The organism is Faecalicatena contorta, from assembly GCF_022835095.1.
Lineage (GTDB): Bacteria > Bacillota > Clostridia > Lachnospirales > Lachnospiraceae > Faecalicatena > Faecalicatena contorta.
The window spans coordinates 3,056,591-3,114,261 of the sequence record NZ_BQNQ01000001.1; the positions used below are offsets into that span (position 1 = coordinate 3,056,591).

Annotated in this window: 56 protein-coding genes and 1 pseudogene (2 of these 57 running past the window's edge); 11 read left to right on the forward strand and 46 right to left on the reverse strand. The window is 44.8% G+C overall.

Translation table 11 applies throughout. The annotated features are described in order from the left end of the window. The 6 genes from MWG26_RS13590 to MWG26_RS13615 all read right to left on the reverse strand — a co-directional run. Positions 1-505, reverse strand: partial view of a cupin domain-containing protein gene (locus MWG26_RS13590; protein WP_025657035.1) — the 5' portion only. 704 nt of this gene lie to the left of the window's left edge; the window shows 505 of its 1,209 coding nt (coding positions 1-505); the start codon lies at positions 503-505; its stop codon lies off the left edge, out of view. Positions 506-538: 33 nt separating this feature from the next. After that, complete coding sequence (locus tag MWG26_RS13595; RefSeq protein ID WP_025657034.1) at positions 539-1,390, reverse strand: carbohydrate ABC transporter permease; 852 nt, start codon at positions 1,388-1,390, stop codon at positions 539-541. After that, complete coding sequence (locus tag MWG26_RS13600; RefSeq protein ID WP_025657033.1) at positions 1,380-2,303, reverse strand: carbohydrate ABC transporter permease; 924 nt, start codon at positions 2,301-2,303, stop codon at positions 1,380-1,382. The genes MWG26_RS13595 and MWG26_RS13600 overlap by 11 nt, the downstream gene beginning before the upstream one ends. A 134-nt stretch (positions 2,304-2,437) precedes the next feature. Then, the gene (locus MWG26_RS13605; RefSeq protein WP_025657032.1) at positions 2,438-3,718 is read right to left on the reverse strand and encodes an ABC transporter substrate-binding protein; all 1,281 of its coding nucleotides are present in this window, start codon (positions 3,716-3,718) and stop codon (positions 2,438-2,440) included. 19 nt (positions 3,719-3,737) lie between these two features. Further along, on the reverse strand, positions 3,738-4,307 hold the full coding sequence (locus MWG26_RS13610) for a P-loop nucleotide/nucleoside kinase family protein (protein ID WP_025657031.1): 570 nt from the start codon (positions 4,305-4,307) through the stop codon (positions 3,738-3,740). Continuing rightward, entirely contained in the window at positions 4,294-5,712 is a 1,419-nt protein-coding gene (locus MWG26_RS13615) for an FGGY family carbohydrate kinase (protein WP_025657030.1), read from the reverse strand. The genes MWG26_RS13610 and MWG26_RS13615 overlap by 14 nt, the downstream gene beginning before the upstream one ends. A 538-nt stretch (positions 5,713-6,250) precedes the next feature. Here MWG26_RS13615 and MWG26_RS13620 point away from each other — a divergent pair. After that, entirely contained in the window at positions 6,251-7,018 is a 768-nt protein-coding gene (locus tag MWG26_RS13620) for an ABC transporter ATP-binding protein (RefSeq protein ID WP_025657029.1), read from the forward strand. Beyond that, positions 7,011-7,808, forward strand: a complete 798-nt coding sequence (locus tag MWG26_RS13625) for an ABC transporter permease (RefSeq protein ID WP_025657028.1) — start codon at positions 7,011-7,013, stop codon at positions 7,806-7,808. The genes MWG26_RS13620 and MWG26_RS13625 overlap by 8 nt, the downstream gene beginning before the upstream one ends. A gap of 163 nt (positions 7,809-7,971) precedes the next feature. Here MWG26_RS13625 and MWG26_RS13630 read toward each other — a convergent pair whose 3' ends face one another. From MWG26_RS13630 to MWG26_RS13730, 21 genes are all read right to left on the reverse strand, one after another. Next, positions 7,972-8,598, reverse strand: coding sequence for a hypothetical protein (locus MWG26_RS13630; RefSeq protein WP_117440788.1), 627 nt, complete (start codon positions 8,596-8,598; stop codon positions 7,972-7,974). A 262-nt stretch (positions 8,599-8,860) separates the two neighbouring features. Further along, the gene (locus MWG26_RS13635; protein WP_025657026.1) at positions 8,861-9,244 is read right to left on the reverse strand and encodes a hypothetical protein; all 384 of its coding nucleotides are present in this window, start codon (positions 9,242-9,244) and stop codon (positions 8,861-8,863) included. 168 nt (positions 9,245-9,412) lie between these two features. Further along, positions 9,413-11,002, reverse strand: coding sequence for an L-serine ammonia-lyase, iron-sulfur-dependent, subunit alpha (locus tag MWG26_RS13640; RefSeq protein ID WP_025657025.1), 1,590 nt, complete (start codon positions 11,000-11,002; stop codon positions 9,413-9,415). A gap of 53 nt (positions 11,003-11,055) precedes the next feature. Further along, entirely contained in the window at positions 11,056-12,582 is a 1,527-nt protein-coding gene (locus tag MWG26_RS13645) for a BCCT family transporter (RefSeq protein WP_025657024.1), read from the reverse strand. Positions 12,583-12,593: 11 nt separating this feature from the next. Further along, the gene (locus tag MWG26_RS13650) at positions 12,594-14,708 is read right to left on the reverse strand and encodes an acetate--CoA ligase family protein (RefSeq protein ID WP_117440789.1); all 2,115 of its coding nucleotides are present in this window, start codon (positions 14,706-14,708) and stop codon (positions 12,594-12,596) included. A gap of 31 nt (positions 14,709-14,739) precedes the next feature. Continuing rightward, the gene (locus tag MWG26_RS13655) at positions 14,740-15,288 is read right to left on the reverse strand and encodes a 2-oxoacid:acceptor oxidoreductase family protein (RefSeq protein WP_025657023.1); all 549 of its coding nucleotides are present in this window, start codon (positions 15,286-15,288) and stop codon (positions 14,740-14,742) included. Next, complete coding sequence (locus MWG26_RS13660; RefSeq protein WP_025657022.1) at positions 15,285-16,025, reverse strand: thiamine pyrophosphate-dependent enzyme; 741 nt, start codon at positions 16,023-16,025, stop codon at positions 15,285-15,287. Before MWG26_RS13660 ends, MWG26_RS13655 begins: the two co-directional genes overlap by 4 nt. Position 16,026: 1 nt before the next feature. After that, positions 16,027-17,079, reverse strand: coding sequence for a 3-methyl-2-oxobutanoate dehydrogenase subunit VorB (gene vorB / locus MWG26_RS13665; RefSeq protein ID WP_025657021.1), 1,053 nt, complete (start codon positions 17,077-17,079; stop codon positions 16,027-16,029). A gap of 12 nt (positions 17,080-17,091) precedes the next feature. Continuing rightward, positions 17,092-17,298, reverse strand: a complete 207-nt coding sequence (locus MWG26_RS13670) for a 4Fe-4S binding protein (protein ID WP_044927239.1) — start codon at positions 17,296-17,298, stop codon at positions 17,092-17,094. Between the two features lie 19 nt (positions 17,299-17,317). Next, a complete protein-coding gene (locus MWG26_RS13675) occupies positions 17,318-18,574 on the reverse strand; it encodes an MFS transporter (RefSeq protein ID WP_025657019.1) in 1,257 nt (418 codons plus the stop codon). A 365-nt stretch (positions 18,575-18,939) separates the two neighbouring features. Further along, the gene (locus MWG26_RS13680; protein WP_025657018.1) at positions 18,940-19,701 is read right to left on the reverse strand and encodes an IclR family transcriptional regulator; all 762 of its coding nucleotides are present in this window, start codon (positions 19,699-19,701) and stop codon (positions 18,940-18,942) included. Between the two features lie 172 nt (positions 19,702-19,873). Further along, positions 19,874-20,644 carry a GDSL-type esterase/lipase family protein gene (locus MWG26_RS13685; protein ID WP_117440790.1) on the reverse strand — a complete coding sequence of 257 codons (771 nt, stop codon included), beginning with the start codon at positions 20,642-20,644 and terminating at the stop codon, positions 19,874-19,876. 7 nt (positions 20,645-20,651) lie between these two features. Further along, complete coding sequence (locus MWG26_RS13690; protein ID WP_025657016.1) at positions 20,652-21,146, reverse strand: hypothetical protein; 495 nt, start codon at positions 21,144-21,146, stop codon at positions 20,652-20,654. A gap of 16 nt (positions 21,147-21,162) precedes the next feature. Then, a complete protein-coding gene (locus MWG26_RS13695; RefSeq protein WP_025657015.1) occupies positions 21,163-21,432 on the reverse strand; it encodes a hypothetical protein in 270 nt (89 codons plus the stop codon). Then, complete coding sequence (locus MWG26_RS13700) at positions 21,419-21,973, reverse strand: TetR/AcrR family transcriptional regulator (protein WP_025657014.1); 555 nt, start codon at positions 21,971-21,973, stop codon at positions 21,419-21,421. Before MWG26_RS13700 ends, MWG26_RS13695 begins: the two co-directional genes overlap by 14 nt. A 170-nt stretch (positions 21,974-22,143) precedes the next feature. Next, positions 22,144-22,734 carry an ATP-dependent Clp protease proteolytic subunit gene (locus MWG26_RS13705; RefSeq protein ID WP_025657013.1) on the reverse strand — a complete coding sequence of 197 codons (591 nt, stop codon included), beginning with the start codon at positions 22,732-22,734 and terminating at the stop codon, positions 22,144-22,146. After that, positions 22,731-23,153: a helix-turn-helix domain-containing protein gene (locus MWG26_RS13710; protein WP_025657012.1), complete on the reverse strand. Its 423-nt coding sequence runs from the start codon at positions 23,151-23,153 to the stop codon at positions 22,731-22,733. Before MWG26_RS13710 ends, MWG26_RS13705 begins: the two co-directional genes overlap by 4 nt. Before the next feature lie 194 nt (positions 23,154-23,347). Continuing rightward, a complete protein-coding gene (locus MWG26_RS13715) occupies positions 23,348-23,908 on the reverse strand; it encodes a glutathione peroxidase (RefSeq protein ID WP_025657011.1) in 561 nt (186 codons plus the stop codon). Positions 23,909-23,986: 78 nt separating this feature from the next. Further along, positions 23,987-24,142: a hypothetical protein gene (locus tag MWG26_RS13720; RefSeq protein ID WP_244062733.1), complete on the reverse strand. Its 156-nt coding sequence runs from the start codon at positions 24,140-24,142 to the stop codon at positions 23,987-23,989. Positions 24,143-24,282: 140 nt separating this feature from the next. After that, positions 24,283-26,997 (reverse strand): family 78 glycoside hydrolase catalytic domain, encoded by a 2,715-nt coding sequence (locus tag MWG26_RS13725; protein ID WP_025657010.1) that lies wholly within the window; start codon positions 26,995-26,997, stop codon positions 24,283-24,285. A gap of 64 nt (positions 26,998-27,061) precedes the next feature. Beyond that, positions 27,062-28,420, reverse strand: a complete 1,359-nt coding sequence (locus tag MWG26_RS13730; RefSeq protein ID WP_025657009.1) for an MFS transporter — start codon at positions 28,418-28,420, stop codon at positions 27,062-27,064. A gap of 196 nt (positions 28,421-28,616) precedes the next feature. Between MWG26_RS13730 and MWG26_RS13735 the strand changes: the two genes are divergently transcribed. Next, on the forward strand, positions 28,617-29,705 hold the full coding sequence (locus tag MWG26_RS13735; protein WP_025657008.1) for an AraC family transcriptional regulator: 1,089 nt from the start codon (positions 28,617-28,619) through the stop codon (positions 29,703-29,705). A gap of 36 nt (positions 29,706-29,741) precedes the next feature. Here MWG26_RS13735 and MWG26_RS13740 read toward each other — a convergent pair whose 3' ends face one another. From MWG26_RS13740 to asrA, 7 genes are all read right to left on the reverse strand, one after another. Then, a complete protein-coding gene (locus MWG26_RS13740; protein ID WP_025657007.1) occupies positions 29,742-30,734 on the reverse strand; it encodes a serine hydrolase domain-containing protein in 993 nt (330 codons plus the stop codon). Beyond that, the gene (locus MWG26_RS13745) at positions 30,735-31,574 is read right to left on the reverse strand and encodes a MerR family transcriptional regulator (protein WP_025657006.1); all 840 of its coding nucleotides are present in this window, start codon (positions 31,572-31,574) and stop codon (positions 30,735-30,737) included. It lies immediately after the preceding gene. 296 nt (positions 31,575-31,870) lie between these two features. Then, positions 31,871-33,499 carry an alpha,alpha-phosphotrehalase gene (treC, locus tag MWG26_RS13750; RefSeq protein WP_025657004.1) on the reverse strand — a complete coding sequence of 543 codons (1,629 nt, stop codon included), beginning with the start codon at positions 33,497-33,499 and terminating at the stop codon, positions 31,871-31,873. A 69-nt stretch (positions 33,500-33,568) separates the two neighbouring features. Beyond that, positions 33,569-35,584 (reverse strand): PTS system trehalose-specific EIIBC component, encoded by a 2,016-nt coding sequence (treP, locus tag MWG26_RS13755; protein ID WP_117440791.1) that lies wholly within the window; start codon positions 35,582-35,584, stop codon positions 33,569-33,571. Positions 35,585-36,172: 588 nt separating this feature from the next. Next, the gene (gene asrC / locus MWG26_RS13760) at positions 36,173-37,240 is read right to left on the reverse strand and encodes a sulfite reductase subunit C (RefSeq protein WP_025657003.1); all 1,068 of its coding nucleotides are present in this window, start codon (positions 37,238-37,240) and stop codon (positions 36,173-36,175) included. Between the two features lie 18 nt (positions 37,241-37,258). Further along, entirely contained in the window at positions 37,259-38,050 is a 792-nt protein-coding gene (gene asrB / locus MWG26_RS13765; RefSeq protein ID WP_025657002.1) for an anaerobic sulfite reductase subunit AsrB, read from the reverse strand. 13 nt (positions 38,051-38,063) lie between these two features. Next, on the reverse strand, positions 38,064-39,098 hold the full coding sequence (gene asrA, locus MWG26_RS13770; RefSeq protein ID WP_025657001.1) for an anaerobic sulfite reductase subunit AsrA: 1,035 nt from the start codon (positions 39,096-39,098) through the stop codon (positions 38,064-38,066). A gap of 463 nt (positions 39,099-39,561) precedes the next feature. On the opposite strand from asrA, the gene treR reads away from it, so the two are divergent. From treR to MWG26_RS13805, 7 genes and pseudogenes are all read left to right on the forward strand, one after another. Continuing rightward, positions 39,562-40,284 carry a trehalose operon repressor gene (treR, locus tag MWG26_RS13775; RefSeq protein WP_117440792.1) on the forward strand — a complete coding sequence of 241 codons (723 nt, stop codon included), beginning with the start codon at positions 39,562-39,564 and terminating at the stop codon, positions 40,282-40,284. A 37-nt stretch (positions 40,285-40,321) separates the two neighbouring features. Continuing rightward, positions 40,322-40,915, forward strand: coding sequence for an SOS response-associated peptidase (locus tag MWG26_RS13780; protein WP_025657000.1), 594 nt, complete (start codon positions 40,322-40,324; stop codon positions 40,913-40,915). A gap of 54 nt (positions 40,916-40,969) precedes the next feature. Continuing rightward, positions 40,970-42,304, forward strand: coding sequence for a replication-associated recombination protein A (locus tag MWG26_RS13785; RefSeq protein WP_025656999.1), 1,335 nt, complete (start codon positions 40,970-40,972; stop codon positions 42,302-42,304). Then, positions 42,301-42,768, forward strand: a complete 468-nt coding sequence (locus tag MWG26_RS13790; RefSeq protein WP_025656998.1) for a GyrI-like domain-containing protein — start codon at positions 42,301-42,303, stop codon at positions 42,766-42,768. The genes MWG26_RS13785 and MWG26_RS13790 overlap by 4 nt, the downstream gene beginning before the upstream one ends. Positions 42,769-42,791: 23 nt before the next feature. Further along, positions 42,792-42,875 (forward strand): annotated as a pseudogene (locus MWG26_RS23035) (DUF3795 domain-containing protein); the annotation flags it as partial. Between the two features lie 48 nt (positions 42,876-42,923). Then, positions 42,924-43,385, forward strand: coding sequence for a GNAT family N-acetyltransferase (locus MWG26_RS13800; RefSeq protein ID WP_025656997.1), 462 nt, complete (start codon positions 42,924-42,926; stop codon positions 43,383-43,385). A 282-nt stretch (positions 43,386-43,667) separates the two neighbouring features. Then, positions 43,668-44,207: a DUF1697 domain-containing protein gene (locus MWG26_RS13805; protein ID WP_025656996.1), complete on the forward strand. Its 540-nt coding sequence runs from the start codon at positions 43,668-43,670 to the stop codon at positions 44,205-44,207. Between the two features lie 174 nt (positions 44,208-44,381). Here MWG26_RS13805 and MWG26_RS13810 read toward each other — a convergent pair whose 3' ends face one another. Then, positions 44,382-44,939, reverse strand: a complete 558-nt coding sequence (locus MWG26_RS13810; protein WP_025656995.1) for a LysE family transporter — start codon at positions 44,937-44,939, stop codon at positions 44,382-44,384. Positions 44,940-44,961: 22 nt separating this feature from the next. Between MWG26_RS13810 and MWG26_RS13815 the strand changes: the two genes are divergently transcribed. Continuing rightward, complete coding sequence (locus tag MWG26_RS13815; protein ID WP_025656994.1) at positions 44,962-45,447, forward strand: helix-turn-helix domain-containing protein; 486 nt, start codon at positions 44,962-44,964, stop codon at positions 45,445-45,447. A gap of 64 nt (positions 45,448-45,511) precedes the next feature. On the opposite strand, the gene MWG26_RS13820 is transcribed toward MWG26_RS13815, so the two are convergent. The 11 genes from MWG26_RS13820 to iolD all read right to left on the reverse strand — a co-directional run. Next, positions 45,512-46,912 carry a sensor histidine kinase gene (locus tag MWG26_RS13820; RefSeq protein WP_025656993.1) on the reverse strand — a complete coding sequence of 467 codons (1,401 nt, stop codon included), beginning with the start codon at positions 46,910-46,912 and terminating at the stop codon, positions 45,512-45,514. Continuing rightward, a complete protein-coding gene (locus MWG26_RS13825; RefSeq protein WP_025656992.1) occupies positions 46,912-47,607 on the reverse strand; it encodes a response regulator transcription factor in 696 nt (231 codons plus the stop codon). The genes MWG26_RS13820 and MWG26_RS13825 overlap by 1 nt, the downstream gene beginning before the upstream one ends. Positions 47,608-47,649: 42 nt before the next feature. Continuing rightward, complete coding sequence (locus MWG26_RS13830; RefSeq protein WP_117440793.1) at positions 47,650-48,183, reverse strand: methylated-DNA--[protein]-cysteine S-methyltransferase; 534 nt, start codon at positions 48,181-48,183, stop codon at positions 47,650-47,652. Beyond that, positions 48,180-49,550 carry an MATE family efflux transporter gene (locus tag MWG26_RS13835; RefSeq protein ID WP_025656990.1) on the reverse strand — a complete coding sequence of 457 codons (1,371 nt, stop codon included), beginning with the start codon at positions 49,548-49,550 and terminating at the stop codon, positions 48,180-48,182. Before MWG26_RS13835 ends, MWG26_RS13830 begins: the two co-directional genes overlap by 4 nt. Before the next feature lie 4 nt (positions 49,551-49,554). Continuing rightward, positions 49,555-49,995 carry a MarR family winged helix-turn-helix transcriptional regulator gene (locus MWG26_RS13840; protein WP_025656989.1) on the reverse strand — a complete coding sequence of 147 codons (441 nt, stop codon included), beginning with the start codon at positions 49,993-49,995 and terminating at the stop codon, positions 49,555-49,557. 215 nt (positions 49,996-50,210) lie between these two features. After that, a complete protein-coding gene (locus MWG26_RS13845) occupies positions 50,211-51,293 on the reverse strand; it encodes a hypothetical protein (protein WP_025656988.1) in 1,083 nt (360 codons plus the stop codon). Between the two features lie 2 nt (positions 51,294-51,295). Beyond that, positions 51,296-52,051: a hypothetical protein gene (locus MWG26_RS13850; protein WP_025656987.1), complete on the reverse strand. Its 756-nt coding sequence runs from the start codon at positions 52,049-52,051 to the stop codon at positions 51,296-51,298. Continuing rightward, positions 52,039-52,731, reverse strand: coding sequence for an ABC transporter ATP-binding protein (locus MWG26_RS13855; RefSeq protein WP_025656986.1), 693 nt, complete (start codon positions 52,729-52,731; stop codon positions 52,039-52,041). Before MWG26_RS13855 ends, MWG26_RS13850 begins: the two co-directional genes overlap by 13 nt. 172 nt (positions 52,732-52,903) lie before the next feature. Then, positions 52,904-54,091, reverse strand: coding sequence for an MFS transporter (locus MWG26_RS13860; RefSeq protein WP_025656985.1), 1,188 nt, complete (start codon positions 54,089-54,091; stop codon positions 52,904-52,906). A gap of 975 nt (positions 54,092-55,066) precedes the next feature. Then, the gene (locus MWG26_RS13865) at positions 55,067-55,846 is read right to left on the reverse strand and encodes a 5-deoxy-glucuronate isomerase (protein ID WP_025656984.1); all 780 of its coding nucleotides are present in this window, start codon (positions 55,844-55,846) and stop codon (positions 55,067-55,069) included. A gap of 15 nt (positions 55,847-55,861) precedes the next feature. Then, positions 55,862-57,671: the 3' portion of a 3D-(3,5/4)-trihydroxycyclohexane-1,2-dione acylhydrolase (decyclizing) gene (gene iolD / locus MWG26_RS13870; RefSeq protein WP_025656983.1), read on the reverse strand. The gene runs 122 nt beyond the window's last position; only the last 1,810 of its 1,932 coding nucleotides appear in the window; the start codon falls outside the window, past its right edge; the stop codon is at positions 55,862-55,864.

Here is a 57,671-nt window from a genome sequence, read left to right on the forward strand (position 1 = left end):
GCTCCACAATATACTGATGTACTCCGAAAAAACTCTCCGGATGGTTTCCAAGCGGCGCATCCAGAAAATGATATGCTTCATCCTTGGAATTTTTCCCTATCTTTTTCATGTCCTCTGCCCTAGGATGGATATGGAAAAACAGCCTGGTGCCAAAATCATATATTTTGATCAGCCGTCCCAGGCAGCCGTGCTTTTCTGCATATTCCGCCCCCAGAATCTCTGTCCTGCATAATTGCAGTGCATCACGCACCGTAATATTTTCACCCGGGATCTCCAGATAAGAATAGCCCTCATCCGGTATATCAATTCTGTTATCCGCATGCGTTTCCGAGCAGAACCATCTTTCCATTATGCTGCCGCGTTCACCTGCATCATAGTCTTCCTCCTTCAGCCCCAGCCTTTTTCCCGGCTTCAGAAAATCATGTGCCACCCAGGCCGGACGCAGCCTTAATATCCCCTGCATATTTTGAATATAATCTGATATAACCGCCTTTGTATCTTTCATCTTTCTCGTCTCCTATGCTGTTATTTTGTATTCTTATCCCTTAATTCCTGTAGATGTGATCGCCTCTACGAACTTCTTCTGCATTCCGATAAAAATGGCAAGCGCAGGGATGGAGGTTAGAATGGAGATTGCCATCAGAAGACCATACTGCCTCGAGGCCGATGACTCGCTGTAACTTGTCATAATCGTTGCCAGGCCGACCGGAAGTGTCATGGATTTATCCGTAAATGTCACCAGCAGCGGCCAGAAAAAGTTATTCCACGATGATACAAAAGTCAAAATGACCATAACCGATATGGCCGGCCCAGACAACGGAAGACATATCTTCGTCAGTATGGTAAAATGGCCTCCTCCGTCTAACTGGCATACCTCGCTGTATTCTTTGGGGATGCCGCGGAAAAACTGATAAAGTAAAAACACACCGATGGCATCGCATATCTGTGGAATCACTACTGCCGAGTAGGTATCCAGAAGCCCCAATTTAGCTACGATTTTATAAGACATAATGGAAGATAATTCTTTGGGAATCATAATCGTCGCAACCATCAGCATGACAAGAACACCCGAATACTTAAACTCTATTCTTGCCAATGCATATGCCGGCAGTATATAGAAAACGCAGGATAATACAATAACCAATGCAACGACAATCACACTGTTTTTCATCCACACGCCCAATGGATAGGCCTGCACGGCCTCTGCGTAATTTTCAAGAGTCGGCTGAATCGGAAGCCAATTGTATAGACCATTGAAGATCTCTGCCGTCGATTTGAATGATGTTGATACAATCCAAATCAGAGGAAAAATAAATAATAAAACAACCAGAATCAGTATGATATACAATATGCCTTTTGTAATCAGGCTGTTTTTCTTTTTACTTTTCATGTTTCCCCCTCCTTCTCTGGCTCCGCTTGATTCTCCATTCATCGCGGTCAAGAAATACCCCGTAAATCACAACTGACATCAGCAGAATGATGATAAATAAAACCACTCCTATTGTTGCTGCATAGCCCAGTTTAAACTCCCTGAATGCTTTGATATACAGATACTGCACAAAGGTAAGGGTGCTATAGTTAGGGCCTCCCGATGTCATAACATAGACCTGTCCGAATACCTGCATGGAATATATTACTGTTGTCAGCACTACGAAAAATGTTGTGTTTTTTACATATGGGATTATAATACGCACCAATCTTTGAAACCGGTTGGCTCCGTCTATGGAAGCCGCTTCGATCAGATCCCGCGGAACATCCTGCAGAGCCGCAAGATAAATCACCGTATTATAGCCGATTGTCCACCATATAGAAGCCACTGCGATACCGAGCATCGCTGTGGAGGTCTTTGTCAGCCAGAAGACCGGCTCAATACCCAAAAACGACAGATAGTGGTTTAGAATTCCATTGTTTCCGTCCAATATGTATCTGAATGTAATACCGACCAGGGTTGTCATTAAGATATAGGGGACAAATATGACGGCCCTTGAGAAGGTTGTTCCTTTCAGCTTCTGGTTTAAAAGCAGTGCCAGGAGAAAACCAAATATGATATTCACTGGGCCTACATATAATAAGTATGTAAATGTATTTTTCAGAACCTTATAAAACAAAGGGTCCTGAAAAAGCATCTTATAATTTTTTAGACCTATGAAAGTTCCTGCCGTCTGCACCTCTATTTCTCTAAAACTGTAGTAAAAATTGGCAAATATGGGGAGAATTTTAAATATAAACAGCAGCACAAAATATGGTGCGAGAAATAGGAGCAGTATCCCGGCTTTTTTCATTTTTTTCTTTTTATTTACCACGCTCATCCCTCCGTTATTATCCGGCGGCAGTGTATGGTGAGGTTTGCAGCACTGCCGCCTAATACGGCATTTCTCAGACAGCAGGCGCCCTATTCATTGAGACCTGCCCGTTACCGTACGATGTTCTCCCGCCTTTAATTCCCCAGTATTTTATCAACACTCTCTGCAGCTTCATCCAGAGCCGAAACGGAATCCTTTTCCTTGCTGATCACACTGTATACTGCATTTGCAACCGGTGACAGCTCGTTATCCGCACCAAATTCACTGGTTCCCGGACATAACGGCTCATATTTCACATATTCTGCCTGATCAATAAATGCCTGTGCATATTGGTACATCTCGAGCGCCTTATATTCCTCCGATTCACGTACCTTCTGGTTTGCAGGAATCTGTCCGCTCTGTGCAGCCCAGTTAAATGAATTTTCTACGATCCAACCGATAAACGCCTGTGTTGCCTCGGTCTCTTCCTCACTTCTTTTATCATATCTGGGAACCGTAATCGTATGAGAACTTCCCCATACAGAATTTTCTCCCAAAACCTGTGGGAATGGTACGGTGGTAAAATTAAGATCAGATGCCATAGCGGAAGGTGTAAACCACGGTCCTTCAATCACCATTGCCGTAGTTCCGCCCAGCCAGTCCGCATCGATATCTGCTTCAGCTTCGGGAGCATAACCTTTTGCCACCCAGTCTGCCAGAAAATCCAGCGCTTTGGCACCAGCATCACTGTTAAATTCTGCTTTTGTCATATCTCCATTCAGGAAACTACCCCCAGCCTGTCCCAGAAGTCCGTACCAATATCTGTAGGTATGCGCGTAATTACTGCCAAGTCCGACCGCATACTGGTCATCCGTTTTTAATTTCTCACAGAGTGCGTTGAATTCATCCACGGATGTTACTTTCGCATCTTCTGCAGTAAGGCCAGCCGCCTCAAAAGAATCCAGATTAATAAACATTGACATGCAATGGAAGTCCAGCGGAATCCCATACTGCTTCCCATCCACCTGGTTTCCCTTCCATATGACATCCGAATAATCCTCTTGATTCACATCCATCGTTCCAATCAAATCATCCAGGGGTACGATCATCTCCTTGCCCGCATATGTAGACAGATCTGTGGGATGCATCAGCATGACATCCGGTCCGCTTTCGGTATTGCTGGCGGCAGATAATTTTGTAAAAATCTCTCCCCAGGTAACTGAATAAAAGTCTACTTCGATCTTATCTTGTTCACTGTTAAACTGCTTTACCATATCAGCCATTGCCTGCTGGTCATCCCCTGTTAAGCCTGCCCAAAAGGTCAATTTTACTTTTTCTCCATCAGAAGACTTTGTATCCTCCGAAGATTTTCCACATCCGGCTGCCAGTGCTCCAATCATCATGATGGTTAATAAAATGGAAACTAATTTTTTCATACTTTTCCTCCTTTTTCACTTAAACTTCCTCATCATACAGAAATGTCCGGACAATTTTGTCCGTTCTGTATTCCTCTCCGGTATGGCATATAATCTGATACTCCGGCTGCCACAAAATTGTGTGCTCCTGCTGTTTGCAGTAATCGTCCCACTGCCTGACCTTCTGCTCATCGCGCTTTGCCTGGCGGTTGACAATCCTTGCGTAGAGCACTTTTTCCGGCACCTGCAGAACAAGGGACAATACCTTGAACTCTATGTCATACTTACTTTTCATTCCGTCAAAAAAGCTCGGCTGCCTCATTTCCTTCGATAACGGTGCGGACGCCGCTATGCTTATGCCCGCCCTTAAATTTTCCGCTATCACATTCCAAAAGGTTTCATAACAGCATTCGCGCCAGATAGAACAAAATTCATCGTATGCCCTTCCCTGATAAAATCTGTCATAAACCTCTGTCATAAACGGCTGGATCACTCCATCGTAATCAACGTATGGAATCTTATATTTGTCAGACAGCCATCTGCCGCATGTTGTCTTTCCGCTCCCTGGCAGACCAGATATCAAAATTAATCGTCCGCTATCCTGCTTCATATCTTTTTCTCATCTCCGCTAAGTACTCTGCGTACTGCAATTGGGGCGCAACCTTCGATTCCGCAAGAAGCGTTTTTTTCATGTTCCTTAACAAGTTTTCCCTTCCGCTGGCGCATAATCCGGAGATCGCTGCACCCAGCCCACTGATTTCTGATGTTTTTAAAATTGTAATTTCTCTGTCCAGTGCTGCAGCTTTGAACTGCATAAATAACTGGTTATCCGTAATGCCGCCGCCTGTGAAGTATGGCATCTCCTTTTGGGAACCGTTACAGTACCGGCTTAAATCCGCATACATTCTCTCCGTCCCGATTGCCATATAGACATAACCGCTTAAGAGCAGTTCCGAAAGGGAAGTATTTTCCTTTACATCCAGTAAGTTGATGTAGCGCGCATGCTCTGCATATCTGCCATAATCTTTCGGACATGCTATCCTGCAGAGCCTGTCCACATCCGGCAGGTTAAAAAGCCTTTGATTGGCATCATCATAGAATGCCTGGTCAGCACTTTTTCCGGCTAACCCTGCCAGACATTTCAACACTCTCCCATAATAGTCCAGGGATCTGTTCACCACATATTCCTCCGGTTCAAATCCTGTGACCAGACAGCCGCCCTTTGGATTGAATGTAGCTGTGCCCCGCAGTTTTTTTTCGCCGTCTGCTTTTACCATTGCCAGTACAGAAGAAGAGCCCATTGAATCGTAAAACAAATCTGAACTTCCATATAGCTTTCTCACTGCGTACAGTCCGACATAATGGTCATGACCGCCCAGTCCATATACGATCCCGTCTTTACTCCCACAGTACCCGCCTAAGCTTCCCACAGGTTTTGGAAGCTTAATATGCAGCCTCTCTGCAGTCTCTAAATCCCATGTCTTTTTATGGATATCATAAAGATAGCTGCGCCCTGCCTGGGATGTATCCCATCTTGCAGTACCCGTTCTGCTATAAGTCAAATAACTGCTGATCGGAAGCCACATATCCGGTATCCCGGACAGCACGTTCTCCATCATCCATATCATCTTATACACGGCAAATGTCGATGATTTATGTACCCCTGTATTAGCAAACCCCGATTTCTTACAAAGGATCTCATCTTTCCATTTTGGAATGTCATCTGTCTGTTCATGCCAGACCAACGGCATACTTAAGACTTTTCCTGATTTCATAGGGATCACCGATTCTCCCACACTCGAAAATCCAACACTCTTTAATTCCGAGATTTTACCGGCTTCTTCAATCCAATGTTCAACACAGGCATCTATTTTCTCAATATCAAAATAAGAACGGCCATCCTTTAAAACCTGAGGGGTCTCCTGTTTCCATATTGAGAGGATGTCTCCATTTTCCCCTAAAAGAATGGCTTTACTATTCGTTGTTCCGACATCAATTCCCAAAAATCCATCCATATTTTTATCACCTCCTTTCGTTTTTAAAGCGCTTTAAATTTAATTTGAATATACTATACTTAAATATATTTGTCAATTATTTTCAGGATTCGCATCAAGTTTCGTCAATTTTTAACAATTTTAGCTTATAATTTTCTGATATTATTACCAATATTCAATTTTTAAATCGGTTTAAATAGATAATTTATTTGTATTTCCAAGAATCCCCTACTTGTTAACATCCACTTGCAAAGGGCAGAAAAGAATGTTCGGGTTCTGACTCATGATTTTGTATTTTTTACACCCGTATATTCTTTTTTCTTATTTTATTGTTTCTTTTTATTTTCCAATGAAAAACATTTCCTGCCGCATTTCTTTCTACATAGCAAATAAAGTTTATAGAATTACGGAATAGCTTTTCCTGTTTTCTGTCAGCTACCATAGATATACCCATAAGAACGGAAATTAGAGGGCAGCTTCTGATTCTATCTGCGAGTTCTTTCACCCATCTTAAGTTTTCTCATAAACTAACTATATACTTGTCGAATGGAGTGTCTGCATGGAACCAATACTTGAATTAAAAAACATAAATTATGCTTATCACACATTAGAAGGAGAAACCAAAGCACTGACAGATATTTCCTTTTCCATCGCCTCCGGAGAGTTTGTCGCTATTGTCGGTCCGTCCGGATGCGGCAAATCTACGCTGCTCTCGATTATATCCGGCCTGCTGGAGCCGGAAAAGGGGCTGCTGAAAACTAACGGAAAATATTTAAGAGAAAGTACCATGAATATCGGATACATGCTCCAGCATGACCATCTTTTCGAGTGGCGGACCGTCTACAGCAATGTGCTGCTTGGTCTGGAAATCCAGCATATGCTTTCTGCAAAATCGAAAGCGAAGGCAAAAGAGCTTCTCGAATTGTACGGCCTCAAACAGTTCATCAATTCCAAACCCTCTGAATTGTCGGGAGGGATGCGTCAGCGCGCTGCTCTGATCCGCACCCTTGTCCTGGAGCCGGATATTCTTTTATTGGATGAACCATTTTCTGCCCTGGATTACCAGACCCGTCTTTCCGTAGGCGATGATATCGGACAGATTATAAGAAATGCACACAAGACCGCATTGCTGGTAACTCACGACCTCTCGGAAGCCGTAAGCCTTGCAGACCGCGTCATAATCCTGACGGAACGGCCTGCCACGATTGCCAAGATAGTCCCGATCACATTTACCCTTGAAAAGGATACTCCCCTTCTGCGAAGGAACGCTCCCGAGTTCAAAAATTATTTCAATATTATATGGGAGGAGTTGAATAAAAATGAATGAGATTTCTGTTGGACAGCAAAGTTATCTGGACAGCCGGAAACGCCACAAAAGGATTGTACGGGTCTCCCGGATTGCAATCCTTTTGAGTTTTCTGTTCCTGTGGGAATTCACTGCAAATGTGGGAATCATTGACTCCTTCATCTTCAGCAGCCCGTCTAAAATAGCCCTCTGCTTCTGGGGAATGGTTCTGGATAAGACGATCTTTCTCCATATCTGGACCACTTTGTATGAAACGATCGTCAGTTTCCTGCTTGTCACCCTGATCAGCGTTATGCTGGCGGTTGCCCTTTGGTGCAGTAAAAAGCTGTCGGAAATACTGGACCCCTATCTGGTTGTCCTGAACAGCCTTCCGAAGTCCGCGCTGGCGCCGCTTCTAATCGTCTGGCTGGGCGCCACTAAGACTACAATCATTGTAGCCGGCATGTCCGTCGCAATCTTTGGCAGCATCCTGAATCTTTACACCAGCTTCACGACGGTGGACGAGGAAAAGATAAAATTAATCTATACACTGAGGGGAAATAAATGGCACGCCTTGACAAAAGTCGTTCTGCCCAGCTCCATACCGGCTATTATCAGCAACATGAAGGTCAATATCGGACTCTGCCTGGTCGGTGTCATCATCGGGGAATTCCTGGCGGCGCGCAATGGACTTGGATATCTGATTATATACTCTTCACAGGTATTCAAAATGGATTGGCTGCTTATGTCAATCGTCCTGCTCTGTATCATGGCAATGGGGCTTTACGCACTGATCAACCTGCTTGAAAAAGTTTATCAGAAAAGAATTTGACAGAGGGGTCTGACCCCTTTGCTCACATCTTCTCTCTATATGTTCGTTCTGAACATTAAAAAGCAGCTGCGGTTCATTCCCACAGCTGCCCTACATATCCTTCTTTGTCTGTCAAATGCAAGGTGCACGAAGCTGTCCACCTTACCAAAGGGTCTGTCCCCTTTTATTTTCTAAAAACTCCAAATACAAATAACAGCATCCCAATTAGAATTACCGCCGCGATCACCTTCTGAAACGGATGCGTACTATTAAAGTCCTTCAGATATATGTTAGGATTTTCAAGTGTGATCCCCGGTTCACTGCGGTTCTCTTTCAACTGGAAGTCTTCGATAACATGGTGCCACCCTGTGGAATCGGTATACACCTTCACATAGGGCGCTCCCAAATATTTGTGCAGCGGAATACGGTAAGGGGCACTCTTGATCCGCTGTGAGACCCCCGTATTCGAATCGAATACTTCAATAATCAGAAAATAATATGTAATATACTGCCTGTTCCTGCTGTTGGAATCTACATAATACTCCCGCACGATATTCACGATCTTACCCTTCTGCGGATGCCCCGCCTCCACGCACTGCGCATGCAGTCTCCGGTAGTAAACTGCCTTCTGCACCATACGCACTGCCTGAAACGGGAGCAGAAGTCCTGCTGCCAGAAAGATCAAAATAAAAGGCTGAAATCCTTCCCGCAGTATGTTTCCCAAAAGCCCTGCATACCATACGATTGTAAACAAAATCAAAAATACTACATTGCCTATTTCTTCATTCGCTGTCCGGATTTTTTTATGCATATGTCCTCCTCGATCTAATATCGCTTTCCTATAAGATATCATACCACAGACAAATAAAAAAATCTCTTTAATTAATAGAAGAAAACGTAAAATAAACAGTAATAAAACAAGAATCCATAAACAACGAGCTTCAGCCTTGACAGCAGATGGGGGCGCCAACCGGCTGTCATTTTCCGGTGCGCCCTCATCTGCCGCCAAAACTAAAGCTCATCTCATACAATCTGTTGCATATTCGTTAATATTCCTAAAATTTCTGCACCACTTATTTAATACGTGTCAGATGCTGGCAGTAGACATAGATATTCTGGATCTTCTTCGCCTCTACGCCGTCATCCGCCTGTATCACAGGCTGCGTCTCCGAGGGGGTAACGTAGAGCTTAAACACAATCGCATCCTGCCCTGCCCTCATATTTCTGATCTTTTTAAATTCAAAGTCCCGTTTTGTAATACCGAGGTAATCAAAAATAACTGTCTCAATGTCAACATTGGTAAAGCAGCGGAGAATCATATCCTCATCGTACATGTCTATGATTGCCTTCGTTTCTTCAAACGTAAGGTTGCTGCATTTAAATTCGCCTTCGTTCAATACCGACATCATATTGCTGTTGTCAAGTAACAGTAAAGGTTTTGCAAGTTTTCCGCCCATATCAGTCCCTCCCTTTCTTACGTGGAATCTGAATAGTTACACACAGCATCTCTTCTATAATTTAATGATAAGCGTATGGGAAGAAAATTACAACCAAAGTTATTAACTTAACGGGATTGTTAATTTATTCGCCGTTACTATTCATGGCCCAGGGGCCGCGCATCGTAACTATTCGCCTTCGCATATTTCTGCTATTTTCTGCCCTGTCGGCGTACAGGCAAGTCCTCCGTATGTACCCTTTAGACATGGAGGCAGCTGCTCCCCTACTTCTTTCATTGCGATGATCGTTTCATCCAGCGGAATCTGCACAGAAAATCCACAAAGAACCATATTGGCCGATGACAAAGCATTTGATACCGCCATAGCATTGCGGGCATTGCACGGCTCGTAGCCTACAGATACCGGGTCACAGATCAGGCCCAGTACATTCTGCAGGGTGACTGCGGATGCTGTAAATGCCTCCTGCGCGGATCCTCCCAGCATCTCTGCCACACCCGCTGCCGCCATGGCTCCTGCGGAACCGCATTCAGCCTGGCAGCCTGCCACTTCACCTCCGAATGTAGCCTGATGTGCGACAAAGATTCCGACACAGCCTGCCGCAAACATTGCCTTCGCGATCTCCTCATCACTCTTTCCCATACGGTCTCCAAGATGGACAACCGCCGCGGGAAGGATGCCGACAGACCCCACTGTGGGAGATGCCACCACGACATCCGGCCTCTTCTGCTCCACCTTCTCCAGGATACCGATGGCAACGCAGACCAGCTCGTTTAAAATACCGAGTTCCGCAACCGGAACCGTTTTATTCTGCATACTCTCGTACATGTCCGTGGCTTTAACCGGGTACAGCTCCCCTATCTTTTCGTTCGTTTTATTGTGGATCGCGACATGGGCCGACCTGCGCATTACCCCTACAATGTTCTGCATCATCTCCATAACCTTTTCCCGTGTGTAGCCGCTGCGCGCCATCTCATAACGTATGCCCAGCTCACCGGCGCTCATATTTTCTTCTTTGCCAAATTCCAATGCCTGCGCCGCCGTTCTGAAAGGAATATCCTCATAAGCAAAACTGGACAGGACCGGAAGTACATGATCCGTATAACGTACATCGGCTACACCAGGCATATCCAGCATCTTCTGAAGCTGTGTCTCCTTTAGAGCCTCCCGTGTCTCAAAGTAAAGCATACGTTTCCTATCCGAAGCGCTCTCCTTTACCCGGAATTCCTGCTCTGTAATCGCTTTCAGGCCCTCTTCGACCGTCCCCCGATGCGCCGTATCATCCAGATAGAGAAATGCGGCGTTGAAATCTCCTTTGATCTGGATCGGAAACCCGTCGATTTCTATGATCTCAATGGCCCCGCCGCCTACCGAGGTCGTGCCTAGTGTCAGACATCTGCCGTTCTTTCCTTCCATTTCCATCAATGCATAATTCGCATGTTTATTTTCCTTCGGTTCTTTCACAAATTGGATGTCTACACCTTTTTCTTTTGCAATTTCCAGCGCATCCGTCATATCATCGCTGTCGATGCGGCCGCCGATCAGTCCTGCTGTAAATCCCCTGTCTGACCACTGAAGCTTATAATACGAAGCGTAAGAGCTGCCCGGATCAAAAGAAATTCGCGCCCTCTTCACCTCATCGCCCAGCAGCATACGGGCAACAGCCCCGATTCTATAGGGACCTGCCGTATGGGAGCTGGATGTGCCGATCATGACCGGGCCAAACACCTCATTAAATATACTGCCGTAATATTCCTCCATTTTATCCTCCTTCTCAGTTATGAATCAATAAAATATTTGTAAAACCCAAAAACTTACTTTGTTCTCTGCGGGTAATCTTTTTCCAGTGTCTTTTTCACCGATACCATCAGAAGAAACATTACAAAGATCAGCGGAAGCCCCGTCACAACAGACATGATCTTCACTGATTCAATTCCTCCGATCAGCATCAGTGCTATAGAAAGCATACAGAATAACAGTGCCCAGAAGAGCCGGTTCCATCTCGCAGGCTCCCCTGTCGGCGGCAGTTCCTTTGTAGTTGCGCCTGCCAGCACATACGCACAGGAATCAATGGTCGTGGCCAGGTACACAAAACAGACGATACATAAAAACAGCATCATGATCTTTGCCATTGGAAGCGTTTTCAAAATTGCTATAATCGCCTGGCTCTGTCCCTCATTGTTTAAAATACTGACCAGATCCACCCTGCCGCTCTTCTGCAGGTACAGAGAATAGCCTCCGAAGATCATAAAACTGAAGCAGCATCCCAGAGAGCCCCATATCAACTGCCCCCACATGACATTTTTAATCGTTCTTCCGCGCGATATCTTTCCTACAAACATTCCCATCATGGGCATGAAAGCGATCCACCAGCCCCAGTAAAATACGGTCCAGTTTTTCGTAAATTCCCCGCTTCCAAAGGGCTGGGTGTAAGTACTCATCCTGAAAAATTCCTGAAGATACAATCCGGTACTATTCAATTCCATTTTCAAAATCACCACCGTAGGCCCCACAAATAAGATAATCAGAAGAAAGATAAATGCCATCACGATATTGATATTGCTCAGTTTCTGAATTCCTTTATCCAGCCCAAGAAAAACGCTCGTGCCGAAAATGAAGATCCAAATCGTCAATACCGTCAGCTTCACAGTCAGATCATAGGCCTGCGGGATTCCGAATACCTCCCGGATTACATCCGCCAGAACTGGTGTACCGATGCCCAGTGAGGTGGCAATGGACCCTACCACCCCGAATACCACAAGGATATCAATCACATGTCCCAGCCATCCATTTGTCTGCTTTTTCAGAACAACGCTGCATGCAGAGCTTAAACGGATGCTTGGTTCTTTTCTTACATATATCATGTAGGCAACTGCTATAATCGCAGGGTTATAAAATGCCCACGCACTCAGCCCCCAGTGGAACTGTCCGTACATGTGTGCATACTCATAGGCCTGTTCGCTTAAAGGCTCGATCAGAAACGGCGGACTGCTCACATAATAGATTGGCTCCAGGAACCCCAGTATCACGATGCTTGTTCCCACACCGGCCGTAAACAGCATGGCAATCCAGGAGATCTGCGAATACTGAGGCTTTTCCTCCTTATCTCCCAGTTTAATACTGCCAAACCGGCTGGACGTCATCCAGATCAGAAAGGCGAAACTGCATATGCAAGCCGTAAGATAGAGCCAGCCAAAATTTTCGGTACAGCGGTCATACAAAAAATTGATAGCCTGTCCTGCTTTAACCGGCTGTAAAAGTAAAACCAGTATCAGCAAAACCAGTATCAGGCATGTAGGTGCAAAAATTTTCAGATTAATCTTTCGAAATAGCTTTCTCATAAAGGACTCCTTTAGCAGCGCCGTTTCTCTCCATATTTCACAATCAGGCTGTCCGCGACACCAACGCCTTCGTCTTCGGGATAAACGAATAATGGGTTAATATCCAGCTCTTTCAAAGAGTCTTTGTTTGCAGCCGCAAAATTCCCGACGCTTACGATTGTATCACATAAAGCGTCAATATCATACTTCTCTCCTCCTCTGTATCCATTTAATAATTTGAAAGCCTTTAAGGACTGCAGCATACGCATTGCCTCTGCCTTATTGACCGGCGCCGGGTACACCACGACATCCTTGAAAAGTTCGACAAAGATTCCACCCATTCCAGCCATAATCATTGGTCCGAACTGCGGATCATTGTTCACGCCAATAATCATCTCCAGTCCGGGTTTCAGCATAGGGACCATCAAAATCCCGTTTATTCCGGCTTCCGGACAATGTTTCTTTACATTCTCCATAATCAGGTCAAAGGCATCCCCGGCTTCTTTTGCGCCCTTCAGATTCAGAAGCACTCCGCCCACATCGCTCTTATGCAGAATCTCCGCGGATTCAATCTTCATGGCAAATGCCCCCGGCATTTTTTCTGCCGCTATTTCCGCCTCCCCACGGGAGGTTACAATCAACTCCTCTGCCGCAGCGACTCCGAATTCTTTCAGGCACATCTTACTTTCATGTTCCGACAGAGCGCAGGTCTGATCGCTTTTTCTCTGAGGCAGTGCGATCTCATGGCTGACGCTGCTGTAATCAAAATTGATGTAATCCGCCAGCTTTTTCAGCATTTTAAATGCGTACACAGGCGGAGGCAGCACAGGCACTCCGATCCGAAATAACTTTTCCTGATATTCCGGATTTCTCGTATTCTCTGCAAATGGGATAATTGCAATCGGCTTACATCGATCTCCCTTTTTCATGGCCACCTTTTTGATGCCTTCATACATATAATAAATGGCGGGGTCTGCAATCTCATATAAAAGAGTATACCCGATCAGAACCATTCCTACATTTGGATCATCCATCACGGTCTCCAGCACCTTTGCATACAGATCTGCATCATAGGACAGGGTGGCCGTCATATCCAGAGGATTGTTCGGAGTTGCATATCCGGGCAGCTGCTCTTTTAAGGCCGCCAGCGTCTCCGATGTAAAGTCCGGATAGGAAATTCCGTTTAAATACCCCACGTCCGCGCAGATCGCAGTTTCCCCTCCTGAAAGATTCATGGAGGCAAACTCCGCTTTATCGGGCAATCTTGGGATCGTTGAAAGTAAAAGCGACAACGCTGTTAACTCTTCCAAATCATCCGCTCGGATCGCGCCGAACTTTTTCAACAAGGCGTCGAAGGAAGCATCCGATCCTGACAGACTACCGGTGTGGGAGGCCGCGATCGCCTGCCCCTTATTGCTTCTGCCGGCTTTCAGGACAATGACCGGTTTTTTCTTTGCCGCTGCTTTATTCAGCACTTCCACAAACTTAGACGGATTTTTCACTCCTTCTATATAAAGGCTGACGACTTTCGTGTGTTCATCCTCAACCAGGAACTCCATATAATCTTCCATTTGGATTCCTTTTGCATTCCCTGCGGAAATATTATAGGAAAACTTCATGGACGGGCACTCCATCATCGAGAGACACAGTTGGCCGCTCTGGGAGATCACGCCGATATTCCCCCTTCGGTCGCGCTCTGCTGATATAAATGCAAACGCATATACATGGTCTGTATAATTGACATACCCTGCACAGTTCGGACCCATGATGGCAATTCCTAATTCCTCGGCTCTTTCCAGCAGCTCTTTTTCCTGCCTAATCCCCTCTTCCGTACCCGTTTCCCCATAGCCGCTGGCAAAGACTACCGCACCGCCGCAGCCTTTTCCTGCACCTTCTTCCAGAAGCGGAAGTATCGTCTTCTGGGACGTACAGATAATCATCAGGTCAATCACATCCGGGATGTCCGTCACTGACGGATAACATTTTCTCTCAAATACGGTGTCTCTTCTCGGATTCACGAAATAAATCCTGCTCATATCCTTAGTATATGTAATAATATTTCTGCAGACATCGCCTCCAAATCCATTTTTTTCACTTGCGCCAACCACCGCCACTGACTTTGGTTTCAGTAATTTGGTCAAGTCCATCTGACCGCCTCCTTTTTATGTTCTTGTATCACTATGCCTTTTGTACTGTTTCCACACCTCTGCGGTAGCATGCTGCATTCTTTTCGTTAAATCTTCCTTTTCCCTTTTTCTCAAAAAACTGCAAAATCGACTCTTCCAGATATTCCACCGTAAAGAGATCTGTTGCCGCAGCCAAAGCTCCAAGCATCACAAGGTTTGCCGCTTTTAAGTTCTGTACTTCGGCAGCAATATCTGTGGCAGGAACCTTTATCACGGTAATATCCTCCCTGTATGTCCGGTCTTTCGGCACAATGGAAGAATTGACCATCAGAAGGCCTCCGCTCACCAGACTATCTTCAAACTTATCCACCGCTGGTGTATTGAGGGTCAATAAAATATCCGGGTGCTTTGAAACCGGGCAGGCAATCATTTTATCGCTGATCTTCACGGTACAGTTTGCCGTCCCCCCGCGCATCTCTGATCCATAAGAGGGGTAGAACAGCACGTTTTTGTCCAGCTTCATCCCGGCATCTATTAAAATCATTCCCGCCGTTAGTACACCCTGTCCGCCAAATCCGGCACAAATTATCTCTTTCTTCATGATGCATGCCCTCCCTGATCTTTAAATTCTCCTAGCGGGAAGTATTTTATCATTTCCTCATTAATTCTCTGTGCACACTTTACCGGCGTCATATTCAGGTTGGTCGGGCATGGTGAAAGCAGCTCGACCAAACAAAACCCTTCCCCGTCCATGTGCTTTTCAAACGCCTTTTTGATATACTTTCTGCTGACAGTTATCCCCTTTGCATCAGCCATGCTTCCTCTTGCCAGGTATGCAATGTCCAGACCGGAAAAAGCATCCTCAATTTTAAATGGTTTTCCCCACTGGTCCGGATTCTTTCCGTGCGGTGTGGAGGTTGTAACCTGTCCCGGCAGGGAGGTCGGTGCGCACTGTCCGCCTGTCATGCCGAACAGGCTGTTATTGATCACAATGGTGATGATGTTGTCGTTTCGGATTCCCGCGTGCATCATCTCCGCCATGCCAATCGCGTAGGCCGCCCCGTCCCCAAGATAAGCCAGAACCGGATTCTCTTTCCGTACTTTTTTAATTCCAATGGCAGTCGGAATCGGCCTTCCGTGTGCCGCCATAATGGTATCAAATCTCCAGGAATTAATATTCAAAGAGCCGCATGCCACATCCACCACCGTAATAAGTTTTTCACTTAGTTCCATTTCTTGTGCTACTTCTGCAATCAGCCTTACTGCCAGACCATGGCCGCAGCCCGGACAGAAGGCGCTGTGTGCAAATGTCACTGTTTCAGGAGCTATCATCCGCATCTTACATATCCTCCTTCTTCAGCCATTCTTCTATCTTTTCTATGATTTTCTCTGATTCCGGTATTTCAAATATAGATCCATAGTGTTCAACCGGTACTTTGCCGTTTACTGCAAGCCTGATGTCATCTGTCATCTGCCCTAATATGTTGATCTCCACCGATAGGAACAGCTTTGCGTTTCCCGCCTTCTCAAATGCCTTTACCGGGAACGGCCACAAAGTAATTGGCCGGATCAGTCCTACTTTTAACCCTTTGCTACGCGCCATTTCCACCGTCTCCAGACATACCCTGGAGCTGATTCCGTAAGCGACCAGGACGATCTCTGCGTCCTCCACCTGGATGTTCTCATATCGCTGCTCAGTCTCTTCGATCTCTGTGTATTTATTCAGCAGGTAAGATTCATAATCAGGGTGTGTATAATAGACATTCTGTATTTTACGGTGCTCATCCCCCTTTTTGCATCCCTTTACCGTCCAATCAAATTTGTCGATATCATGTTCCTTGAACTCCGGTATCTCTACCGCCTCAATCATCTGTCCGATTGCCGCGTCGGAGGCAATCAGTACCGGGTGCCGGTATTTTTCAGCCAGGTCAAAGGACACTTCCATCAGGTCTGCATTCTCCTGCACGGAAGCCGGCGCCAGCACAATTGTCCGGTAATCGCCGTGTCCTCCGCCCCTGGTCATCTGCCAGTAATCCCCCTGTCCCTGGGAAATATCACCAAGGCCGGTTCCAATTCTCATGACATTGACAATGACTGCGGGCAGGTCAGCTGCTACCAGATAGGATATCCCCTCCTGCTTTAATGAAAATCCGGGGCCGGATGAAGTCGTCAAAGCCCGTGCTCCGGCGGCAGCCGCTCCCAGCACCATATTGATGCCGGAGAGCTCTGATTCAGCCTGTACAAATTCACCTCCCACTTCTTCCATCCTCCAGGAAAGATACTCCAGTATCTCTGTCTGGGGAGTAATCGGATATCCGCTGTAAAAACGGCATCCGGCCGCCAGGGCCGCCTCGGCAAGAGCCTCATTTCCTTTTAATAATATCTTAGACATAGTTTCCCTCCACTATCGTATTTCAAACACATAATCCGGACATACCTTGTAACATATGCCGCATACTATACATTTACTTTCGTCCACCTGGATGGAATTGTAACCATTTGCATTAATGAAATCCGATACACTGACCGCATGTCTGGGGCATGCCTCAATACAATATCCGCACCCTTTGCATCTCGATACATCTGTGTAAACTTTTTCTAACTTTTCCATAATCACCGATCCCTTATCCTTATTCTTTACTTTGCTCTACCGCTTTTAACCCAAGACGTCTGACAATCACAGCAAATGACGCTCCGATTACACAGCTGACTATCAGGAAAATGAATATATAAGTATATCCATGTCCGCCGAATTTGTCCAAAAAACCGCCGAAAATAAGCGAATACAGTGAATCCGGCACATAGCCGATAATGGACGCTATTCCAATTGCCGTTCCTGTCAGCATACGCGGGATGCCCGCCTCACTCATAACCGAGAATACAACTCCATAGAGCATCATCGCTACCGCACTCGGAATCAATGTGTAAACACTTGCCGCCGTAGGATTGATGGAGGCCGGAATAAATAATACGGATGCAAACAACGCCGCCACAATCAGGAAGGACGTTGTCAGCCATTTACAGGTTGACTTAAATACTTTATCTGCGAGAAGACCGCCCACCGGAGCCAGCAGCATCAGGCCGTTACGGATCACTGATATGAAACTGGAATCTGCCGGCGCAACGCCGATTACCTCAGTCAGATACGGATTGAAGTAAGATACGCTTGTATATATACCGTCTCCACAGAAAATAACGAAAGAAGCAATCCACACAATCGGGCTTCTTAAGATCTTCCCAACATCGGAGAACTTGAATTTGTCTTCATCGGCATCAGCCGCTGCGCCGCTGTTACCAGCTTTGTTTTCCTTCATCAGCACCATCAGGAGGATTCCTGCAACAATTGCTATGGAACCGCCGGCAAGAACCGCTCTGAAGAATCCGGTCTGCAGATCACCGCCAGCTGTGTTAAAGAATTTTAATGCAAATGCGTTTGTCAGCGCGTTGGTAATTCCGTTGCAGGCATAATACAGACCATACATGAATCCCTGTTCCTCTTCTGTTCCGATAATTCTGACAGCTTTCATCAGCGAGGACCAAAATACAAACGCCGTGGTGAGCGACAGTGCAAGCCAGATCATCATTGATACTGCAAAGCTCTTCATGGTAAATGCATAAATGTATGCCAGCACCGATGTGGCCGCCAATGAGATAACAAGCGCCTTTTTGGCAGAAATCTTATCTGCAAGAATTCCTCCCGGTATGTAAAGTATCATATTTGTCACCGTATACATCGTCATTAAAAGACCTGACTGCGTATTGCTGATTCCCATACTCGCAATCTGTGCATCGTAAAAAACGAATTTGACATAGGGAAGGAAATAAATCGATCCTCCTGCCAGCCCCAACGCAATAACGGTCAAATACTTTCTCATTTTAGAATTCATAGTAACCTCCTTTTTTTCATCTGTTAAAAACAGATCCTCCTTTAGAATACCTTAATCTGCAGCTCTGCTGCGGATCCGCCCGCACGGGCATGTGTTACGGGATGCCCTTTGGGTATACCTTTTCTTACGTTTCATTCCCTTTGTTATTCCTTCCCATTATTTATAAATGCTTTCTTTTTTCTATCTCCCCCCTCTCTCTGTTCTCTATTATAGAACTTCGTTCTATTTTTGTGACATTTTTTTACTTGGTAAAAATACCAAGTAAAAGATGTCTTATATATTTGAATACAGTATACCCCCATTAACAATTAAATGCAATATTGCTTTTTCATTTTTACTTTTTTTATGAATTATAACCAATTCGATTATAGTAGTTTCTCGATTTCACGTCCATAGCGTTTCAAAATTTTAGCAAATTCGTCAATTTTATCAGGTTCCATACGCAGTGATGGAGCACTGATGCTGATTCCGCATTCCACCCCGCCATTGTGATTCATAATTGCAACGCCAATGCATTTAACGCCAAGAACAATCTCCATGTTGTCAATCGCATATCCGTTTGCACGTGCCAATTCCACTTCTTTCCACAGCCGTTTCTTATCCGTTATCGTATAGTCGGTAAAAGGCTTGAGTTCTCCGCTCAATATCCGCTCAACATCCCTGTCCGGCAATCTGGACAGCATAGCCTTCCCCACACCTGTACAATGCAGCTTCGCCCGTTCGCCTGTAACAGGGCCTGCCACGGAATACCTCTGATTCATAGGATAGACGACGTCCAGATAGAGGACCTCATCCTCCTTGAGAATAGAAAGATAAACCATCTCACTGGTCTCTTCCGCAATCCGCTGCAGATAGGGGAGTGCAATTTTAGAAATACTCATATTCTCTTTCAGGGCCCTGCTCAGGGAAAAGATCGCTGTCCCCAGCCTGAACTTTCCTGTCTCGGGATCCTGCTCCAGGTATCCCATATTTTTAAACGTGACCAGAATATTGTGAACGTTGCTCTTATATAATCCGAGCTGCTGGCTGATCTCTGTAATCCCCAAAGGCTGCTTGTCTATAAAACAGTTCAGAACTTCCAATGCTTTCTGTAAGCTTTTTACTTTGACATCTTTTTCATCTTTCATAGTAATACACCTTTTCCTTTTTCTTATCTCTTAATATATTACTTTTTCAGGGTGGAAGCAACTAATTTTTCTACGGTGGGGGAGGAGGACGCTGAGAAGAAGGGAGAGTAAAGCTGCGGGAGCTGCATATGGTTCATCTGAAAGAACCATACTGTAAGCAGCCAGCCCTCCGTTAACGAGACGGAAGCCCGTTCACTAGCTTCACACACTGATACACTGTTTCTGCAATGATCTGATTCCCTCTGGCATTCGGGTGGACTCCATCAGCGAAATACTCCGGATGGTCTTTTGTCACACCGTAAATATCGATAACCGGCACTTCACAGTTCTCCCCTACCCGTTGGATGATAGCATTTACTTCATTACCAATAACCATTTTATCTACGCCAAATGCAACTTCTTTTTGGCTGGGGATGTTCTGGTACAAGTCCACGAACTCTCCGAGCTCTTTTTCATATGCCGCGGCGTCCCAGTTATTTGGCTTCGAATCATTCGTGCCTAACATAATCAGAACAATATCGGGCTCTGCTTCCTGCGTTTCTTCGTAAAAATCTTCTTGTTTGTATGGCTTATTACCTCCATCAAGCAAAGTACGGCCGCTCAGCCCATAATTAAGTACCTGATAGCTATCCCCTAGTAATTTCTGTAAAATGGCAGGATAGGAATCTATTTCCCGGGTAGAAAGTACGCCTGCTCCATATGTGATACTGTCCCCTATGCATGCGACCCTTATCTTTTTATCTTCTGTTTTTTCCGTTTGCTCTATTTGGGGCGCCGGTGGTTCTTTTACTTTATAAACAAAGCAGAAAAGAGCTGTGCCTGCAGCCACAAGCAATGCTGCGGCAATTATAATAATTCCTTTGATGACCTTATTCATTTTCCCTGAAGTCCTTCCCTTTTTCTTTCCGCAGACAGAACAGCGTACCCATTTTATTTCCTGCATTAGAATATTAACTTTCTGCAATTAACTTTGACGCGCATATTTTCATATGATTATTCACCGTTAGAACACCCCAAGTCTTTTTGTTGGCAGGTGAAGCCGGCGGTATAAAAATAGCTTCTGCAATTATATTACTTTTAATTTTCCCTAGATTGGTAATGCTATAACCGTTTTGGGAACCATATCCAAACATATTTCTTCCTACAAATATTCCTGCTTTACTTCCAAAATCTCCTAATGCAGATATTGCAACAGCGTCAATTAGCTCAGGCTGCATATGTATATAACAGGCAAGCACAAGCATTTCTTTCTGCGGGTGTTGACATATATTTAGGACTTGTGACGATACGCGCTTTGCAAGGGAAATAACATTTTCCCCATGCTTTTTTACAGAAACGCTAAAAGCAGTGGAATAATTCCCCATTGCTCCTTGTCTGTAACATTTGATCTGATTACGAATATCGGCTGCAATAACCACCTTATTTGTATTTTCTTCCAACATCATTTTTGCAATCAGCCAGTCATTTACGGTAACGCAATGTTGTTTGCATAAAGTCTGTATTTCCAGAAATATTCAAATCATCTTGTATTTGATAAAAAAGTCTGCCAGTATCCGTTTCCTCTGCAATTAAACTTTGCAGAAACGGGTGCGCTTTTTGAAGAGTGTCTATGCTTTGCCTTAGCACTCCTTCATCATATTTACATTCTATTTGTACCATAATTCCAAAATGCATATTTGGGCACATAAAATGCGCACGTTCTGTATACACATAATTTTTAACCGATTTCATACCTATTCTCCGATTCATTTTCATTATGATATAACTTGAAACCTGCACATGCTTCTGTAAGTAACTGCCTGATTTCTTCCGGTGGGATATTCGTTGTGTTCGTAGAAACAATCGTTGCTATACCATGTGTAAATATCCATGTTTTCACAAACACTTCCGGTTCAATCGGAACGGGAATGTATTTTGCCAAATCGTAAAGACTTTCAAGCCTTTTTCCACTATCTGACATACATAGAAGATGAAACAGATTTTTTTCTTTTTGTGCCAATTCCACATACTTTATTCCCATGCTTAAAAAATAGGGGGTTTTTGTATCAGAAGGCGGTTGCAGCATGGTTTCCTCAAAGAGTTTTTTGGTTTTTTTGTATACTTCTTCCTTTAGTTCTTCCATATTGCGAAAAGCATGAAACACTGGCTGAGTAGAGCATTTTAGTTCGCTGGCAAGCAAACGTGCGGTTACTTTTTCAAAACCATATACTTTTGTCAATTCAAATGCTTTTTCAATAATGGCTTCTTTGGATATCTTAACTTTGGGCGGCATAATGAACTCCTTTTAAATAACTAAGATATATATCAATGTTATTTTATACTGTACAAAGATTTTTGTCAATTACTCTGATTGATTGTTCATAAAAATGATACGCTATTGCAATGAAGTGAGGGGCGGCAGCACTACTTGCTGTCGCCCCCCTGATTACTTGGCTGGTTTTACTATCTTCTGGAAATAACGGAATCTATCAGACCATATTTTAGTGCTTCTTCGGCACTCATAAAGTTATCTCTATCGGTATCTCTTTCAATTTCCTCAATAGTGCGCCCTGTATTTTCGGATAATATTCTGTTTAATCTTTGTTTGTTTTTTTGCATATAATCAGACATTATTTTTATATCGCTGGCTGGCCCTTGAATACCGTTACCATGCATGGCCGGCTGGTGTATCATGATTTCAGCATTAGGTAAAGCCATACGCTTGCCATGTGTACCTCCGGCTAACAAGAATGCACCAAAACTTGCAGCCATACCAATACATATTGTAGAGACATCACACTTGATGTATTTCATGGTGTCATAAATCGCAAATCCGGCAGATACAGAACCTCCCGGACTGTTAATGTATAAATGAATATCTTTCTCTGGGTCTTGGGCCTCCAAAAAGAGGAATTGTGCCACAATTAAACTGGCAGAAGTATCGCTTACTTCTTCTCCCAGAAAAACAACTCTGTCTGACAGCAAACGTGAGAAAACATCATAGCTGCGTTCTCCCCGGCTCGTCTGCTCAATGACGTAAGGTATTGTACTCATGCTGCCATCTCCTTGAACATACTGATGAATAGACTACATCTTGTGTTATAGAAATTCCCACAAAGGGAAATTCTGTCTTGCTTTGGCACAAACACCCCCATACTTCTATAAACTTTGGGCGGATATAAGTATAATTGCTTAAAAGCAAGTGTAAATGCTTGTTGAGAGTCATAGCCAGCTTCATAAGCAATTTTTGTAATCGGCTCGTTTGATTTTATCAATTTTTCAGCAGCCAATGTAAGCCTTCGACTTTGAAGGTATTTATAAACGGTAATTCCAGTACATTCGGAAAATATGCGGTTAAGATAAAATTTTGAATAGCCAGCATTTTTAGCAATTTTATCTACGTTAATTTCTTTCTCAATATTATCCTCGATATAATTCAAGACCTTACCTACAATCTCTTTTTGCAGTTCCATAGTTTCGCCTCCTTTTTATCATTATAACAAGTTTCAGATTGTGTGTCTTAATAAAAAGTGCGGTTTTGGTGCCAAATACGGATAACCTTACAAGCCTGCCGCGCCGATCACGTATAGAATTCGGAAATAAAGCTTAAATTTAAAAGAAGCAGCTATGGTTTTCCACAGCTGCTCACGTTATTTTCTTTTTACTGTTAGACTTCCTTTTCTGGAAACAGGTCTTCCAGTGCATGTTCTACGCGTTCCATATCCGCAGTAGGCTCAAACCGGTCAATCACAGTTCCGTCGCGGTTGATCAGGAATTTTGTAAAGTTCCATTTTATGTCACTGCTGTTTTTATAATCCGGTTCCTCTGCTGAAATAATCTCGTGAAGCTTTCCGCTTAAAGGATGCCCTTCATCGAATCCCTGAAATTCTTTCTTTTCTGTTAGGAACCGATAAAGCGGATGCATATTCTCACCTTTTACGTCGATTTTTGAAAAAAGCGGAAATGTAACGCCATAGTTCATTTTACAAAATTCTGCAATTTTACTCTCATCTTCCGGTTCCTGTTCCTTGAATTGGTTGCAGGGAAATCCCAGGATTTCAAATCCTTTTTCATGGTATTTTTTATAAAGTGCTTCAAGCGCCTCATATTGAGGTGTGAATCCACATTTACTGGCTGTATTGACAATCAGTAGAATGTTGCCCAGATATTTCTCCATACTCTCTTTGGTTCCATCGATCCTTTCCAGTTCTATCTTGCTTAAGTCCATTTCATTTTTTCCTTTCCTGCGCTTACTGCTTCTAATTCCTTCACTGTTAATTACTCAATGCAGTATTAGTATGTCCTTTTAAAGTACACATAATACGCAGCCAACGCAGCAGGATACCAGAAAACGCTCTTTTAATGAAGAATCTTCACTTATCTCGTTTTTACTCCACAGGGGATAGTATATTTTTCGTCCCTCCTTTGCAATTTCCAACAGCCGGTTATATCCGTCTGCCATGCTATGCGCATTCCAGCAGGAAACAGCCGCAAATTATTTTAATGTCATTTCCGACATTGGGCCTTCCGATGGTATTATGATTGATCCATAATCTTTGAATTCCGGCAATGCACTGATTTCTTTTAATGTGAATGCAGATGTTACCATACAGATCTCCTTCCCTCTTTTGTACTCTGGTACACTTCTGAAACATCCGTCCGGAAGTGATATTCCCCGCTGCCTTTTTCATAGCTCTGACCGTCCGGAAGAACGATAACTGCCCTTGTATTACAGGGAATTTCTACAGTTAATTCAAAAATATTTCCTTTCTTCTCCCATTCCGAAACGATATCCCCATATTCAGACTTAAAGGTACGTTTCGCCCAATCTAAACGCTCATCTAACTGCGGCTGAATCAGAATCTTTTTAAATCCCGGCTCCACATAGTTGATTCCGTTTACGTTACGGAAAATCCAGTCATCCACACAGCCAAATGCATAATGATTCAGGCTCATGCAGAATGTCATTCCATAAATCTCCGATATAAATGGTGTGCCATCTTCGTCCAAAGCAAACCAGCTCTCCCAGATGGTTGTTGCTCCGTGTTTTACCTCATACAGCCACGACGGCGCTTTTTCATTAAACAGCAGATCATATGCCAGATCCCGGCGTCCGATTTGACACAATGCATCCTGCAGGATCGGCATTCCTAAGAAGCCAACATCCAAACATCCATTGTTCTCTTCTATCTTGCGCACTAAGTTTTCAGCAAACTTCTTCATTAAGTCTTCCGGTACTAATCCATAGTAAATCGGCATTGCATATGCCCCCATGAGGTCGGCCGGCATATTTCCTTTTTTGTCCAATACGCCTTTTTGAATAGCTGTTTTCATGTTCTCCGACATTTTGGCATAATATTGTGCATCTTCATCATTCCCGAGAACTTTTGCTGTTTCTGACATGATAGATATAGAATAATAGCCATAAATGGGAGCCACATATCTGGTTGATACACGTATTGCTTCCAGGGTGCCTTCTCCATATCCCTCCCTGGAATAACTTGGGATCAGATGTTCTCCGTAATGATGCCCGGTATTCCATAGATATTGCTCAACTTCCTGCGGAAGAGTACTATCCCCCGGTCGATTTTCTCTTGCCGTCCTAAGAACAAAATTACACCAATTTTTCATAGAATCATATTGCTGCTTCAGGATATGGGTATTACCGGTGAGGCAATACATGTAATATGGAATTAATACAGCTGCATCGCCCCAGCCCGCAGGGGAAACTGCGTCCGGCGTTCTGAACTGTTCTTCGTACATTTCATACTGTCCAATATAAGCTCCTGCCAATGGTACTACAAACGGCACTGATCCATTTTTCTTTTGTTCACAGGCAAGATTTTCAAGCCATCGGGTTAAAAACGGCGTAATATCTTCATTCAATAACGCAGTTTTTGTATATACCTGAATATCGCCCGTCCATCCGGCTTTTTCTCGCTGCGGGCAATCGGTCGGTAAGGACAGCATATTCGCATGCTGTGACCAGCGTGTATTCTCATATAACCTGTTTACCCCGTCATTAGAGCAGGAAAATGTCCCCACATTTTGTTTTTCGGAGCTTAGTACAATCGCAGTAATATCTTCTGCTTTCAATTCCTCTATTCCGTCGATCATGACATACCGGAATCCTTGAAATGTAAAGTGCGGCTCATAAACCTGTGCAGTTCCATCGGAGATGTATTCAATTCGCTGATCAGCTGTCGGATTATTATCAAAGAAATTCCCTTCTGCATCCAGCCCTTCCGTATGAATCACTGTCACTTTCGTATCTTTTGGTACTTGAATATAAAGGCGTACGCGGCCGGCAATCACCTGACCGAAATCAATAATACGTTCGCCTTTCGGTGAGGTCAGCATTCTTTTAACTGGTAATTTCATGATGGGACGCACTGGCTGTCCATACTGTGCTTTTAAATTACCGTATCCAAAATCTGCCGGTATAACACTCTGCCAGCCGCTGTCATTGAAACCAGAGCTTTCCCATCCGTACGGCATCTTATTTGCATCATAAACTTCACCAGCAAAAAGATCTGAACACCGAACTGGACTTTCCTGCACTTTTATTGTTTCATCCGAAACGAAGCACCCCGTCGTTCCATCCTCGTATGTCACTTCCAGCTGCGTCAATATGGCATACGCCGGATCGTAGCTCTCGTCCTGTGCCTTTGTCATAAATCCATGATACCAGCCATCCCCCGTATGCATTCCGATAATATTTGTTCCCGTATGTAAAAACTCTGTAACATCATACGTCTGGTAGCAAAGATAGTCTCTATATACGGTACACTCCGGCGCAAATTCTCTGTCATCGGGACGTTTCCCATTGACTGTCAGCCGATAGACGCCATGACAGGTGGCATAGAGCCTGGCCTCTTTCACTTTTTTGTCAAGCATGACCTTCTGACGAAACAACACTGCCGAGGGCTGCTCCCCCAAATGAGCTTTACGCTCCACGGTGGAAAACGGCGATTTTACCCACTTCGCCCGCCACTCGTCCCTTTTTAGAAATGCTGTTTCAAATTCGCTGAAAGCTTCAGCCTGGTTTCCATGATTATCCTCTACTCTAATTTTCCAGATATACCGGGTTCTGCTTTTTAAGGCTTCTCCTCTGTAATCCACATATACAGACTGTTCAGAAACCTGCCTTGTGCTGTCCCACACAATCCTGTTTTCGTTGTCCCGCACCTCAATCTGGTATGAATGCTGCAACACGTTTTTTTCATTGCTTTCCAAAATCCAAGAAAAATATGGATTCCTGTCGATTCCTATTGGGCGTACCAGATGCATACATTTCAAATCCTTAATTTTTAGCATAATGTTCTCCTTTTAAGACTGGTAAAATCAAATTCTTAATGTCCTATACGAGTTTCTAATACGATCATCTGATTTCATTTTCTACTTTCATATTTGCGTAAATAACCCCTGTGATAATAGAAAAGATAAGTGGGAAGCCAAGATATAAAAAGTTAATGGCATGATTAGCGGCAGCAGTCTGAACTGCAGCTGCTCCATCAAATCCACTCCAGGTCAGTATCCATCCGCAAATAGCAGTTCCAAGTCCCTGGCCTATCTTAGTTCCTACTGTAGCACAGGAGAACAGAGAGCCTGTAACGCGATGTCCTCTTTTTTGAAAGTGATATTCATCGGCTTTTACTAAAAACGGTGTATAAGTAGCAGAACCCGGAACCATGCCAAGCGCTTTAATTAACAGACCGGCAATTAGTATTATCATTCCTGTAAACTGCCCTAAAACAGCCACAGTACACCCTGCAACCGAAACAACCGTACCATAGACACAAGCCTTCCGCATGCCCAGTTTGTCAATGAGCTTTGGCATAAACGGAAGCCCCAGAATTAGCGGGATCGTCGTACACATTCCTAATATTCCCATAAGACCGGCATTTCCCATGGAGTACGTTGCATAGTAAGCCATACTTGATTGCATAATACCAGAATTAGCATATCCCACAAGATACAATAACAGGATTAATATGAAGTATTTATTCTGCAGTAATTCAATAATTGTCCTTCCGAAGGAAATAGATACCGTCTCTGCCGGAACACCTTCACCTGCTTCCAAAACAGGAGATCCGAACTCTTCTTCCGGTAGTTCCTTTAGTGTGAAAAACGGGATTAGCAGGATCCCAACACCCACAACCGCATAAATTAAAGCAATCATCCGCCACCCCTGTTGTCCGCCGCCGAATGCTTCGACCAGACCGGAGGTAACAGATGCTACAATTACACTGCCTATTGTTCCACTCAGCATAGCCGCGCCGCTCATCGTAACCTGATCATGCTGATCCTTCGTTACACGCGCCAGCATCATATTGTAGGCAACCTGATTCATCGTATAGAAAACAGCGCTGATCAGCAGATAAAAGAGAAAGATCCACGCACTTTTTGCGCCTTCTCCCAGCGATCCCGGAACATTAAAAATCAGGAACATGCATACGCCCATAGGAATACAGCTAAGCAGATACCAGAACCTTGTTTTTCCCATCTTAGACTTTGTAAGATCAATAATCCTGCCCATAAAGATATCTGTAATACCATCAAATACCTTTGCAAACATTAGAAGAGTCCCGATAATTGCAGCGCTGACTCCGATGACATTCGTACAATAAAGTAATAAAAATGTTGTTATTGTGCCCCAGGTAAATCCTCCCCCTGCATTTCCCAGTCCATATGCAATCTTTTTCCACATTGGCAATGAACCTGTTATTTGTTTACCCATCTTTCTTCCTCCTTTTTTCTTTACATCTCTTAATTACAGGTTCATCTTAGATTTTATTTGCCTCTGCCGCAATTTATATAATCCGACTTTACAATAGATGTAATGACTTTAATCCGACATTTTATTGCTTTTTTCATATAGCATTGTTAAAATATGAGTAAATAATAATATTCCGATCGCATTGGAGGAAATGCATTTGAAACAGATTTTAGAATACGTCGAACAAGTATTTAAACGCGAAGAAGAAAAGAATCTGAAAAATTATGCAGCAGAGCATTTACACTTTACCCAAAAGACCCACACCTGGCAGCCATATAGTTCGGAAGGGTATATAGATAAAGTCCTGCAGATTCCCTATGACTACTTTATGACGATCGAATACTGTACCCCCACCCAGGAGAATGGCTATCTTTTGTCTACATACTCACCATGTCCTCTGCCCGTATCACAGAAAACTTATCTTTTGGAAAATAATAATGAAGATGATAATTTACACCGGCACGATTATTTCGAAATGATCTATGTTTATAAAGGCACCCGCACGACACAGATTGAAAACCAGACAATCCATTTAGCCGAGCATGATATTTGCATTTTCGATACCCAGTGTGCTCATCTTGACATTCGCTCCAAAAGTGAGGGAATTGCATTGTACTGCTGTATAACAAGTAGAATCTTAGACTCCTATTTTTTTAAGCATTTAACAAATAAAGACATACGAGATTTTTTTTTAATTAAAAGTAATGTTAAAAGTGATGTCAGTTATTTAAAGCTTCATGCAACCCCCGGCCATTCAAAACAGATCGAAGAAAATCTTGCAGCTATATTCAGTGAAATGGAATCAACTAAAGCCGGATATGGAAGGATTGCCCAAATACATACATTAAGGATCCTGAATGCCTTCGAACACTTCACCACTAATGACATCTACACTTTTTCCAAACGCCTTCAGGGAAATAAACTATTTCAGGCTGTTGCAAAATATATTAACAGCCATATAGCTGATATTAGTTTAGATCAGCTGTGTGACCACTTCCATTACCAGTCTGATTATTACAGCAGGCTTATCAAAAAGTATACCGGCTTAAACTATTCTCAGTATGTGCATGCTTTAAAAATGGATAAGGCAAAAAATTTGTTAGTAAATACTGATATGTCCGTTTATGAAATCCTGATATATCTTGGGTATCAGTACCATTCCTATTTTTATAAATCATTTCAACAGGAAACCGGAATGACACCTTCTGATTACAGGAAAGCCAAAAAAGGGGAACTATCGGTTTAGTTCCCCCTCTTTAAGCGAATCAAAGTGCCCGCTTCATTATTCACCGAATTCATCACCGAATACCGGTTCTATGTACTTTTTGATAAATTCTATTCTATCTTTCGCCTTAGGCGTAAACATGGCGGTTATAGCCACTACAATTTTCTTTGCCGCATTCACGTAGATGACGTTACCCCCATCGCCCATTGCTGCATACCCCTCTTCTTTTTCACCCACCAGCCACCATAAGTACCCATAGGGCAGATTCTCTTCTTTCCAGCGGCTGTGTTCCTTTGTGCTTTCTTCTACCCATTCCCTGGAAACGATCTGTTTGCCATCCCAGATCCCGCCGGCCAGGTACAGCTGTCCTATTTTTGCCATGTCTGCAGGCGAAAGGGTCAGACCCCATCCCGCGGAATTTACACCGGCCGGATCAGATACCCAGCCGCTGATGTCCGTGGCCTTATTAAATGCAAACTGTTCTTCTTTGCTTTGGAACGTAATACTGCGCTCCACGGTAATACCGAGCGGTCCGAATAAATTCTCCCTGGCGAAATCCAACACGGTTTGTCCCGTTGTTTTCATGAGAATCCCGGTTAGAATATCGGGACCTATGAGAGGCGCATATCTGAAATCACCTATGTTTCCCCGTCCTCCCAGATAGTCCAGCCCAAATGTCACCCAGTCATCACTTGTAAAATACTTCACATAGGGACCAGACCTGTATTTATAGGGCGCTGTCATTGTCAGCAGATTTTCAAGCGTTATATTCTGGATTGTTTTTTCTCGTTTCTTCACTGTATAATTGGGGAAAAAGTCTAGTACCTTCTGGCTGACGCTTCTGATGCATCCCTTCTCTATGGCAATTCCGATTAATATGGAAATGATGCTTTTTGTCACGGAGTATACATGCAGACGGCTCTTTGCAGTACATCCGTTAAAATAATTTTCATACCGGACCTGCCCTTCTTTTAGCACTACGATTCCTGCCGTATTGCTATAATCAGTTTTTATTGTCTTCTCAAATTCCGCCACTCTTTCCAGATTCATTTAACCTCTCCTCTTTTCTGCTTTTATTTTTACCGGGTAGTAAACTTCCGTAATAAGTTCGCTTTCATCCGAAACCTGGGATGGATCCGTCACATACACTTCATATAAAGCATTGCTGCTCTCATACCCTTCTTTTTCCGCCCATTCACGCTGTTTTGTATACACAGAAGGCAGGTTGGAATATGAGCCGTGAAGAACCGTTTTCAGGCACAATCCCGGGCAAAAATCCCTGGTGCCGGTGGCGTATTCCCTCACCGGTATGGCAAATTCAGTATCCAAACCAAAGGGACTATATTCCGCGCTGTGGAAAAGTACCATAGGCGGCGCAGACACAGTCAATCGGTCCGCCTCAATCTTCCGGAACAATTTACGATAGCAGTTTCCATATTCTTCGGAAAATTCGTATTCATTCACCATTTTCCGGATTGACAAAAGATACATCACCGGCACTTCCGTAAGCTGTACATCGATCGTCTCCAAGAAGGACATCATTGATTTACCCGCCTTCAGATTTGAAATATCACTATTTAGCTGTTCTAATGTCTCTTTCAGTTTTCTGCTCTGGTCCCCGATCTCTTTCATCTTCCTGCAGAGTCTAATATAAAGCATCGCCTCCTGCTCTTCTTCAGATTGAAGAATCTCACCGATCTCCTCCAAAGAAAATTGATAAGATTTCAGACGGTTAATCAATAACATCGTTTCCAGCTGATCAATAGAATAATATCTGTAACCGGTCTCCGGGTTTACCTCATTGGGCAGGATCAGCCCTATCTCGGCATAATAGCGCAGTGTCTTCGTGGACACTTTGCATATGTTAGAAAACTCTCCAATCGTTAACATCCGTTTTCCACCTCTTGGTATGTAGAAAATCTACCCTAATCTTACACCTTGCCCTACGGGGAAAGTCAAGATGGGAAATTTAGAGCAAAGGGATGGAGCCGTTACTGTTCACGGGGCCGTGCACCTTGCTGCACGGCATCCGAGCCAATAAAGTGATGGGACGGGCATCCGGCTCCCCGCCGCAGGCGATTTTATATGTGCCATAGGCCGCGCATATTAACATGGAGCTTGTTGGGGCGGCAAAGTCTGCAATATATATGCAACTTTTCAGATTCAACTTCGCAAGCATTTCGCCCCTATACGCCCCTTCCTAGTACCACAGCCTCGTATGGCCGCAGGGATCGTGCGCAATCTTTATAATTCCCCAGAACTTTATGATACCCCTCCTGGGAAAGCTCCTCCACCGCCACTTCTCTGTCCCTGAAGTTACACAGTACAAGCAGTTCTTCATCCCCGCGTGTTCTTTTATATGCCAGTACATCCGGGTTTTCCTGATGCAGGAATTTTATCTCCCCTTCGGCTATTACCGGGTTTTCTTTTCTGAGACAAATTAACGCTTTGTAGAAACTGAGGATCGAATCTTTGTCTGCCGCCTCCGATTCCGCATTTATGGTATTATAATTTTCCGGCAGGCCGATCCACGGAGACACCTCTGAGAAACCTGCGTTTTTCCCATCTGTCCACTGCATAGGGGTACGCCCGTTATCACGGGAACGCGCCGAGAGGATATCCAAGGCTTCTTCATGGCTCTTTCCCTGGGACAGCAAGATTTCATAATAATTCAAGCTTTCCACGTCCCGGTACTGGGAAATATCCCGGTATCCTGCGTTGGTCATTCCCAATTCCTCCCCCTGATAAATGTATGGGGTACCGCGCATCAGATGAATAGCCGCGGCCAGCATTTTAGCGGATTCCTTCCAATACTTTTTATCGTCTCCAAACCGGGATATGATTCTCGGCTGATCGTGATTGCACCAGAATACCGCGTTCCAGCCTCCGGCTTTCTGCATCCCGGTCTGCCATTCTTCAAAAAGACGTTTCAATGCCATTATATCCGGATCCATCAGCTCCCACTTATTCCCGTTTTTGTAATCTACTTTCAAATGGTGGAAGTTAAAGCACATAGAAAGCTCTTTTTCTTCCGGATTAGAATAGCGGATGCAGTTATCCAATGATGTGGAAGACATCTCTCCGACGGTAACCAGATCTTCAATCCCGGTATCATGAACCAGTTCCTTCAGAAACTTATGCACGTGCCTGCCGTCCGTATAGAATCTTCTTCCGTCCCCTTGTGAATCGTCCTCGAATATTTGCGGCTTTGATATGAGATTAACAACGTCGAACCGGAATCCTTTGATGCCCTTTTCCTTCCAGAAACGGATGACTTCTTTCAGTTCCTCTCTTACTCTCGGATTCTCCCAGTTCAGATCCGCCTGTGTTACATCGAACAGATGAAGATACCATTTTTCAAGATGAGGCACATATTCCCATGCGGAGCCGCCGAATTTGGACTTCCAGTTCGTGGGCGCTTTCTCCGGGGAGCCATCTTTGAAAATATAATAATCTATATACTCTGGATCACCCTCCAGCGCCTTTTGAAACCACTCGTGCTCTGTGGAAGTATGGTTGAATACCATATCCAGCATCAGGCCAATCCCCCGCCTGTCCGCCCCGGCAATCAGTTTCTCCAGATCTTCCATTGTTCCGAACAGTGGATCGATGTTCCGATAATCCGCCACATCATAGCCATTGTCATTCTGAGGCGACACAAAAAATGGTGTCAGCCAAAGATAATCTACGCCCAGTTCCTGCAGATAATCCAGCTTTTCCAGGACTCCGCACAGATCTCCAACTCCGTCCCGGTTCGTGTCTTTGAAAGATTTGGGGTAGATCTGGTACACTATTTTATTTTTAAAATCTGCCATGTTTCATGCCTCCGTTTTTTCTAATCCTTATTTGCCTGCTCTCATTATGTCTGTTTCATCCTGCCGCATTCAATTCCAATAGGTTACAACCGCCGTTTCACCTGATGCTGCCCGGCCTCCCGTATGATACTGGATCTCTTTTGCATCTCCTTCTCCAGTAATGATGCAAACCGTCACGTCCGGATGGCCCGCAGCTTTTATCTTCTCCCTGCTGAATCTAATAAGAGGGGTTCCTGTTGTAACATCCTCGCCTTCTTTTACCAGGTATTCAAATCCATCGCCCTGCATATCCACCGTATCGATTCCTATATGAAGAAGCAATTCCATGCCATTGTCCAGCGTCAGGCCGCAGGCATGGCGGGAATCCTCCATGAGTACCGTCACTTTTGCGTCAGCCGGTGCACAGAGTGTTTCACTTTCCGGGAGAATGGCAAGTCCGCCGCCCATGATTCCCTCTGAGAACACACCGTCTCCCACTTCTTTTAAAGAGAGGACTTTTCCGTCTAAAAATGCCTTCAGTTCCATTTCTTTGTGTGCCTTATCCCTGGATGTTTCTGTGAGAGACTCTTCTGAATCTATATCTCCCCCCAGTATTCCCTCCGCCTGCACATGAATGACGTGTCCGTCATCCTCTCCCCTTACTTCCGGGGAATCTTCTTTGTTTCCGGCTGATGCCACGCCCTTTTTCTTTCCTGCAATTATCGTCAGTACAAAAGGTACTACAATCGCAATCACCATGCATACAGCAAAGGAGAGCATATATTGAGGCTTGATGGAAAGGATTCCGGGGATTCCCCCGACACCGATCGCATTTGCCGTTGTTCCGGTGGCCACACAGATAACTGCCGCACAGGCGGAACCTATCATACCGCATACAAATGGGAAGAGATATTTCAGGTTTACACCGAAGATCGCCGGCTCTGTTACGCCCAGATAACATGAGATACATGCCGGTACATTCACTTCCTGTGCCTCCGCATTCTTTCTCTGCAGGAAGATCATCCCAAGTACTGCAGAACCCTGTGCAATATTAGAGAGTGCGATCATCGGCCACAGCATAGTTCCGGTGTAATCCGCAATCAGCTGCAGATCAATGGCATTCGTCATATGGTGAAGCCCGGTAATAACAAGCGGCGCATAGACAAATCCGAAGACCGCCCCGAATACAACCTTGAACGAACCGGTAATTCCCGCATATACGACACTTGAAATGGCTGAGCCTATCTTCCAGCCAACCGGTCCCAGTATAAAATGTGCTGCAATCACAGCCAGCACGAGACTGCAGAATGGTACTACGATCATGGAGATCACCTGCGGCGTAATCTTCCGGAAAAATTTTTCCAGGTATACAAGGGTAAATGCTGCCAGAATTGCCGGTATCACCTGTGCCTGATATCCGATCATGTTTACCTTAAAAAATCCAAAATCCCAAAACGGAATGTCTGCTGCTGCCGTGGACGCCACGGAGTAAGCATTCAGAAGCTGGCCTGAAACCAGCGTCAGACCAAGAACGATTCCCAGCATCTGAGTGGTACCCATCTTTTTGGTCACTGACCAGCAAATTCCCACCGGCAGCATATGGAATACCGCCTCGCCGATCAGCCAGAGAAAATTATCTATTCCGGACCAGAACTGGCTGATATCACACAGCGTTTTGGTTCCGTTTTCAAACAGGTAGAGACTGTCGATACAGTTGCGGAACCCCAGGATCAGACCTCCCACAATAATCGCCGGTATCAGAGGCGCAAAGATCTCTGCTATCGCAGCCACTGCGCGCTGCAGGAGATTCTGATTGCTCTTCGCCGCCTGTTTCACAGCATCCTTGGATACCCCTTCGACTCCGGCAACCGCAACAAAATCATTGTAAAAATCCGCCACTGCGTTCCCGATAATGACCTGGAACTGTCCTGCCTGCGTGAAACTGCCCTTTACAACCTTCATGGCTTCGATTTTCTTCACATCCGCTTTAGACTGATCGTTCAAAACAAACCGCATTCTCGTCATACAATGAGAAACCGCGGCGATATTCTTCTTTCCGCCGACCAGTTCCAAAAGCTCTTTTGCGTCCTCTGCATATCTGCCCATTACTCTTCCTCCTAATCTTAACATCTGTTAGATTTTGCTTTTACATATCTGTTTATTCACTGTCTGCCCTGTCGCTGCCTAACTTGTTCAAACAAGTTTCTTTAATCATTTTATATCACACTTGTTTAAACAAGTCAAGCGTTTTTTTATAATAACTATGGACAGGAAGGTCATGAAGAAGGAATACAGATTTTGATAGAGTTTTGCTATAAAATGAAATTTTCCAGGGAAGAAACGAAAGCTAAGGTGGCAGACAAATTTGGTCTGGAGCCGATGAAGGCTGTAAAGTACATGGAGAGGTTCTGGTAAAATTCTGCCACTGGTTGAGGACGCAATATAATAGGGACAGCCATCTGCCCCTAAATCAGGATATTGCGACGGCCATCTGTCCCGGCGCGGCTCCATAAAGCAAGCGTTAGAGGCTGTAGAAGAAAACGGAACGGGAAGGGAGGGCAGAATTTTGCCTTACCTTTCCGTTCCGTTTTCTTCTACAGCTTCTTCGCGAAGTGTCAGGAGATTTCACCAGCAGACATTGCTCCGCCAGGTTCCGGGCTCACCTCGCCATTCGCGTCCCCCATCCATAAAGTTTTACTCAGCCGGCCCTGCCGTCTGATGCATGCCCAGAGGCTTCACATTAAAGTTCGAACGGTATTCTGTCTCATCCCAGAAAATATCCTCTGCCACAAGACACTGTGGATTCAATTCCACCCCGTCCAGAATGATTTCTTTAAACTTCTTATAACCCGCACGGTCAATCAGATGGCCGCCATGAAGATATTCCGGCTTATAGTCCATAACCCATGCGGAGAACTTCTGCCAGTTGCTAAGAACTGAGAGGACTACATCCTCTGTTGCCCAGTTCAGGAACATCTTGCCGGTACGCGGAGTCTGGCGTCCTGTCCTGCCGCCTAAGATTACGCGGTAATACTTCGTGGGCTCTCTGGTCCATGCACTGGTTGGACATGCTCTGACGCACTCGCCGCAACCGATGCAGCAGCAGGCATCCTTCTCGATCTTTCCGGTATCCTCATTGAGTTTCAGCACTCTGGTAGATGCCTTTTCACATGTGCGTGCACAGGCGCCGCAGCCAATGCAGCGTTCTGGGTGATAAACCATACGCGCCACCCCAATGATTCCAAAGTCGCACAAATGTGCCTTATTACAGTCATTCGGGCATCCCGCAATATTAATCTTAATGTGATAATGGCTAGGGAATATAATGGGTTCTATCTTCCTCGCCAGTTCATATGTATTGCAGTTTCCACAGATACAATGGTAATTTCCGATACATGCCGTAATATTCCGTGCACCGATTGTCGGGTATCCGCTCTTTGGATCCCATTCCTGAGGCTCATGCGATACTGTGTCCATATCTACCTGGCAAAGCTTTGCATCCACCTCTTTGATATAGTCTTCCAAATAAGCATTCACGGCCGGAACATTCTCATAAGGAATGCCGGTTATGTCAAACGTCTGCCTCGTTCCAAAGTGAAAGTTCCCATCCCCCCAAGTCTTCGCAATATGCTCAATCACTGAAAGGTAGGAGGAATCAATAAAACCTCCCGGAACCCTCATCTGCAGCATAAACTGTCCGGGGACTTTGGACTGGCGAAAGCAGTTAATCCGCAGTTTTTTAATATTAATATCCTGATTCATACCAGTTACACTCCTTTCTCAATCCACCAAGTCACGGGCTGCCGTATAGGGAAAAACAGGTCCGTCTGTACAGACATAGACCTCATCAATCCTGCAGTGCCCGCATTTTCCTATGGCACATGACATCTTCCGCTCAAAACTCATCCAGACCTTCTCCGGGTCTACGTCGTATTTCATGAGTTCAAGCCCGGTGAATTTCATCATCGGAGGGGGACCTACTACAACCACTGCATAGTTTCCCTGAAATTCGTCGAATGGGATCTCTTTTACAAATTCTGTTACAAAGCCGGTTCTCCAGCCTTCCTTCCTATCGGTATCCAGCGCATAGGTCGTAACAAACTGCTCCTCCCACTTCGCCAGATCCCCGCTGAAAATGATTCCTTCCTCATTCTTAAAGCCAGAAATAAGATGCACGCTCTTAACGTATTCCGGCTTCTCTGCAAAACTGCGGAGCATAGAACGCACTGGTGCTAAGCCCGTTCCCCCAGTAATAACGACTATATGTTTCCCGGCAAATTCATCGACAGGCCATCCTTTGCCATAAGGTCCGCGTAAGAACAGTACATCTCCCGGCTCCTTTGAAAAAATACAGTCTGTCACTTTCCCCACTGAACGTATCGTAAACTCCAGCCATCCCTCTCCCTGTGCCGAAACTGAGATCGGAGCCTCACCAATCTTTGGGATAGACAACTGCATAAACTGACCATGAGCCGGACAGACATCAGAAGCGACTCTGAAGGTCCACTCATGCTCACTTTCCTTGTGCACATCCATAATTGTACACGGTTTTGGCATAACAGGATTCATCATAACAGTCCCTCCTTTACTGTTCCATGCCGGCTTTTATCTCCTCAACCGCACGATTCATTTTGTTAACAGTTGCACTAATCGATATCATTTCCGGACAACGGTGCGTACAGCGGCCGCAGCCCACACACATATGGGAATCCCCAAACCGCGCCTTATAATCATAAAATTTATGTAAGACCTTGAAACGCATTCTGTCCGCCGCAGTACTGCGCATTTCTTTCTGTCCAGCCATCTGGTCGAACCCTTCCACCTGACAGGATGCAGTTACTCTGCGTCGCTCTCCCACTTCCGGATTGTCCCCATAGAGAATATCCCGTGTCGTAAAGCAGGTACAAGTAGAACATGCCACTGTACAGCTGCCGCAGGATGTGCATCTTCCATCGAATTCCTTCCACATCGGGTGTTTCTTAAGCGCCTTACGTACCTCTTTATCCGACAGATCCGGAATCTTGACCTTCAGCTCATTCTCCTCTACGAACACCGGTGTATACCTGGTATCAGGCATCCCTTTAAAATAAGGCTGAAAACTCTCATCTGTCACATGAACCTTCAACTCTTCTTTTGAAAATTTAAGAGCCAGTGAGTAGTCATCCGTCCGGTTCGTTCCCATTGAAACACAGAAACATGTATCGTCTCCTCCATTACACTCCATCATGGCGAACTTAATCCGCTCTCTGACACGCTGATAATAGAAATCCTCATACCCTCCGTTACCAGCAAATATCTTTGCCTGAATGTGCTGTGCATTGATATCGCAGGGACGGGCAAGTATCAGAATTGGTTTTTTAGGTCCTTTACTCTCACGGTACTCATCTTCCGTAAAATAAAGAATTGTCTCCTGGATTGGATTGATAACCTCCTTTGCAGGATAATCTGACTTTGCATCCCATACAATCTCGCTGAAATAATCCACCTGGTCATAACGGATAATGTCGGTATCCGAAAAACGCCCTTCTTTTTGGAAACGCTTCGGGGCATAAACGCAGTAGTCCTTTTTGAGTGCGCACAGAACCTCATCGGCCTGAGCGGTATTAAGTACATAATCCATTCTGAAAACCTCCTTTTCATTGTTGTCCCAGAGTTCCCATTTAGACTTGCCTGAACTGTTTTGTTCTAGAAATTTTACTGTTTGGTCTGATCAGTAGCTCCGGTATCACATTCCTATTTATTTTACCATTAATTTACTATAACAAAAAATTATTTATTATTATTATATAATAAAATATAATTATCATTACTATTTTTCTCTCCGCAGGTAAACACCAACCGTTACTATGCACGGCCAATAAGCCGTGCATAGTAACAGCATCTGGCTCATTTAAAGTCGCCAGCGGCGAGAAGCCAGATGCCCGCCCCATCACTTTAGTGGCCCGGATGCCGTGCAGTGTGGTGCACGGCCCCGTAAATAGTAAACACCAACCTTCCCTCACAAAGACTTGACATCTCTGTCCTATGATTTATAATAAAGCTAGATGTTTAAACAAGTATGCTAATATAAAGGAAAATATACCATGCCAAAAGCAAAATTTGAATCGATTTACAAGGATCTGAAACAAAAAATAGAAAGCGGTGAGTACCCTTATCAGGATCTGCTGCCCTCGGAAAATACAATGGTAAACATATACAGCAGTTCCCGGAACACAATCCGGCGTGCCGTCCTGGAACTGGCTGAACAGGGCTATGTACAGTCCCTGCACGGGAAAGGAGTCCGCGTAATCTATCAGCCGATCGATCAGGCTGATTTTACACTTGGCGGAATCGAAAGTTTTAAGGAATCCGCAGAGAGAAACCACCGGAAGACTTCCACGAAGGTCATTCAGTTCACGGAAATTACGGCTGATGCACGGGTGTCAGCAAACACAGGCTTTGCGCCGGGCAGCGAGCTGTATTACATTCAGCGGGTCCGGTATCTGGAGGACAAGGCGCTGATCCTGGATATCAATATGTTTCTCAAATCCCTTGTGCCTGGGCTTACAAAAGATATCGCCGAAAAATCCATTTATGAATATATCGAAAACGAAGTGGGAATGGCTATTGTAACCAGTAAGAGAAAGATGACCGTGGAACGTGCCACTGAAATTGACGAAAAGTATCTGGAACTGAACGATTATAACTGCCTTGCAGTCATCAGCGGCCAGACATTTAATTCTGACGGAATCATGTTTGAGTTTACCCAGTCCAGGCACCGCCCCGATTATTTCTGCTTCCAGGATACTGCCACCAGAAAGCGGTAGCTAGTACATCGTATAACATCTGAAAGGAGTTTTAGACATGTGCGGACGTTATTATATTGACGACGAGACAGCCCGGGAGATCGAAAAGCTTGTCCGTCATCTGGACAGGAAAATGTCTGTTTCCGGGAAAAAAGACATCTATCCGTCCAATACAGCCCCCGTCATTACCGGGCATCACAATGAATTTGCAGAGGAACTGTTTACCTGGGGATTCCCCGGATTCGGCAGTAAAAGCCTGCTCATCAATGCCCGGGCTGAGACTGCTATGGAAAAAAGAACATTTAAAGACAGTGTACGTACCAGAAGATGTGCCGTACCTGCAGCGGGGTTTTATGAATGGAATTCCGAAAAAGAAAAATATACATTTCGTAACCCGGACAGCAGCATCTTCTATCTCGCCGGATTCTATAAGGAATACGAGGAAGGAACCCGCTTTGTGATCCTGACAACTGAGGCCAATGATTCTATGAAGAGCGTACACAACCGGATGCCGCTGGTCCTTGGCCGGCAGGAGCTGGACGCCTGGCTGTTTGACGATAGCCAGACGGAGCTGATTCTCAGAAAAGTTCCCGGCCCCCTGAAAAAAGACACCGAATACGAACAGCAGAGCCTGCCTTTTACCAACATGTAGACAGATCTGCCTGACATTTTCCCTACCGGGATGGCAGTATAGGAGATGAACATTATGGAACAAATGAATTTATTTGATGACCGCAGGCAGACGGCCCCTCTTGCCAGCCGCCTTCGTCCGGACACACTCAAAGATTTTGTGGGGCAGGAGCATCTGCTCGGAAAGGGTAAGGTCCTCCGGCAGCTGATCGAAAGGGATCAGATCTCTTCTATGATATTCTGGGGCCCTCCCGGTGTTGGAAAGACCACTCTTGCCAGCATTATCGCCGGACAGACCAAAGCTGATTTTATTAATTTCAGCGCCGTTACCAGCGGAATTAAAGAAATCAAAGAAGTCATGAACCAGGCCGAGCAGAGCCGTCGCATGGGGATACGCACCGTTTTGTTCGTAGACGAGATCCACCGCTTTAACAAAGCCCAGCAGGATGCATTTCTGCCTTTTGTTGAGAAGGGCAGCATCATACTCATTGGCGCCACAACAGAAAATCCATCCTTTGAAGTCAATGCCGCTCTGCTCTCCCGCTGCCGCGTATTTGTACTGAAAGCACTGGAAGAAGAGGATCTGGTGAAGCTTTTGGGCCATGCCCTAATAACTCCGTCCGGTTTCGGCGGCCAGAATGTACATATTACGCCTACCCAGATTGAGGCCATCGCTGCATTTGCAAATGGAGACGCCAGAACGGCCCTGAACACACTGGAGATGGCGGTGCTGAATGGAGAAATCAGCGCAGCCGGAATCACGGTAACGAATGAGGGGTTGGAGCAGTGTATCAGCAAAAAATCGCTCCTCTATGATAAAAATGGAGAAGAACATTATAACCTGATCTCCGCTCTGCATAAATCCATGAGAAACAGTGATCCCGATGCGGCTATCTATTGGATGCTGAGAATGCTGGAGGGCGGGGAGAATCCCCTCTATATTGCCCGCCGCCTGATCCGGTTTGCCAGCGAGGACATCGGTATGGCGGACAGCCATGCCCTTCAGATCGCGGTGGCTGCGTATCAGGCCTGTCATTTTCTGGGTATGCCGGAATGCGACGTGCATCTCACACACGCGGTCACTTATCTGTCCTTTGCTCCAAAGTCGAACGCACTCTATACCGCATGTGAAGACTGCAAAAAGGATGTCCGCAATCTGCGGGCCGAGCCGGTTCCCCTGCAGATCCGCAATGCGCCTACCCGCCTGATGAAGGAGCTGGAATACGGAAAAGGATATGAATATGCACACGATACGGAAGAAAAGCTGACACACATGCAGTGCATGCCGGATTCCTTGAGAGACCGGCGCTATTATCATCCGACCAAACAAGGGGAAGAACTGCAGGTTAAAAAGAGATTCGAAGCGATCCAGAAATGGAAAGGGGATATGCCTCCCTCAGGAGAAGTATGAAAGTAAAAAAATGTGTAAAAGAATCATTTGTTGTGATCGGAAAAGAAGGCTCCACGTTAGATGGGGATGGTTTTATACAGAAATTATGGGAAGATGCGAATGGAGCATTTTGTGAGATACAGCATCTGGCAAAAAAAGATGAACAAGGAAATATAGCGGGAATCTGGGGCGCTATGTCTGATTTCACCTATTCATTTAAACCCTGGGAAGAGAATTATACCAAAGGGGTATATCTTGCGGGAGTAGAATGTGATGATGACGCCGCTGCACCAGAGGGGTGGACGAAATGGAACATTCCTGGCTATGAGTATTTATATGTGGAATGTGATGGTTATGATATATTTTCTGAAATGATACAGTATATGGTTAAAAATGAGCTTCCATTGGCAGGGGCAGTACATGATTTTACTTGTCCTAAAACCGGTAAAAATTATATGTTCTTTCCTATTGGCAGAGTTCAGTAATTGCAGCTTGTTAAGGTAATATTCACCGTGAAGGAATCTATGGTGATTATGATGATTTTAATGACGTTGAAGAATTGATTGAATTTATAAAGACTGGAAAACGATAAAATTTCAGTCTGCAGGATCGGGAAATTTGAATTGATGGAGATATCTTGATGAAAGAGATAATTGCTTATAAGTTGTCATTTAAAGATGCCTTAGACTACCATAATGATATACTTTGTATTCCCTTCCAAGAAAAATATTGGGATGAATACATGCAGATTTATAATGAATGTTTCTATGAAATGAGAAAAGATTTAGAGATTGAACCAATTAATTATTATTCTAATTATTCTCAAATGAGCGATAAAATAAACAATACTTTTATTTACCTGCAAAACGGAGTTATAGCAGGGGCTGTTACTTGTTTTGATAATGAAATAGACGATTTGATTGTTAGAAAGTCATTTCAAAGGTTGGGAATAGGACAAAAGTTGTTACTATGGGGAATGAATCATATAAAAGAACAAGGCTATAATGATATTGACTTACATGTAGCCGAATGGAACCAGAGTGCTATAAAGCTATATTTAAAAACAGGATTCAATATCACGAAAAAAGAAAAAATCCGTTAATTTCTAGTTTGCTGTCTCGTCGGTTCAAAGACTCAAAAAGAAGTAAGGCCATTTTCAGGTTGTGGAGGATATGAATTTTGTATATAATTACGATCACCCAATGTTTGAAGATTGTATACAATTGGTTGATGTGGTTTATCTGAAAAGAGCACGATAAATCCCTAAGTATTTGAAAATTCAACAGCATAGAAATGGGGAGTTGACGGAGGAATTAATCAAATGAATTATGAAATAATACATGATGTCAAATAATAAATAGGTGTTTAGAAAGGAAAATCTCATATGAAAAGATATATTGCCTTGTTAAGGGGAATAAATATTGGCGGTAAAAACAAAATAGATATGACTGAATTAAAAGAAGGCTTTGCAGAACCTGGTTTTACAGAGGTTACTACCTATCTTAATAGCGGTAATGTTATCTTTTCAAGTGCTATGGATGATAAAACGGCTCTTTCAAATAAAGTTAAGCGAATGATAAAAGACAGATTTAATTTAGATATTCCAGTTTTTATTGTTTTGCAGGAAAAATTAAAAGACTTATTAAATAACGCTCCTGATTGGTGGGGAGATGACAATAAAGATATATATGATAACATCATATTTCTTATGCCCCCTTTATCTTATGAAGAGTTTTTTGATGAAATCGGCAATCCGAAATCGGAATATGAGAAAGTGCATAATTACAAAAATGTGATTTTCTGGTCATTTAGCCGGAAGGATTATCAGAAAACAAATTGGTGGTCAAAGACAGCCAGTGCAAATGTTAGGGACAAGATTACAATACGGACAGCAAATACTGTAAGAAAAATAGCAGGTTTGTGATATAAAACAAGAAGTTTTTTATATCTCCTGTTGGTTACATTCAGCCAACAGGAAAAGCGACAGTGACGATTACTATCGCTTTTACATTAGATCAGCACAAATTATACCCAAAGGGCCCCCGTAAATTCATGCCCTGCGGGCGGATCTGCAGCTTAGCTGCAGACTAATATACACTTACACAAATAACGCAGCCGCACAGTAGACCAATAAGAGAGCCATCACAATATTAACAAGTCTTGCATGTTTTGAAAAAAATCTACAGAAAACAGTGCCAAACAGCGCCCATACAAATGACCCGGAGGCACCGATCACTGCCAGCACAACCGTAAATCCAACCACTGCCCCAATGGAATGATAAATCGGGAGTATGTATAAAGTCATTGCAGTAATTGCATAAATATAAATCTTCGGGTTGGCAAACTGGAGAACCATACCAGAAAGAAAGCCAGCTTCTTTTCCACCGCCTGCCTCCAGATTTGTCGGGCTTTTCCACACCTTCCATGCAAGGTACAGCATGTAAAGCGCCCCCAAGATCTGCATGACAGGTTTTACCTTGGGAAGATATGAAACCAGAGTTGCGCTGCATACTGTACAGATGGTCATAATTATAAAAAATCCACTTAAAATTCCCAAATTAAAACGGACGCTGCGGCGGAAGCCAAGACGAATCGCGTTGCTCATAGAAAGCAGATTATTGGCCCCCGGCGTATAAGCAGTAACAAAACAATACATACGGGAAGAGAATAAACTTAGTATGGACGAGCTTGCTAAGTTAAGTGGTGTAAGTAAAAGTATGCTGGCACAAATAGAGCGTGGAGAAGGCAACCCTACCGTATCCACGCTATGGAAAATATCAAACGGATTGAAAGTACCTTTTGATGCACTTACCGTCCGTCCCAAAACGCCCTATGAGATTGTAAAAACCACAGACCTGGAACCTCTACTGGAGGACAGCGGAAAAGTTAAAAATTACTCTCTTTTTCCAGACGACGAAAACCGCAGATTTGCAGTCTACTATCTCGAACTGGATCAAACAAGTTACTGGGAGTCGGAACCCCATCTGAAAGGAACTACCGAATTTATTACCATATTTGCCGGAAGTATTGAAATTAATATCGATGGTAAGAAACTAACCGTCGGTAAAGGAGAGAGTATACGCTTTAAAGCCGACAGCCCGCACTCCTATCGAAATACCGGAAATGAAACTGCCATTTTGCATATGATTCTGTTCAATCCCTGAATTATAAAATGCCTTCCGTAAAAATACTGCAGGGCCTCTGTTTTAAGATCCTATGCATCATCATTCAAAGTGTAATTTTAAACTGGTTTTTCCCCTCTTCGTAAGTATACTCAATCGTCCCGCCCAGCTTGCCCACAATCTTCCGGGCGATGGCAAGCCCCAGCCCGGTACCTCCTTTGGATGTTCTGGCTTTATCCCCGCGCACAAACGGGTCAAATAGAATGGGGCGTATCTCTTCTGCAACCGCCTCCCCGTCATCCTGTATAATCATCTCCGCTCTTCCCCTTAATTCCCTGACGGTGATCCAGGCGCCCTGCCCGGTCTGGTTGTATTTTCTAATATTGCAGAGAAGATTTTCAATTACCCTTGTAAACTCTTTTTTGTCAACATCTGCCGTGATTGGAGTCTCCGGGATCTCAATATGCATCTCAATTCCCTTGTCTTCCAGTTCTTCATAGTATTCGGCGCATACTGAGCGCACCAGCTCGCAGAGGTCTGTCTGTTCCAGCTCCAGTTCATATTCCGGATTATCCAGTTTCAGCAGCAGGAACATTTCATTGACCAGCACATCCACCCTGACCGCCTTTTTGTCTATAATCCGATAGCACTCTTTTAAGTCTTCCGTCTTTACCAGTCCTTCCTCCAGTGCATTTGCATAGCTTTTAATTGTAGCGACAGGAGTTTTGATGTCATGGGACAATTCCAGCAGCATACGGTTTTTCTTTTCTTCGCTGATCCGTTTTTCCCGCTTCTCTTCTTCCAGTCTTTCCGTCATGAAGTTAAAGCTGTCCCGGATCTCCTCGAACTCACGCTGTGCACGAAAATCCAGCCGCACCTGATCCACACCGTTTTTAATCACCTGCTCCATTCCACCGGTGATCTCACCCAGCGGCCTGCGTATCTTTCTGGATAAATAACGGCTCATCAGGAAGCAATTGCCGGCAAAGAACAGTACAAACAGCAAAAGGAACCCGATGGTCAGTCGCCTGCCCTGTTGGCTGCTCCCTGCATTATAATTATAAGTCAGCGACAGCGCCTTCCGGTCTATTTTAATAAAATAGTAGAATGATTGTCCCCCTTTTTGCACCGTCTTTATAAATCCTCTGTAATCCTTTGCCGAGGCGGCCGTTTCCACAAAATTATCGGTCACCAGATATTCGTAAATCTCTTCCTGTGTATACGACTCCGGTTCATCCAGTTTGTCTCCGTATACCTCCAGAACGTGATAGTCTTCATCCAGCTTTTCAATCCAGCCTCCATTTTTTTCAAGTACACTCAGGTTCTGGATTTTCCCGCTGCCATCCACCATATCATATGGCGCCAGTGTCTCAATACTGCCGCCCCCGATGCCAATCAGTATCCCGAACATGCATACGTTCACTCCGATTACAAGAAAGACAGCAAAGAGAACATAACTGCCGACCAGCTGCCGGAATACGCTGCCGGAATTTTTTCTTATACTCATCACGTCTCCCTCTCCATCTTGTATCCCAGGCCCTTTACTGTCTTGATCTGAGGCGGCTGCTCGCCTGACTGTTCCAGTTTTCCCCTCAGATTACTGATATGTACCATAACGGTATTGTCATCCCCCGCGTAGGAATCTTCCCACACACTTTCAAAAATCTGCTGTTTTGTAAAGATTCTTCCCGGCTGTCCCATGAACAGCTTTAATATCTTAAACTCCGTGGATGTCAGCTCTACTGCCCTGCCGTCCAGCTCCACTGTCCCTTCCTCTTCGCTGAGCAGCAGACCCCGGAGACGGAGCACTTCCCGGGTCTGCTTTGTTTCTTCACGGTAATCATAATTTCTTCTGAGCTGCGCTTTGATACGCGCCACAACCTCCAGCGGATTATAAGGTTTTGTGATGTAATCATCTGCCCCCAGTTCCAGCCCCAGGATCTTATCATAATCCTCACTCTTCGCAGTCAGCATAATCGCCGGAATCCGGCTGGCCTCCCTGATCTTTCTGAGTACCGCATATCCGTCCAGCCCGGGCATCATAATATCCAGAAGGACAAGGTGCACTTCCTCCCTCCGGAAGATTTCCATTGCCTCAATCCCATCCTTTGCCTTCCTGATTCCGATATGTTCCCTGTCCAGATAAAGTTCCAGTACATCCAGAAGCTCTGCCTCATCATCCGCCGCCAGAATTGTATACATTGCTCATTCCTCCCACTTTGCTGTGAATCCGGTATTCCCGGATTATAATGCCGTTCCTGTTTTTGGTATAAAGCAGGCCGACATATCTGCTTTTTCCAGGGTCAGCAGCCGCACCTTTTTCTCGATTCCGCCTGCATAACCTGTCAGGCTTCCGTTTGTTCCGACTACTCTGTGGCAGGGTATCATTAAAGAAATGGCATTGTGCCCTACGGCGCCTCCCACTGCCTGTGCAGACATTTTGTCAAGCCCCTTCCGCCTTGCAATCCTGTCCGCAATCCCGCCGTAGGTCATCGTCTGCCCGTACGGAATCGTAAGCAGAATTTCCCATACCTCTTTGCGGAATGGAGTCGTCTCCATCAATAACGGAGGTGTAAAACCCGGCTCTTTTCCGCTGAAATAAATGTCCAGCCAGCGTTTTGCTTCCTCAAAAACAGCCAGTTCCTTTTCTTCACAGTTTTTCGCCAGCCCAGCGCCAAAATATTTTTGCCCGTCAAACCATAGGCCTGTAATCGCTGTTCCATTGCTTGAAATCGTAATGTCCCCCAATGGAGAATGATAGTGATAAGTGTAGGTCATTGCATGACACCTCCCAATATGTTCTTCTGCTTTTTTCTGAACCATATAAAACAGCATGTAAAAAATATAATTCCCCAAACCGTTGCAATCGGTGTCGCTAATCCTACATATGTCAGCGATGAACCCGGCAGTCTTGACATGAAAAGGGAGACCGGAATCCGAATGCACAGAGCCGATATGATCCCCTGGAACATGACAGGCTTTGACACTCCATTTCCATTGAAGTATCCGATACTGCTGAACAATATACAGGTCAGAATACATTCCGGGCAGAATCCTTTCAGATAAGCGGCGCTCTGCGTGATAACCTCCACATCACTTGCAAATATGGAGGAAAGAAGCTCTCCGCCGAAAAAGCTGAACAGAAACATAAAAACTCCTACTGCACCGCCCCCCAGCATAGCCGTATAGAATCCCTGAAATGCGCGCTTATGTTTTCCTGCTCCAACATTATGTGCGACAAATGCGGACACACTCTGCATCACGGAAGCCGGAACCAGCAGCATAAAGGATACGAGCTTCTGAGCAACACCATACCCCGCCGACGGCATCAGCCCCATACCGTTTACGATCGAATTAATCACCAGGAACGAGATCTGTACCGTTGTCTCCTGCAGAGCAATCGGAACTCCCACCCGGAGAATTTTTCTCAGCTCTATTTTTGAGAGCCTCATCTGCTGCTTTGTAAATGTAATTCCCAAATCCTTCCGTTTTAGTACGGCCAATGATATGATAACCGATACCATCTGCGCAAGGACCGTGGCCAGTGCGGCACCGGCAACATCCATATGTAAGACTCCCACAAAAAACAAGTCACCGATAATATTTACCACACATGCGATCCCAACAAAAAGAAACGGCAGATTCGCATTTCCAACGCCCCTGAGGATACTGCTGATCACATTATAGGCAATGATAACAATAATACCGCCCGAGCAAATCCGGATATACTGAATTGCTTTTTCTACCGATTCTGCCGGCACCTGGAGAATCTGCACAATATTTCCTGCGAATACTTCCAACAGTATGGTCATGATAATGCCAAGTGCCAAAAACAGAATCACGGTTGTACCAACCGTATCCCCTGCCTCTTCCGGTTTCTTCTCACCAATATGCTGGCCGATAATTACCGTGGAGCCCATCGCTAGGCTTGTAATGATAAATGTAACCATCTGCATAAATACACTGCCTGTTCCTACCGCGGAAATACTTGCCGCGTCTCCAAACCTCCCGACGATCAGCAGATCGACTGCGCCATACGCCGACTGCAGAACCAATGCGCCCAAAACGGGAACTGCAAACTTAATAAGCGCAATTCCCACAGAACCTTCCGTAAATGAAATTTCTTTTTTCCCTTTAGCTTCCATAATTTTAATTCTCCAATCCCGGCATCGTTTCTTGCAGTCTTGTGATCGTCTGTACTGTCTGCTCTACTTGATCTGTTGAAATATCAGCGAGGTTGTCCGCCCATTTACCATGAAATTCCAGAACATACTTTTTCACATATGCCTCTCCCTTATCGGTAAGTTTCAGTAATATAGTGCGCTTATCCTGTGACTTGCTGTGTTTTCGTATCAGTTTTCTTTCTTCCAATTCTTTTACCAGCTTAGTAACACTTGGCAAAGTAATGTTTAGTGTCCTGCTTATATCACTCACACAGCATTCTTCCTGATAAACCGCCATTTTATAAATCACGTGTAAAACGTGGATATGGCGGGGTTTGATCCCCTTTGGGAGCGCGGGAAGTGTTTCGATTATTTTCTTGGCAATAAAACAGCAGTCCAATAATTTTTCCAGCTCTTTTGCATTCATAAGACTCCATTCCTTCTATTATTTACCGTTAATAATTACTATTAGTAATAATAAAGTCATCGGAATGCTTTGTCAACCTTTTAAGCTTATTACAGCCAAAAACAGTAACCGTTCAGATCATGAAGGAATGGCCGCCAGACGAATTAATATGCCGCTCCCGCTTCGGAGCTCCTCCCAGTAGATGAGCTTTTCGGTGTCCTCATCCCCCCGCAACACTAAAGCTTGTATTCTGCAGCCTTGTCCAGCAGCTGATCCAGACTCTCTGTATAATCCAGGCTCTCCTTCCAATCAGGATCAAGTTTATCCAGGATTAGGCATTTGGCCATGCCGGTCCGGTAATATTTTCCTCTGCCGCCTTCAAAAGCATCCAGGGTATCGAGATACCGCTCCTGGTATTCCTTCCCGCTACGCAGGGATCTCAGTATATTTCCTTCTACATAATATGCCGTTCCCTCTGTCAATTCACAGCGCTGCTCAGCGATAAGTGCTTTTGCTGACATGTTTTCCTGACGCTGCCTCTGCTGGGTTCTATATTGCACTACGGCCGCTTTCAGCTTGTCTGTCTCCTTCTCCTGTGCCGCAGCTTTTAAAAGCTGCATCTCCTTTATCATGCGCTTCTTCTGCTCTTTATCCTGATCCACCTCTTTTATAAACAGAGCATCTTCCGAACTGCCCGTTTCATTCCCGCTTTGCTCCAGCTCCTTTTCCATCTGGGCAGGGGACAGGTTTTCTCCCAGGATCCGGAAATGGCTGAGCTGCCAGGCGTGGAATGCTTCATGCCAGATTGTGGCGATCTGCTCTTCTTTGCCATATCCGCTCCCCGATACCATCCCTTCCACGCCGCCTGCCAGGGACAGCAGGCTGTCAAACCTCTCCAGGGTGGGAATAATTACCTCATAATGATCCCCCACCGGATAAGCTGTTCCTGCAAAGGTTTCGAGTACCGGGGAACGCTTTTCTATGCCGCCCTGATAAAATACATAGTCTGCTTTTCCATCATACATGGCAACCGGATAATCCTCCAGCCTGAAATTAGAAAAGCCCAGTTTATCTGCCTGTTCCTGTTCTTCCAGTGCTTTGCTGTAAATCTGCTTCTCCTGGATTCCGATTCCCCGGTCTGCCGTAAAAGTCCAGCCTGCCAACAGTGCTATTCCGGCTGCGGCTGCGATCACCTTCTGTACACTGATCCGTTTTTTGCGGATCCTCTTTATGCTGTTCTTCTTTGCACTTGGCTTCTCTGTGCTGTCTTTGTTTATACTAAGCATCTCTGTACCTGCCTTTTTCATATTTTTCTTCATCTCTACGCCTCCTTTTTGCGGAACAGATACAGCAGCATCCCACATACGTAGAGAACCAGAAGACCGCCCAGTATGCTGTGGATCTGAATACTTTTACCGGAAAGAAACCTTCCCGCCTGTGACTCCACTGCGTACAGATCCGGTATTAGAAATAGGATACCGCGCAGTACCTGCCGTGCCAGGCCGGATACAATTCCCGACAGAGTTTCCAAAACGGGATGCATTGTTCCCGCCAGCATGAACGCTGCGGCAAGCACTCCTGCTGCCATTCCGGGCAGAATCAGGCTGACCGCGCTTGTAAACAGGCTCACGGCCGCTGTGCTGACTGAAAAGAGCAAAAATGCAGGGATACATTTTGCAAGAACTGCATATTCCCCTTTGACCCCCGCAAATACCATGACTCCAGCATACAAGATAAATAAAGCGCACAGAGAACTAATGATGCCTGCAAGGGCAAGCTGCCCGTGATATTTCCACTGGCTGATGCCGCGGATCCAGACCAGATGGCTGGTCTTTCTCTCGTATTCATTCGGTATCGTCCGCAGGCTGAGTGCAATGGCTATTCCGCCGCCGATTACGGAGACCACATTCAGCACCAAGGGCATCATCATACCGAATTCAGTCACCGGCACGCCGTTTACGGACAATGTCGCCGCTCCGCTCATGCACATCATCACGATAAGGATTCCGATTATAAGCACAACATAGATATCTTTTCTTCTCATCCGCTCTCTTAAAGCATTTTTCATGATTCCCATCTCTCTGCTCCTCCGATCTTCTCTACAAATATCTCTTCCAGGCTTCTCCTGTCTCTTCCCTTTTCCCATTCGTGGAGTAGGCAGCCTTTTTTCATAATAATTCCTCTGTCGCACACACGCTCAATGTCATTGAGGATATGGGAATTAATGATAATTGTTTTCCCCTCTTCCTTTAAACATTGAATTGTATGCATCATCTCCACTCGCCCCAGTGCGTCCAGGCCGGCGGAGGGCTCATCCAGAATCAGAAACTCCGGATCCCCCAGCAGGGCCTGCGCCAGAGCCAGCCGCTGCAGCATCCCTTTGGAATAATTTTTCACCCTTGTCTTACTCTCTTCCAGCCCCGCCCGCTCAAGCAGTTCGGGGATCTGTTTCTTCAACTCTGCCTTCGGTATCTTCTGAAGGCCTCCGTAGAATTCCAGCACCTCCCTGCCGTTCAGGAACGGATAAAAATACGGCGTCTCCGGGGAATACCCGATCCGGATTTCCTCCTGTATTTCCACCTTTCCTGCATCCTTTGGGATCAAGTTCAAAATCATTTTTATGGTGGTCGTCTTGCCCGCGCCGTTGCTTCCGAGCAGGGCAAAGACTTCGCCCCTGCGGACAGAAAAATTCAGATTATTGACTGCGCACTGCTTTTGGTATATTTTCTTCAGATTGCTGCATGATAGCATGTTCATATGTGCCCTCCCTGGTTAAGATATGTCTATCTTACAACAGCGCCTTAAAGAGAAGATAAATGCAACCTAAAGTTAACCTTAATATTAACGGGAACGTAAAATAAAAGGTGAACCAGATTTCCGCCGGGCCGTGTACTTCCCGTTTGAAACCTAATCCACCTTTTATTCAGCCTCACCGTATCTCTTTCACCGGTACCGCCGTACGCTTTGTTTTTAAAAATAATATGATAAATACCAATGTTCCCACCAGGCATAGAACATTGGAGGCCATGCCCCAAGTCAGCCCGAATGTCCCGCAGATCAGTCCCATAACCCATGGAAAAACAGTATGCCCCATGCTGATGCTGACAAAGAAAACAACCGAGACAGTACTTTGGCAGTCCGCGCATTCCTTGTACCCTATGGTCAAAATTAACGGAATGGCGGCCCCTGCGAACAGTCCTGCCGCCGCATAGCCAATCATTGCAAAAGCCATCACCGGTATCAATACGCCTGCCAGATGAAGTACAATAGCCAGCGCCAGTCCCACTGTCAGAATATGCTCTTCCATAAACCGGATTGTCAGCCTGGCACAAACCAGTCTTCCTATGACAAGGCAGACCCAGAACAATGAAGAACCCATACTTGCAGTAAACGTACCCGCGTCATATTGATACTGCAGGTACAGCGGCACCCATGTGCTGATTCCGCCCTGATGTCCACAATAAAAGAACATGGCAAGCAGTAAATATATAATAACCGGCTTTTTTAATATTCCAAAGTTCATACAGTTTTGATTTTGTGCCCAGATTGCCGCCGTTCTCACCGGGGCTTTCCCTTTGAACAAAAAAAGTACCAGCAAGGCCACACTCACAGCTCCGATATAGCCATAAATCATCTGCCACCGTGGCAAGACCGTCAGAAGCTTTGCCGCAAGAAGCGGCCCGGCAAAGGATCCCGCGCCGAAGCAGCCATGCAGCAGATTTATATAGAATCCTTTCTGTTCGTCATGATATGCTGCTATCTCCGTGTTTACTGTCAAATCCAAAAATTTAGTTGCAATTCCAATAAGAAGCAGCAAGATAAGAAAAAACGTAAGGGTATCTGCCCAGCTTACTGCGAGCATTCCCAGCGCAAATACCGCGTATGTAATGAAAATCCATGTCCTGTTTTGAAAGTATTTCAATACGAAAGCGGATACAATTACACCGGCTAAACAGCCAGTATTGTATAGAACTGTGAAAATACCCCCTCCCGAGACATCCATTCCAAAATCATTCAGAAAATCTACCATGAACGTGCCCAGAATAGATGTTCCTACCGCATAGGTAAAAAACAATCCATATATCAAAATGAAATACGCCGTATTTTTATTCTTCATTTCGGTTCCTCCAATATTACTTTCTTAACAGAATCTTGACAGTTCAGACAGGTCTGAACTATTACACAGAATCCTCAAAAGGATTTTCCAGTTTCTTATAGTCTCTGTGAAAATCTATTTGTTTGTTTTCAAAATAATAATATCAGAGGTAAAATTACGACTCTATAATAATATCACTAACTTTTGTCAATATATTACTTATTTACTCTGCTGCATAATATTTCAAGCTGATAGGTATCGCCAAATCCATTCAGATAGTGCATCGGTTCAATTGACACATTGCCTGTCTGCATCAGATCCTGATACCATTTTTACATACACAGAAATGGACAGCGGTAGCATAAGAATGCAGGACAATACCAGGATCATTCTATAAAAAACTTATTTTAATTTTTTTAATCATGGACCTGCAGTTCCCTCCTTCGCTCATATACCTATGATAGCATTATATTTCTGAATTTGTATTTTTTTAATATTATTTAGATTTCACAACACAGCATAAAAATAGGGAACCGTTAGTAACACCGGTTTGCTTGTCGCACCCGCACTTACGATTTTCCTAACCTCAGGAAAATCGTCTGCAATCATATGACCACTGTTTTCACAGGGAATCATCGCTCGTCTAATTACTTTAATGCAAGCCGCCGTATAGAAATTTCTATACGGCGGTTCTGTTTAACGTGTTCATATTATCATTTTTTCTTCTCTGAGTCCCGGGGAGGATAAAGCAACAATAATATTCCCCTTATCCCCTTTTCTACGCCGCATCCGTATAGAAGCCGGTTCCTCTGCAGTATATATATGATATCCCCATACGCAAGCTGTTCTATCCCATTATTTACCGTATAGCCCACCTCTCTTAATTGACCGGACGCAAACGGAATCTTTTAAAAAACAATGCCATGATAGTTCTTCCGCCGGCCGCCTCCCATCTTTTATTATGTCGCCGGCCTTGTTCTAATTTCCCCTTTTTATCTATCTTTCATGAAGCCACGTATAACGTTCGTCTTCACAGCGGTCCGTCTGAAGCCACGGATTCCCATCAAAATGCCGGATCATCCAGCATGTATACATCTGGAATCCCGGAGCCGTCGCCTGAGGATGCAGACATCCCCCCGGAATGGCTGCAAAGCTATTATCTACGCTCTTAAAAACCTGATCTCCTACAAAACTCGCGCCAAAACCCTCTGGGCGGTCAAACTTAAAAAAATAGACCTCTGGCTGCGGATGCCGATGCGGCAGATATCCTGACCAGTTTCCCTTATTATTCAATACTTCACCCAGCACCATATTGGAGAACGGCTCCTCCTCGTAGTCGAAGATTGTATTTACACGACGCACCGCCACATTCCCAAATTCATCTTTCCCCGAATATAACCACTTTATATCCTCCGGGCTATACATCCGGTTCAGAAAATTCTTTTCGTTACGTGTACATTGGACCAGTATTTCTGCTTCCGCAAGGGCTGTTATTTTCACCCTCTGCCCCTTGCATACATGTAGGCACCAAGGACCATCACAAAATACATCTTTTCTTGCGGCTTCTACACATTCCGTTTGCCATTCGTAAATAACTTTTCCTGACAGCAGAAGAAACGCAGCCTCCTCCCACTCCCAAAAGAATATCCTGCTCTCTTTTGCGGCTATCTGATAGACCCGGATATCCATCTGCATTTCACTGTATGGGCCATCATATGTCGTAAGCAGCATCTCTTTTGTTTCATCAAATCGCGGGTATCCAAATACCTCTCCCATATACTTCACTTCCTTCTAATATTCCTTTGCCATCTTCCGATGGCACAGCATATTTTCATACGCTTTCCGAACCGATTCTTTTTGTGATATCTCTGCCACTCCCACATTCCACCAAGATTCATAGCCATCTGTCATCGTCTTGGGAAGAACCTTGAGGTCAAACAGACAGGCTTTCTGTTCTGCCCTCGCCTGTATAAGCGCTGCTTCCAATTCTGTTTTCGTCCGGCAGGTATAGGCTTTCAGGCCGTATCCTTCCGCAATCTTTGCATAATCTACCGGAATCAGGTCACCAGACGGCATTTTTCCCTCCGTGTATCTGAACTCCGTTGCAATACTGCCAACACCATGCACCATTTCCAAATTATTGATGCAGCCAAAGCCACAGTTGTCGAACACAAGGATATTCACCTTTTTACGTTCCTGGATAATCGTCATTATTTCACTGTGAAGCATTTGAAAGCTGGAGTCCCCAACCAGACAATAGACCTGAAAGTCTGGTTCTGCCATCTTCACTCCCAGGGCGGCGGCCACTTCATATCCCATGCAGGAATATCCATACTCCGCATGATATCCTCCGCGCTTATCCGTCTTCCACATGCGCTGCAAGCAGCTTGGCAATGAACCTCCTGCCGTTATAATCGTTGCATCCTCCTCGATTGTTTCCTGTATTGCCGCAATTGCTTCTGTCTGTGTGAGAGTTCCGCCCGTCAGCCTAACAAACTCCGGAAGCGTGCGGAGATCTCTCTTTGAAATAATTGGCTCAAACCCTTCGCCTGTATACTGTATTTTTCCAAGCCATTCCAGCTCCTGATCCCACCATTTTCTTGCCTTTCTAATCTCATCCGTGTATTTTGATTGATATCCACAGTCTTTCAGTCTCGTCGCTAATTGTTCGATTATCACTCGGGCATCACCAACCGCCTTTACCGCATCCATCTTATATGCATGATACCGATTATTGTTGACTGTAACAATACGGACTCCTTCTTTTTGGTACAAAAACTTGGAACTGGTAGTAAAATCTGAAAGCCTGGTACCGACTGCAATCACAACATCCGCTTCCCGTGAAATCACATTTGATGCATATGTGCCTGTCACGCCAACGCCGCCTAGGCAATAGGGGTGGCTGGATCTGCACGCACTTTTTCCACCTTGCGTCTCGCAAAATGGAATATTAAATTCCTCGCAGAACCTCTCTACAGCCTCCCCCGCCTCTGAATAACGCACACCCCCGCCAACAATTACCACCGGTTTTGCTGCCTCTTTTATGACGGATACTATATCGTCTATTTCTTCATCTGCTGCAGCCACGCGCGTAATCCTGTGCACCCGTTTCTCAAAAAAATATTCTGGATAATCGTACGCTTCCCCTTCCACATCCTGACAAAGCGCAATACAGCATGCTCCAGTTTCCGCCGGATCCGTCAGCACTCTCATTGCATTAATCAATGCAGTCATGAGCATCTCCGGTCTAAGAATCCTGTCCCAATATTTACATACAGGTTTAAATGCATCATTCGTCGTTAGTGCCAGGCTATTACTCTGTTCTAACTGCTGAAGCACTGGATCCGGTTGTCTAGACGCGAATGTGTCTGCCGGAAACACCAGAAGAGGAAGATTATTGACCGTAGCTGTAGCACAGGCTGTAATCATATTTGCTGCTCCCGGTCCGATTGAGGATGCACAGGGAATAATTTTTCTCCTATTATTCTGTTTTGCATATGCAATGGCAGCATGGCACATCCCCTGTTCATTCCGTCCTTGAAGCACTTTTAGGTCGCCAGGATAACAATCTAATGCCTCTCCCAGCCCCACTGCAATCCCA

Excerpts from the sequence above, each read along its gene's own strand:
- MWG26_RS13645 (WP_025657024.1), bottom strand. The coding sequence starts at position 12,582 with ATGAGAAAGCTATTTCGAAAGATTAATCTGAAAATTTTTGCACCTACA.
- asrA (WP_025657001.1), bottom strand. The coding sequence starts at position 39,098 with ATGGATTATGTACTTAATACCGCTCAGGCCGATGAGGTTCTGTGCGCA.
- MWG26_RS13695 (WP_025657015.1), bottom strand. The coding sequence starts at position 21,432 with ATGAAATCGGTTAAAAATTATGTGTATACAGAACGTGCGCATTTTATG.
- MWG26_RS13740 (WP_025657007.1), bottom strand. The coding sequence starts at position 30,734 with ATGAATCTGGAAAGAGTGGCGGAATTTGAGAAGACAATAAAAACTGAT.
- MWG26_RS13710 (WP_025657012.1), bottom strand. The coding sequence starts at position 23,153 with ATGGAACTGCAAAAAGAGATTGTAGGTAAGGTCTTGAATTATATCGAG.
- vorB (WP_025657021.1), bottom strand. The coding sequence starts at position 17,079 with ATGTCTAAGATATTATTAAAAGGAAATGAGGCTCTTGCCGAGGCGGCC.
- MWG26_RS13820 (WP_025656993.1), bottom strand. The coding sequence starts at position 46,912 with ATGAGTATAAGAAAAAATTCCGGCAGCGTATTCCGGCAGCTGGTCGGC.
- MWG26_RS13605 (WP_025657032.1), bottom strand. The coding sequence starts at position 3,718 with ATGAAAAAATTAGTTTCCATTTTATTAACCATCATGATGATTGGAGCA.
- MWG26_RS13860 (WP_025656985.1), bottom strand. The coding sequence starts at position 54,091 with ATGAAGAATAAAAATACGGCGTATTTCATTTTGATATATGGATTGTTT.
- MWG26_RS13670 (WP_044927239.1), bottom strand. The coding sequence starts at position 17,298 with ATGGAAAAGTTAGAAAAAGTTTACACAGATGTATCGAGATGCAAAGGG.
- MWG26_RS13655 (WP_025657023.1), bottom strand. The coding sequence starts at position 15,288 with ATGAAGAAAGAGATAATTTGTGCCGGATTTGGCGGACAGGGTGTACTA.
- MWG26_RS13700 (WP_025657014.1), bottom strand. The coding sequence starts at position 21,973 with ATGCCGCCCAAAGTTAAGATATCCAAAGAAGCCATTATTGAAAAAGCA.
- MWG26_RS13595 (WP_025657034.1), bottom strand. The coding sequence starts at position 1,390 with ATGAAAAGTAAAAAGAAAAACAGCCTGATTACAAAAGGCATATTGTAT.
- MWG26_RS13790 (WP_025656998.1), top strand. The coding sequence starts at position 42,301 with ATGAAAGTAAAAAAATGTGTAAAAGAATCATTTGTTGTGATCGGAAAA.
- asrC (WP_025657003.1), bottom strand. The coding sequence starts at position 37,240 with ATGAATCAGGATATTAATATTAAAAAACTGCGGATTAACTGCTTTCGC.
- MWG26_RS13810 (WP_025656995.1), bottom strand. The coding sequence starts at position 44,939 with ATGTATTGTTTTGTTACTGCTTATACGCCGGGGGCCAATAATCTGCTT.
- MWG26_RS13635 (WP_025657026.1), bottom strand. The coding sequence starts at position 9,244 with ATGGGCGGAAAACTTGCAAAACCTTTACTGTTACTTGACAACAGCAAT.
- MWG26_RS13610 (WP_025657031.1), bottom strand. The coding sequence starts at position 4,307 with ATGAAGCAGGATAGCGGACGATTAATTTTGATATCTGGTCTGCCAGGG.
- MWG26_RS13625 (WP_025657028.1), top strand. The coding sequence starts at position 7,011 with ATGAATGAGATTTCTGTTGGACAGCAAAGTTATCTGGACAGCCGGAAA.
- MWG26_RS13815 (WP_025656994.1), top strand. The coding sequence starts at position 44,962 with ATGGACGAGCTTGCTAAGTTAAGTGGTGTAAGTAAAAGTATGCTGGCA.
- MWG26_RS13845 (WP_025656988.1), bottom strand. The coding sequence starts at position 51,293 with ATGAAGAAAAATATGAAAAAGGCAGGTACAGAGATGCTTAGTATAAAC.
- MWG26_RS13865 (WP_025656984.1), bottom strand. The coding sequence starts at position 55,846 with ATGGGAGAGGTATTTGGATACCCGCGATTTGATGAAACAAAAGAGATG.
- MWG26_RS13785 (WP_025656999.1), top strand. The coding sequence starts at position 40,970 with ATGGAACAAATGAATTTATTTGATGACCGCAGGCAGACGGCCCCTCTT.
- MWG26_RS13835 (WP_025656990.1), bottom strand. The coding sequence starts at position 49,550 with ATGGAAGCTAAAGGGAAAAAAGAAATTTCATTTACGGAAGGTTCTGTG.
- MWG26_RS13650 (WP_117440789.1), bottom strand. The coding sequence starts at position 14,708 with ATGGACTTGACCAAATTACTGAAACCAAAGTCAGTGGCGGTGGTTGGC.
- MWG26_RS13685 (WP_117440790.1), bottom strand. The coding sequence starts at position 20,644 with ATGCAGGAAATAAAATGGGTACGCTGTTCTGTCTGCGGAAAGAAAAAG.
- MWG26_RS13630 (WP_117440788.1), bottom strand. The coding sequence starts at position 8,598 with ATGCATAAAAAAATCCGGACAGCGAATGAAGAAATAGGCAATGTAGTA.
- MWG26_RS13680 (WP_025657018.1), bottom strand. The coding sequence starts at position 19,701 with ATGAAAGATGAAAAAGATGTCAAAGTAAAAAGCTTACAGAAAGCATTG.
- MWG26_RS13715 (WP_025657011.1), bottom strand. The coding sequence starts at position 23,908 with ATGGACTTAAGCAAGATAGAACTGGAAAGGATCGATGGAACCAAAGAG.
- treP (WP_117440791.1), bottom strand. The coding sequence starts at position 35,584 with ATGGGCAGATATGCAGAGGACGCAAAAGAGCTTTTGGAACTGGTCGGC.
- MWG26_RS13730 (WP_025657009.1), bottom strand. The coding sequence starts at position 28,420 with ATGGGTAAACAAATAACAGGTTCATTGCCAATGTGGAAAAAGATTGCA.
- MWG26_RS13780 (WP_025657000.1), top strand. The coding sequence starts at position 40,322 with ATGTGCGGACGTTATTATATTGACGACGAGACAGCCCGGGAGATCGAA.
- MWG26_RS13850 (WP_025656987.1), bottom strand. The coding sequence starts at position 52,051 with ATGGGAATCATGAAAAATGCTTTAAGAGAGCGGATGAGAAGAAAAGAT.
- MWG26_RS13640 (WP_025657025.1), bottom strand. The coding sequence starts at position 11,002 with ATGGAGGAATATTACGGCAGTATATTTAATGAGGTGTTTGGCCCGGTC.
- MWG26_RS13725 (WP_025657010.1), bottom strand. The coding sequence starts at position 26,997 with ATGCTAAAAATTAAGGATTTGAAATGTATGCATCTGGTACGCCCAATA.
- MWG26_RS13825 (WP_025656992.1), bottom strand. The coding sequence starts at position 47,607 with ATGTATACAATTCTGGCGGCGGATGATGAGGCAGAGCTTCTGGATGTA.
- treR (WP_117440792.1), top strand. The coding sequence starts at position 39,562 with ATGCCAAAAGCAAAATTTGAATCGATTTACAAGGATCTGAAACAAAAA.
- MWG26_RS13705 (WP_025657013.1), bottom strand. The coding sequence starts at position 22,734 with ATGAGTACAATACCTTACGTCATTGAGCAGACGAGCCGGGGAGAACGC.
- MWG26_RS13660 (WP_025657022.1), bottom strand. The coding sequence starts at position 16,025 with ATGCGGATGATAGCTCCTGAAACAGTGACATTTGCACACAGCGCCTTC.
- MWG26_RS13800 (WP_025656997.1), top strand. The coding sequence starts at position 42,924 with ATGAAAGAGATAATTGCTTATAAGTTGTCATTTAAAGATGCCTTAGAC.
- MWG26_RS13690 (WP_025657016.1), bottom strand. The coding sequence starts at position 21,146 with ATGATGTTGGAAGAAAATACAAATAAGGTGGTTATTGCAGCCGATATT.
- asrB (WP_025657002.1), bottom strand. The coding sequence starts at position 38,050 with ATGATGAATCCTGTTATGCCAAAACCGTGTACAATTATGGATGTGCAC.
- MWG26_RS13830 (WP_117440793.1), bottom strand. The coding sequence starts at position 48,183 with ATGACCTACACTTATCACTATCATTCTCCATTGGGGGACATTACGATT.
- MWG26_RS13720 (WP_244062733.1), bottom strand. The coding sequence starts at position 24,142 with ATGGCAGACGGATATAACCGGCTGTTGGAAATTGCAAAGGAGGGACGA.
- MWG26_RS13675 (WP_025657019.1), bottom strand. The coding sequence starts at position 18,574 with ATGAATTCTAAAATGAGAAAGTATTTGACCGTTATTGCGTTGGGGCTG.
- MWG26_RS13855 (WP_025656986.1), bottom strand. The coding sequence starts at position 52,731 with ATGAACATGCTATCATGCAGCAATCTGAAGAAAATATACCAAAAGCAG.
- MWG26_RS13620 (WP_025657029.1), top strand. The coding sequence starts at position 6,251 with ATGGAACCAATACTTGAATTAAAAAACATAAATTATGCTTATCACACA.
- MWG26_RS13615 (WP_025657030.1), bottom strand. The coding sequence starts at position 5,712 with ATGGATGGATTTTTGGGAATTGATGTCGGAACAACGAATAGTAAAGCC.
- MWG26_RS13745 (WP_025657006.1), bottom strand. The coding sequence starts at position 31,574 with ATGTTAACGATTGGAGAGTTTTCTAACATATGCAAAGTGTCCACGAAG.
- MWG26_RS13840 (WP_025656989.1), bottom strand. The coding sequence starts at position 49,995 with ATGAATGCAAAAGAGCTGGAAAAATTATTGGACTGCTGTTTTATTGCC.
- MWG26_RS13805 (WP_025656996.1), top strand. The coding sequence starts at position 43,668 with ATGAAAAGATATATTGCCTTGTTAAGGGGAATAAATATTGGCGGTAAA.
- treC (WP_025657004.1), bottom strand. The coding sequence starts at position 33,499 with ATGGCAGATTTTAAAAATAAAATAGTGTACCAGATCTACCCCAAATCT.